Raw genomic sequence first — 57,671 nt, 5'->3', positions numbered from 1 at the left:
GCCATCGCCTTGGTCGCGAGGTCATGCAGCGCGGTGACGATCTCCTTCGGCGTGCCCTTGGGCGCGACCATGCCGTACCAGTTCTCGATGCGCAGATCCGGAAAGCCTGCTTCCTTCGTGGTCGGCACGTCGGGCGCGGTCGGGGCGCGTTCCGCCGAGCCGATCGCGATCGGCTTCAGCGCGCCGGCCTTGACCTGCGGCAGCAGCACCGGGAGGTCGAGGAACGTCATTTGCACCTGCTGGCCCAGGAGATCGTTCACCGCGGGCGCGGCACCACGATAAGGCACGTGCACGATGTCGATGCTGGCTGTCAGCTTGAACAGCTCGCCGGCGAGATGCGGCAGGCTGCCGGGGCCGGAGGAGGCGAAGTTGAGCTTTCCGGGCTGCGCTTTCGCAAGCGCAATCAATTCGCCGATGTCCTTGGCGGGCAAATTGGCCGCCACGACCAGCATTTCCGGCACGGTCGCAACCAGCGTCACTGGAGTCAGGTCATTGAGCGTGTCGTAGGCGACCTTCTCCATGCTCGGGCTGATCGCAAGTGCGCCGGCAGAGGAGATGGCGATGGCGTAGCCGTCGGGCGCGCTCTTGGCGACCGCATCAGTGCCGAGCACGCCGCCCTGGCCGCCGCGATTGTCGATCAGCACCGGCTGGCCTGCCAGTTCCGACATGCGCTGGCCGACCACGCGGGCGATGATGTCGTTGGGGCCGCCAGCCGGAAACGGCACGATCAGCTTGATCGGTTTTGCCGGAAAGATCTGCGCCGCCGCCACTGACGGCAGCAGCAGAAGCAATCCCAAAAACAATTTAAAGAACAATTTAGCGAGAAGCCTGCGTGAGATGGTCATGCAAGCCTCCCGCGAGCGCTTGTTATGGGTTGAGCAGTTTCAGTGCTTCTTCGTGAACCCTGGCGTCGCCGGCCGCGACGATGCGGCCGCCGCCCTGGGCCGGCTTGCCTTCCCAGGTGGTGACGACGCCGCCGGCGCCGGTCACGATCGGGATCAGGGCTGCGATATCGTAAGGCTTCAGTTCGGTCTCGACCACGAGATCGACATGGCCGGCCGCCAGCATGCAATAGGAATAGCAATCGCCGCCATAGCGCGACAGCCGCGCGCCCTGCTCGATCCGGCCGAAAATGGCGCGGTCGCGCTCGTTCATCAGCAGCGGGCTGGTGGTGTAGGTCGTCGCCTCCGACAGCGAGGCGCAGCGGCGGACCTGGAGCCGGCGCTCGCCGGACGGGCCTTTATAGTTGGCCGAGCCGTTGTCGCCGGAAAAGCGCTCGCCGATGAAGGGCTGGTGCATCATGCCGTAGACCGGCGTGCCCTTGTGAAGCAGCGCGATCAGCGTGCCCCAGATCGGAAAGCCGCCGATGAAGGACTTTGTGCCGTCGATGGGGTCGAGCACCCAGACATAGTCGGCGTCGTCGCGCTCATTGCCGAATTCCTCGCCGACGATGCCGTGCTGGGGGAAGCTGGCCTTGATCAGCCGCCGCATCACCGCTTCCGCCGCGCGGTCGGCTTCCGTCACCGGATCGAAATCCTTGGTCTTGCTCTTGTCGTCGATCGACAGCGAGGTCCGGAAGAACGGCAGGATGGTTTCGCCGGAGGCGGTGGCAAGCCGCCCGATGAAGGCTGAGAAGTCGATCACCGTCACGGCGCATCCTCAAAACGAAACTCTGGTGAAGCTTTCATCTGCCTAGCTCAATTCGCTTCTCGCGTGCAGCGCTGTCTTGATTTGCACCCTGGTATTTTGGATGCGGATGCCGCCTGCCCCAGGCGAGACATATGCTGGCCAAATATCGATCACAGTGTTGAGAACTTAGTTCCTTGTATGCCTCGTTCGTATGCAAATGACTATCAACCCATTGAAATTCCTTATCAAAGAAACTGAATCTGGATTTCGCTGGAAGCAAATGAGCTATGTGTTTTTGCATGGGAAACGGCTCAAAAGCCCTTGCACTTTGTGCGACGCGGCCGCATATTGTTGCGGTGCGGTAGCGCTTCTCGCGTTACCGCTGCCCTCCTTGGGCGTTTCCTCCCTAGACTTGGGCCGCTTCTTCATCAGAAGCGGCCCTTTTTTCTTTGGCCTCTGTTTTCAGTTGAGCGCGCGTAGCTTGCGAAGCGAAAACGCATTCGCGCCTCTCGCGCAAGAGGCCGATCTTTCGGGAAAGAGTCGCGTCTATTCCGCCGCGGCCTGGAACGGGCCGAGATCGCCGAACGGAATCGTGGTCGCCAGCACATCGGCGAGCACGCCAAAGTCGCGCGCCACCTGCGCAAAGCGCGGGCCGCGCTCGCGGCGTCGCTCGTCCATGTAGATGGCGCGATTGAGCTCGAGCTGCACCGCGTGCAGGCCGCTCGCCGGGTTGCCGTAATGCTCGGTGATGAAGCCGCCGGCATAGGGCTTGTTGCGGCCGATCGAATACCCGAGCCCGGTCATGGTCTCCTCGACGCGGTCGGGCAGCAGCGGTGCGCAGCTGGTGCCGTAGCGGTCGCCGATCACGACATCGGGGCGGCGCGGCTCGTCTCGAGAGACGCCGACCGACGGCATCGAGTGGCAGTCGACCAGCACCACGGTGCCGAACATCTGGTGCACCTTGTTGATCAGCCGGCGCAGCGCGCGATGATAGGGCTTGTACAGCGTCTCGATCCGCGCCAGCGCGTCGTCGACCAGGATGCGCTCGCGATAGATCTCCTGGCCGTCGCCGACCACGCGCGGAATGGTGCCCAACCCGCCCGCGACCCGCATCGAGCGCGTGTTCGCAAAGCTCGGCAGCCGGCCGGTGAACATGCGGGGATCGAGCTCATAAGGCTCGCGATTGACGTCGACATAGGAGCGGGGAAAGTTCACCCGCACGGTCGGAAAGCCGCGATCGCTCAGATGGCCGATCAACTCGTCCATGAAGGAATCTTCGGACCGCCGAAGCTGCGGCACGTCGATCCGCGATGCTGCGAGGAATTCGTCCGGATAGGTCGAGCCGGAATGGGGCGAGTTGAAGATAACAGGCGCGCGCCACTCGGCGGGCTCCACGATCTCGAAGGCTGGCGACACCGCGCCGTCAAACCGGGTCATCTTCTCAGGCTTCGTCCCTTCACGCCGCAAGATCCGGCCAAAATCCAGCAAGCCCCAGATCGAGTGATTCGGCCGATCGAGCGGCTCTTATGTGTCGTCATTGTCCGGAATCGCAACCATTCTGCCAAGCGAAAAGATGCGATCGGCGCTGGAACATGTCTTAACCGTGCGGGCAGGGAGACGGGGATGTGCAGACGCGTCTCGATTGATTCATGCCGCATTCGGGTTCACAAGGGGCCGCACCGGTCGGGCCCATGGTAAAGATTTTCACCCGAAATTTACCCTCTGTCGGGCTTAGTGACCTCTGCATATCCTTTGGGGATTCGACGTTCCTGCCATGCCAAAAATCCTGCTCGCCGAAGACGACAACGACATGCGCCGTTTCCTGGTCAAGGCGCTGGAAAACGCCGGTTTCCAGGTCTCGTCCCATGACAACGGCATGGCCGCCTATCAGCGGTTGCGGGAAGAGCCGTTCGAGATGCTCCTGACCGACATTGTGATGCCGGAGATGGACGGCATCGAGCTCGCCCGCCGGGCCTCGGAACTCGACCCCGACATCAAGATCATGTTCATCACCGGCTTCGCCGCGGTCGCCCTGAACTCGGATTCGGACGCCCCCAAGAACGCCAAGGTGCTGTCGAAACCCGTTCACCTGCGCGAATTGGTGAGCGAAGTGAACAAGATGCTGGCGGCCTAAATTGGCCCCCTTCCGTCCTTGCACCGGCTCCCCCGAGCCGTTATAGGGACCCCACCCGACGCAAGTGGACTATTAGGGCACGTAGCTCAGCGGGAGAGCACTACCTTGACATGGTAGGGGTCACAGGTTCGATCCCTGTCGTGCCCACCATCCTTCGCTCGCGACAGCGAGAGAAGGATGCCGCGCCGAGGCCCAAAGGGCGCAGGCGGGCTGCCGCCGCGAGCTACGGCTTCAGTAAGCCACGATCTTCTCTCGCGGCAGTCAAATCCATCTCGGCGAAGCGTGTAGGGCTCAACTTGAGCCTGGAACGTCCGGATGCCGCTCGGCATTGGTTCGCTATGCCCAAGATGTTCAAGCGCGGCGATCACGTCAGCTGGAATTCCGAGGCCGGCCGCGTGAGCGGCCATATCCTGCGGGTGCACGTCAAGGACGTCGACTACAAAGGATACGTCCACCACGCGACGGCGGACGATCCGCAATACGAGATCAAGAGCGACAAGACCGATCACGTCGCTCTGCATAAGGGCCGGGCACTGCGGCTGCTGCGCTCCTGATCTCACACAGCCGCGCGCCACTCACGTCAGCGGCAACAGATGCTCCGGGATCGGCACCGGGGCTGCCGGCACCAGCGAGGCGACGGAGACGTGTGGCCAGGTCAGGCCGTTGAAATCCAGCATCACCTTCTGCGAATACTGGATCTGCGTCGTTGCCACCCGGACGCGGCCGCCGGCAAAAGCCTTGTTCGGTACGAACGGGAGCGTGGCGACGAAGCTCGGCACCAGCGGCACCGTGCCCTTCTGCAGCGGCTGGAGGATGATCGGCGGCTCGCCCGACGCGATGCGCGGCACGTCGATGTCGTAGATGACCGTCTCGATCCAGAACACGGCATCCATCTGCAATGCATTGGCGTTGGCACCATTGCCGCCCGGCGGCGGCACCGGCACGCCCTGCAGGAATGCGATGTTCGCGGTACCACCGGCGAAGTTCGGCGCCTGCGGATGCGGTCCGGCCGAAGCGACGGCCGGCAACGGACCGCCTGACAGCGGCGTGCCGGGCCTGGTCGAGGTCTCGATGATGATGGTCTGGCTGATGGTCTGATGCGCGATCTGGTTGCGCAGCACCGTGTTCGGATCGGTGATCATGGCCTGGGTGAGCTTGCCGGAGGCGATCAGCGTGGTGAGATCCTGCGGCAGCCTTCGCGTTGTCTTGTTGGCCGCGGTCTGATTCTGGAACGTGAGCTTGTTGGCCGGATTGCCGCCGAAGAACGGCGTGATGTCGACCGCCGCGATGGTCGGCTTGCCGGCGACGGCCGGCAGCGCGGTGCCTTGCGCCGTGATCGTCGTGCCATGCGGGATCGAGGCCATCCGCGCCACGGTGAACGGTTCGTGCGGATTGGTGCTGGACGGCACCGCGAGCCAGATGCCGGGCTCGAAGTGAATGCCGACAAGGGTCCCCGTGGTCACGTCGTTGATGGTCTGCAGATAGGGCACGCCGTTCAGAAAGGCATCCGCCTGCGGCCCCGAGCCGCGATTGGGAATCGAGCCAAGACTGTTCGAGAACGACAGCGTCTCGTCGGTGAGGTTCAACTCCAGAACATTGTCGGGCGGGTCGGTGGTGTTGATCGGCCCCGGCATCTGGGTCGGCGTCGTCGCGCTGTCGGGCCGGAAGATCGTGTTGAAGCCCTGTCCAGTGAACGTGCCGGTGAAGGCCGACAGCGGCCCGAGCGTCGGGGGCACGGTGACCGGCACGGCAGCGGGGACGGCAGCAGCATGTGCGGCAGCCCTGAACACGGTGTCGACCTGGTGGATGGAGAAGTTTGCGGTTCTGTTGAAGGCGCTGGTAAGCGGCTTGGGTTCGTCCATGGGCGTTCCTTTCGATGGCTGCAGGCGAGACCGTCGCTGCCGGTGCACTCCCGGGCCGGCGTTCCGGGCTGATCGATGGCCTCTCCGTGTCAGGCCGTGCGACGCGCACGCGCGAGGTCGCTGTCGCATCGCCTGGTTCGGCGAGACGTCGGAGATTTTTGAAACCGATTGCGATATCTAAGCTCGTCGTCCGTCGCGGGATCGTCCGCGTCACCCCTGCGCGAAACGACGCTTTGTAAGGGTGTTCAAAAATGAAATGATCAAAAGATATGGGGTCGTACGCCCCATTCGCCTTGGTTACATCTTGAGAATGATACAACCTGAAGGGTGTTTCAAGTGTGTTCCATTTCACAAGCGAAAGAGTCGCTGTTACGCAAACGATCGGCGTGAACGGCATGATCTGCACCGGCGCGTTGCGGATAGATCAAAGGGAAGGGAAAGTGAATGATGCGGACGATTAGTCTTGCCGTGGCGGTATCGGCCCTGATGGTATCGGGCGCCGACGCTGCGATCATCGACTGGCAGGCCGAGCTGCAACGCTGCCGCGCGCTGCGCGAGAGCGTGGCGCCGCTGCTTCAGGCCGGCGAGGGGATCTCCGCGGTGGGGCGCTCCAATCGATCCGTCCGTCGCTGCATCTGGATTCAGCGCATCGCCGTGCGCAAGAAAATCCCCGGCGCGGAGACGTGGTAAGGCCGGGGTGAGACCCGCGTCGCAGCTCCACACCCCGTCATTGCGAGCGCAGCGAAGCAATCCAGAATCGAGGCGCCGGTCGGAAGCTTCATGATGTCAGCCTTTGACGGCGCCGGCCGTGAGCCCGGAGACGAGATAGCGGCGCACCGCGAGCGAGAAGATCAGCACCGGCGCCATCACCAGCGAGCCGCCGGCGGCGATCTTGCCCCATTCCCAGCCCTCGTAGTTCATGAAGTTGACGACGGCGACCGGCGCGGTGCGCGCATTGGTGCGGGTCAGGATCAGCGCGAAGAAGAAGTCGTTCCAGGCGTAGAGGAAGCAGAGGATCGCGGTCGCGGCGATGCCAGGTGTCACCATCGGCAGCACGATCCTGGTGAAGACTGTGCGCGTCCGCGCGCCGTCGACGAGGGCCGCCTCTTCCAGCGAGACCGGGATGGTGTCGAAGAACGGCTGCATCATCCAGATCACCAGGGGCAGGTTGAAGCTGGTGTAGACCAGCACCAGCCCGGTGATGGTGTCGAGCAGGCCGATCCAGCGATAGAATAGGAAAAAGGGGATGGTGAACGCGATCGGCGGCGCCATGCGCGTCACCAGGATCGCAAAGGAGAGCGCATGCTTGCCGCGTCCGGCCCAGCGCGACAGTGCGTAGGCCGCCGGCACGCCGAACAGCAGCGCGAGAGCGGTGGAGAGCGAGGCGCTCAACAGGCTGTTGACGAAGGAGGCCGAGAACGCGCTGTGCCAGAGCGAGATGTAATTCTCCAGCGTCGGCGTGAAGATCAAAGGCGGCGGGAATTGCAGGATCTGGTCGTTGGATTTGAAGCTCATCTGCAACAGCCATAGGAATGGCGAGAGCAGGATCATCAGCGTCAGCGTGATCGCGACCAGCCGGCCCGGCGTGGCCTTGCGGAGGGACGACTCGCTCATGCCAGTGCCTTCTTGCGCTGGCCCATCCAGACCAACCCTAAGCTGATGCCGCAGACCAGGAGCAGCATCACCACGGTGACCGCGCTGGAATAGCCGATCTCGTTGGTGTCGAAAGCGAGGAGGTACGCATAGTAGTTCGTCACCTCGGTGAGCGTGCCGGGGCCGCCGCCGGTCAGGAGGAAGATCAGCGGGAACGCCTTCACGCTGTCGATCAGGCGGAACATGCCTGAAATGACGAGGATCGGTGTGATGAAAGGCAGCGTCACGTACCAGAAGATCTGCAGCTTGCTGGCGCCGTCGACGAGGGCCGCTTCCGAATATTCGTCCGGAATCGTCTGCAGCGCCGCCAGCACCATCAGGAAGGTGAAGGGCAGCCACTCCCAGGTGTCGGCGATGACGATCGAGGTCAGCGCGAAATCGACGCTGGAGGTCAGCGCCGGCAGGGTGACATGCAGCGCCTGCGCGGCGTAGTAGAGCGGGCTGATGTCGGGCGCGTAGATCAGCTTCCAGATCACCGCGACCACGATCGGCGGCAGCACCATCGGGATCAGGAAGAAGGTTCGCGCGAATTCGACGAAGCGCGACGGCACGTTCAGGAGCAGCGCCAGCCCCATGCCGAGCAGCACCTGAAACAGCACGCTCGCGACCGACAGCTTGGCCTGCACGGCCAGCGAGTTGACGAAGCGGGGGTCGCCCGGCAACAGGCCATAATTGCGCAACGGCTCGCTGAAATCGGTGGCCGAGCCCGGCGTCGTCAGTTGGAACGGCGTCAGGCTGGTCACGATGAGATAGATCGCCGGCAGCACGGCGACTGCGAACAGCACGATCAGGCTCGGTGTGAGCGCGAAGGCGATGAACCTGCGGCGCTCTCCGTCAATTCCGCTCTCGCTCAAAGTTTTGTCCCGGCGCGGCGGAGTGCGGCGATCGCCTGGTCCTGGGCTGCGTTCATCGCGTCCTTGGCGGGGAGCTGGCCGGTCGCGACCTGCTCGAACGCCTTGTTGAGGACGTCGCCGACGATCGGGAACTCCTTCGAGGTGCGATAGGCCATGTAGTTCTCGCCCTTGCCCGGCAGCTCCAGCACCTCGAGATAGAGCGCGCCGAGGTCCTGGCCGTTCACCGTGTTGAGCTTGCGATAGTCTTCGCTGGTGATGATCGAGCGGCGGCACACCGAGGAGTGACCGTGCTCCCTCACAAGCTTCATCGAGATCTCAGGGCTGAGCGCCCATTTGATGAATTCCCACGCGGCCTTCTGATTCTTGGCGTTCTTGGGGATGCCGAGGCCCTGGCTGTTCGAGGCCGGGTAGTCATGCACCGGACCGGCCGGCGAACGCACCACGCGCGAGGTGTCCTTCACCTTGCTCTCGTCGGAAAGCAGGATCGGCGTCACCCAGGCGCTGGAGTGGATGAAGATGTTGGAACGGCCGGTTAGCATCGACTGCCGCGCCTGGTCCTCGGTGTAGGTCAGGACGCCCTTCGGCGCGCTCTTCAGCAGGTTCGCATAGAACTCGACGCCCTGGATCGCCTCGGGCGTATTCAGCGCCGGCATGACGTCGCCGGGCGGATTCTTGAAGACGTTGCCGCCAAAGCCCTGGATGTAGGGCGGCAGATTCCAGTTGTGGAGGAACCACGACACCATGCCGTTGACGCCGTCGGTGCCGTTGATTTCAGCGCAGACCTGCGCAAGCTCGGCGAAGGTCTTTGGGATCTTCAGCCCCTTCTTCTCCATCAGATCCATGCGCGACAGCCCCATCAGCATCGCGCCGCCTTCCCAGGAATAGCCGTAGGTCGCCCCCGTGCCGTCGCGATAGGGCACCTGCGCGCCGTCGACGAAGTCTTTCGGATTCCACTCGACCGGCGTCAAATTGGCATCACCCGTGAACTCGTCGAGATTGGCGAGCAGGCCCGCCGCGATCCAGCGGGTCGCGAGCGTGAAGGTGACATTGACGAAGTCATAGGCCGAGCCGCCCGAGGACAGTTCGAGATTGGCCTGCTGGTTGTAGACCGGCAGGGCCGAGAGCTGGAGGTCGACCTTCATGCCTGTCTTTTCCTCGAACTCGGGAATGTATTTCTGCAGCAGCGTGAAGAAGCGGTGCTGAAACGAGGCGCCGTGCAGCGTCACGCCGGCAAACGGCTTGGTCTGCGCGATCAGCGGCGCGGGGAATGCCGCGAGCGCCGCGCCTGCGGCGCTTGTTTTCAGCAGTTTGCGACGAGTGATCGAGCTCGCGCGCGATGCGGTCTTCATCATCTTTAACCTCCCTCACTATTGTTTTGCAGGCTTCAACGCGTCCGTCTGGTGCGAACGTTCTCGTCCTCGGCGTCCTTTTTCTTTTGGCGCGACATGGCCGAGACGATGTTCTGTTCGGTGAGATCCATCAGCTTGTGCATGGCCTGGCGCGCGCCGTCGGCATTGCGCGCCCAGATCTCGTCGAGCACGGTGCGGTGATAGGGTAGGCTCTTCCGCGGCGCGCCCGGATTTGTGCTCGACAGGTTGAACGACATCCGCAAGGCAGCTGCGACCGTCGCGCCAAAGGCGATCAGGAAATCGTTGCCGGTAGCGATGAGAATGCCGCGGTGGAATTGCAGATCGGGCTCGGCATAGGCGACGCGGTCCATGCCGGCCGCATCCATGCCGCGATAGGCGCGTTCGATCCGCGCGAAATCCTCGTCCGTGCCGCGCACCGCGCAGATGGCGCACGCCTCCGGCTCGACGATGCGGCGGACTTCCAGGATCTGCTTGGCGAACTCCTGCGTCGGCAGTGCCGCCAGCGTCCAGTTCAGCAATTCCTCGTCGAGCATGTTCCAGTCGAAGCGCGCGCGCACATGGGTGCCGGCCTTCTGCTTCGAGGCGATCAGCCCCTTGCCCTTGAGCAGCGACAGCGCCTCGCGGATCGAGGCGCGGCTGACATCGAAGCGGGACGCCAGCTCGATCTCGCGCGGCAACGTCGTGCCCTCGCGCCAGACGCCGGTCAGGATCAGCCGCGCCACTTCGCGGGCGATCGACTGGGGGCTGTCCTTGCTAGCCGATTTTGCCACGTTGATCCCTGTCTCGTGGAATAAAATGTCTGATTTATTGCGACTATTGACGAACATATCTGCGGAAACTTGGCCTGCGCTTCGCAAATAATCAAATCCGGCCCGGTTTGACAAGAATTATTATGTCAGACATATTTTCTCCTGAGCCAATTCCGCGCAGGACAAAACAACCGTGACAAAGCCCCACATCATCCTGGTCATGACCGACCAGCAACGCTTCGACACGATTGCGGCGACGGGCCACCCCTATATGAAGACGCCGAACCTCGACCGCCTGGTGCGCGAGGGCGTCTATTTCGACAATTGCTTCATCAACGCGCCGAGCTGCGTGCCCTCGCGCGCGGCACTGTTCTCCGGCCTCTACCCGCATGCCTCGGGCGTGCTGAAGAACGGGCAGCACTGGCAGAAGACGTGGGTGAGCAAGCTCGGTGACGCCGGCTATCACTGCGTCAATGTCGGCAAGATGCACACCATCCCCTATGACGCGAAGGCCGGCTTCCACGAGCGCTTCGTGGTCGAGAACAAGGACCGCTTCCTCGAGGGGCGCTGGTTCGCCGACGAGCTCGACAAGGCCTTTGCCGCACACAAGCTGACAAAGCCGTCGCGCGCCGGCTATCGCAGCCTGCCTGATTATGGCGATCGCATGGGCGCCTTCACATGGGAAATGCCGAAATCGCTGCACCCGGACATCTTCGTCGCTGAAACCGCGATGTGGTGGCTCGAGACGCGCCCCAGGCCCGGCGCGCTCTTCATGCAGATCGGCCTCCCCGGCCCGCATCCACCCTATGATCCGCTGCCCGAATATCTCGAGCACTATCTCGCCCGCAACGACCTGCCGGTGCCGCAACCGACCGAGGCCGAGATCGAGGGCTTGCCGGCGTACCTCAAAGAGAAGCGACGCCACGACACCGAGGTCGACCACGATGCCGTGTCATGGAAGCTCGCGCCGACGCATGAAGAGATGCGTCGCCTGCGCGCGCATTACTATGCCAACGTCACCATGATCGACGAGCAGATCGGCCGCCTGCTGCAGACGCTCGAGGACAAGGGCTATCTCGACAATTGCGTCGTCATCTTCATGTCTGACCATGGCGACAATCTCGGCGAGCACGGCCTCAGCCAGAAATGGTCGATGTACGAGCCCGTCACCCGCATCCCGCTGCTGTTCTGGTCGCCCGGCCTGTTCTCCGGCGGCCACCGCATCCGCGGAAAGTGCCAGCTGTTCGATCTTGCGCCCACCATTCTGGATCTCGCCGGCGCAGAGCATCCAAAGCCGTTCCAGGCCCGCAGCCTGCTGCCGGCGCTGAACGGCGAAGAGTGGGCCGGCCGCGACTTCGTGTTCTCCGAGCAGGCCGGCGACGTTGCCATGACCGGGGCGCGGCTGATCACCATGGTGCGCGATGACCGCTGGAAGGTCGTGTTCATTCACGGCGCCGAGGATGGCCAATTGTTCGATCTCGCCAACGACCCGCTCGAGCAGCGCAATCTCTGGGGCGTGCCCGAGTATGCTGGCGAGATCAACCGCCTCAAGGACGCCTTCATCGACTGGCGCCAGAACAGCCTGCTGGAGACGATGGATTTGAACGCCGCGGCGCGGTGAACGGACCCTGACATCGGGCGAGCCGGGTTGGCGCAGGCCCCCCTCCAAGTCCATGTGAGATCGGCATCGGTCCATGTGCGAAAAGACATGGACGTTGGCGCGACGGGCTCCATAATCGGCGCAGAAACAGGATTGCTGCGACAGCCAGCCAATCCAAGACCGTTAGGGATGGAGAAGCCTGATGTCTGGAAGCCTGATGACAAGGTCGTTGATAGCGCTCGCCGTTGTCGTGGGCCTCGCGGCCTCGACGGCCCGCGCGGATTCGTTGTTGCCGGTCGGACCGAAGGTGGGCGACCAGGCCCTGTCGCCATTCTATCGCTGGTCCGAAACCTTGCCCGAGAGCCCCGGCGTGATGCTGCGCAAGGAGCCGATGCTCGCGCAGTCCGAGATCACGAGCGCAGCCCTCGCCGAACGCATTCTCTACACATCGAGCGATCTGCGCTGGCACGCCGGCATCGTACCGGTCAGCGGCACGCTTTATCTGCCCAAGGGCGAGCCGCCGGCCGGAGGCTGGCCCCTGATCGCGTGGGCGCACGGCACGCTCGGCATTTCGGATGCATGTGCGCCGTCCTGGACCGGTCACAAGCCGCGCGATGCCACCTACATCCAGCGCTGGCTGGAGAACGGCTTCGCGGTCGTCGCCACCGATTATCAAGGACTCGGCGGACCTGGTCCGCATCCGTATTTGATCTGGCAGGCGGAAGGCCGCTCGGTGCTCGACGGCGTGCGTGCCGCGCTCTCAGCGTATCGGGACAGGCTCGCGTCAAAAGTCTTCGTCACCGGGCAGTCGCAGGGCTCGGGTGCCGCCATGGGCGCGACCGTGATTGCGGAGAGCTACGCGCCGGAGGTGCCACTCGTCGCCACCGTCGCGACGGGGCTCGTTTCGACCTTCCCGGACGGTCCTTACAAGCCGCCGCAGACCACCTCGATCGGTTCACCGATCTACACGTCGCTCATGCTGCTGGGCGGTTCGCTGCCCGACGGCGCAGCCTCCGCTGATGATCTCGTCTCCGAAAAGGGCAAGCCGATCCTGAAGGCGGCGCGCGAGAGCTGCACCACCGAGATGCGCAATGTGGCACGTAGGGACGACATCACTGTCGACAACGTCTACGTCGAACCGATCGACAAGGTGCTGACGCGGTTGACTGCGGTCACGGACATGAAGGCGGTGCGGCTCAAGGTGCCGTTGCTGCTCGGCACCGGCCTTGCCGATTCCACGCTGGTCCCGACCCGGCAATATGCGGAAGTCGCGGCTCTCTGCGCCGCAGGAAACGAATTGGTCTGGAAGACCTATCCCGGCGCCACGCATAATGGTGGCCTGAACGCCGCTTTCCCGGATGCGCTGGCCTTTTTCCGCGGCATGCTCGCCGGCCAGAAGCCGCAGAGCAATTGCGCCGAGATCACGGAGCCCGGCGCGCCCGGTGAAGTCGCGCAAGGGGTAGCCTTCAACGACTAGCCGACCAGATATTTCCTCACCGCCGCCTCGTCCCATTCGATCCCGTTGCCGGGCTCCTCGCCCGGCAACGCAAAGCCGTCCTTGATCTTGAGCCGCGTTGAAAGCACCGCGTCGGCCCAGTCGACATATTCCAGCCAATGCGCGGTCGGCGTCACGCAGAGCAGATGCGCGCTCACCTCCGAGAACAGATGGGTTGACATCTCGATGCCGGCGGCGTGCGCGAGCGCGGCGGCGCGCAGCCAGCCGGAGACGCCGCCGATGCGCTGCACGTCGGGCATCACGTAGTCGCAGGCCTCCGCTGACAGTGCGGCCTGCATCGAAAACGCGCTGTCGAAATTCTCCCCGATCTGGACCGGTGTGCGCAGCGCGTCCGCAATGCGGGCGCAGCCCTCATAGTCGTCATGGCGGATCGGCTCCTCGATCCAGGTCAGGCCTTCATCGTCGAGCATCTCGCCGCGGCGAATGGCTTCGGTCACCGTCAGTGCCTGGTTGTAGTCGCACATCAGCATGACCTCGTCGCCAACCGCCTTGCGCACTGCGCGCACGACGGCGAGGTCGTCCCGCGCATCGGGCCGGCCGACGCGGATTTTTGCGGCATGAAAACCCTCGGCCAGCAGCTTGTGGGCTTCCTCCACCGCGGCGCCCGCCGGCATGATGCCGAGCCCCTTCGAATTGTAGGCCTTCACCGGTTTCGGCGCGCCGCCGAGCAGGCGGGCGAGCGGCAGGCCGCGCGCGCGGGCCAGCGCGTCCCACGCCGCCATGTCGATGCCGGATTGCGCCAGCCGTTGCAGCCCGGCGAGCCCGAGCAGCGTGAAACGCTGGGTCAGCTTGCGCTCGATCTCGAACGGCAGCAGCTCGTCGCCGGCGAGCAGCTCCGACATTTCCCTGACCATCGCGGTCAGCGGCTTCAGGGCCGACGGCGTGATCGAGAACAGATAGGCGTGCCCCACCGCCCCCTGGTCCGTCTCGCAGTCGATCAGCACCAGCGGCGCTTTCCCGACCGCGCCGGTCGAGGTCTGGAGCGGCAAGTTCATCGGCACGATCACGGGGCGCGCGTTGAAGCGCTTGATGCGGATGGTCTCGGTCATGGGATCTCCCGGCGGAGCGAATGCAGGTTCATGCCCGATCTTAAACATTCGCCACGAAACGAAAAGATGGCCCGTGTCCTCTCACCGCGCCGCACCTTCCGAAAACGCCGTCTCGATCACCGCGCCGAAGGGCTGCCAGGAGCGGCCGTCGAACTGGACTAGCCGCATCTGCTTGATCGGCAGATAGCTGTCGGGCGACGTATTCATCCCGATATTGGGCAGCGCGACGGAGGGGTGATAATCCTGCAGCGACGCGGCCTGGCGCATGATGTTCTCGCGCGAAAGGTCGTCGCCGCATTGCTTCAGCACCTGCGTCAGCGCCTCGGCCGCGGCATAGCCATAGAGTGCGGCACTGTTGTTCGTGCTTTCGACGTGATGATATTTATCCATGAAGGCGAACCAGTCCTTCATGGCAGGATCGTCTTTCCATGCCGGATCGCTCGGATCCTTCAGAAAAGCCGTCGAGATCACCCCGGCCGAATTCTGCAGGCCGGCAGGCGCCATCGCGTTGGCGATCGAGGCGGAGGCATCGTTCACGATCACGACCGGGTGCCAGTTGAGCGAGGCGGCCAGCTTGATCACCTGAGCCGCCGTCGACGGCACGCCGAGAAAGACGAAAACATCGGCACCCGCGCGCTTGAGGATCGAGACGTGCCCTTCGAGATGCTCATCTGAGATGTCGAAGGCGATGTCGACGAGGATCAGGCGGTTCAGGTTGCCAAGACCTTCCTCGATACCCTTGAGGAGCGCGCGTCCGAACTGGTCGTTCTGCCACAGCACCACGATCTTGCGATGCGGATAATAGGCCTGGATGTAGTTGGCGTAGATGCGCCCTTCCGACCGGAACGGCGGCTGCCAGCCCATGGTCCAGGGAAACGCCTTGGCCTGGCTCAGCTCCTCGTCGCCGGAGGCGACGAACAGCTGCGGGACCTTCTTCTCGTTCAGGTACCAGCGCGTGGCGAGATTGCCGGGCGTGCCGAATGATCCGAACATCAGGTGCACGTCGTCCTTCTCGACGAGACCGCGCGTCAAATCGAGCGCGACCGTGGGATCGGAATTGTCGTCGCGGCTGATGAAGCGGACCTTGCGGCCGTTGATCCCGCCATGATCGTTGACCATGTCGAAATAGGCGGCCTCCGCCTGGCCGATCGCGCCGAATTCCGAGAGCGGTCCCGAATACGGCATGAGATTGCCGATGCGGATTTCGCTGTCGGAAGTGGGCTGATCAGAACGCTGCTCCGACATCGCCCCGAGCGAGGCGAGAGCGACGATCAAAACGAACAGCAGCCTGCCGGTGACGCGCATGCTCGACACCTTGTCGTTGTTGGCCCCCAACGAACTCGGCTCGTTCTGCACCCAAGGGAGTTGATCTACGTCAAGCGTTTGGCAATCCTGTGGCTGGGCGGCGCGATAGAAGCGGCAGGCGTGCTGACGCGCTGCGCTTGCCTAGCCGTCCTTAGTCGCCCGCAACACGGCCATGGCGGCCTAATCTCCGAACCAGGTCGCGAGAGCCTCCACGAGACCTTCGCATTTGCCCGTGCTGACCCAGGCGACATGCCCGTCGGGCCGGACGAGAACGGCGGCAGGGGTCGGAACGACACCGATTACCGGCATCTCGCAGATGCCCGTGAACGTCGCGCTGACCTGCCTGACGCGTTCGTCCCATCGCTCGGGGACAGCGCAGCCGGGCGGGCCGAGATTGAGGAAGAGCGGCCGCGCATCTCGCATCAGCTCGAATACGCGCGTCGGGCCATCAGCGGTGACAAGGTCCAGGTCGGGCATGCGCCTGCCGAGCAGAGGGTGGCATCCTTCCTCGCCATAGCGGATGTCGAGGCCCGACACCGTGGCGGAATACCATCTCCTCGGCTCATCCATCTTCATAGTGTTGGCGACGAACCCGCGGAGTGCCGTCGTGTGCTCGTCGCCACGGTTGAGAGCGGTGAGCGCCAGCGTCAACTCGAGCAGCGCGGCCCCAACCGGTTGCCGCTCGGCGTGATAGGTGTCGAGCAGGGCATCGGGTGAGATCCCCTTCACGACCTGGGCGAGCTTCCACCCGAGATTCACGGCATCCTGCAGCCCGACGTTCAGGCCCTGTCCTCCCACGGGGGAGTGGATGTGCGCGGCATCGCCCGCGAGCAGGACGCGGCTCTTCCGATACGCTTCCGCTTGCCGCGCAGCGTCCGTGAACCGCGACATCCACGTGACCTTATGGATGCCCAGATCCGATCCGTAGGCGGTTTGGAGCGCTGCCCTGAGATCTGCTTCGGTGGGGCTGCCGCCCCGCTCGAGCCGCTGCTCCGTCACGATGCCGCGCACGCGCGGGCCGCTGTCGAGCCGTCCCAGGGCATACAGCCCCCGGTTGCTGTAGCGGATGCCAAGCGGCGGCTCGTCCGTCATGTCCGCTTCGAAGATGAGATAGCTCGCCTGCGGCTCCGATCCGGGAAACCCGATGCCCGCGGTCTTGCGCACGAGGCTGCGGCCGCCGTCGCAGCCGACGAGATAGCGTGAACCGAGCCTGCGCCCGTCCGTCAGGTGAACGTCGACCCGCTCCGTAGTTTCGACAAAGGTCGCCATCTCGCAGCCTCGATAGAAGGTCACGGCGAGTTCAGAGACCCAGTCGGCGAGACCGCGCTCGATTTTTTCCTGCCAGAGCCCGAGCGTGTAGTTGTGGCGGCTAGGCCGGTCGCGGGCCTCGAGGACGATGCCGGCGAGCGCGACGGCGTAGTGCTTGGTCCCTTGCGGCAGGAACCTTTCCGCTATGCCCCGCTGATCGAGAAGCTCGATCGCCCGTGGATGCAGACCGCTCGCGCGCGAGCCCTCCACGTCCTGGTTCGGACGCCTCTCGACGATCGCGGCGTTCACGCCGGCCACGGCCAGCTCCCCAGCCAGCATCAATCCAGTTGGACCGCCGCCGACGATGATCACGTCGTGTTCCGTCATTTGCCACCTCAGATTCGGTAGGAGGCCTGACTTCTACGGGGGAGGCGGGGTCTTGAAGCAAGAGCATTGCGCGCCACATATATGAAGTGGAAGGAGCGCCTGGCCTTGCGCGCGCCTTCGCCCGCTGCATCGCTCCCGATAGTATTGTGCTTCTCTGGCGTCGTGCCGCCCCGACACACGCGGCGTGAGTCCGTCATCGTCCGGCATATCGGCTTGGCGGGTTCGACGAATTCGGGCGTCCCGCTGATGCTTACGGCAGCCCGCGCGCCTCCAGCTGATGCACCAGCAGCAGCGTCGGTTCGGCGAGGCTGTCGCCTGAGCCGTCCAGGCCAAATGCGGCAGCGATGCCGTCGCGGCTGCGCAGCAGCGTGGTGCGCGGGCAGTGGCCGGCGCCGCATAGCGTCTTCTTCAGGGTCTCGCCCTGCGCGACCAGGTTCGCGGGATCGTTGGCGGCCCAGGCCAGCACGATCGGCGCATCGACATTGAGGATGCCGGGAAACACCGAGCGCTTGTCATATTGAGCGGCGTCAGTGCCGAAATACGCCTTCTCGCTGTCGCTGGCGTCCTTGCCGGCGCGGTAGATACCGGATACCAGCACGACCGCCGCGACATCGGCGCGGTCGGCCTGGAGCTCGGGATGCGCCAGCAGGCTAGCGACATGGAAGGCGCCGGCGCCGTAGCCGACCGCGACGATCTCGCGGGCGTCGCCGTTGAACAGGTCGATATTGCCGTGGATCCAGGACAGCGCCGCTGCGACGTCGGTTGCGCCCATCGGCCAGGTCGCGGCGGGCGCCAGGCGGTAGTTCACGCGCACCCCGATCATGCCGTTGCGCGCGGCAAAGCACATCGCCTCGTCCTGGATGTCGCGGGACAGGTCCGGAGCGCCGCGGTCACCGGTAAACGTGTCGCCCGCCACGAACAGCAGCACCGGTCGCGGCGTATCCGCCTTGGTGGTCTCGCTGATCGCGACGTCGAGCACATTGGCCTCGCCGTCGCCATAGCGCAGGCCGCGCGAGAAGGTGACCTGCTCGCACAGGCGCACGACGCCGCCGGCGGTCGTGTCGTTATCGGTGAGGCCGACCGGCACGAGATCGGACGGCGCGGTCAGTCGCGCCGGCAACGGGCCATGTGCGGAGGCCGCTGTCACGCTCAGAACAAGCAAAAATGCGAGACAATTCTTCATCATCGTGGTGCCGGCCTTGAGCGCTTCGGTTTGGTGCGCCGATTTGGCCTGTCTTTTCAATTCGCCTTGCTACTTGGTCTTGTCAGTTCATCTTGCGGCGATTTCACGGCACCCTTCGTTCGCCCTCGCACGCCCCAATCAATCCGCCGGCTGGAACGTGCAATCCGCCCCGCTCCCGTCCTTCTGCCTGACGGCATTGGGGTCGATCGTGCAGCTCAGCTTGCTCAGGCTCTCGAAATTCGATCCCGCCGCACCGTCGGGCGGAATGCCGGCCAGCGCCTCGGTCGCGAAAATCTCGTTGGCCGTGGAGCCGTTCACGGTCTTGACCTTCTTGCCGAACGTGACCTCGCAGTTGCGCAAGGTGATGTCGACATTGCTGGTGCGGCAGACGATCCTGTCCGCGGTCACCACGATCGGCTTCTTGTAGGGAATGTCGGCGTTGACGGCGAACAGCATCGCAACCGCCTTCTTCTCGGCGCCCGACAGGATCGGCGACAGCGGCGCGATCACCCCCGCCAGCGCCAGCGCCGTGGAGCCGGAGATTTTCGAAGGCGTCGCGCCGGATGCGGCCGCGACATGGGACGCACCGGCCACGAGGATTGCACCGGCGCGGCAGGCGGACATCGTGAGTTTCATGGGCGTTTTTCCTCTCCGGTCACGGCTTTGCCGCCAAATGACAGTCGCAGCCTATGACAGATTTCCCATTAGGGGGAGGGCTATAGTCTTAGTCCCGGGAGAGTTGAACGCGACGAGGTCACTTGTTGAATAAGAACGTGTACTCATGAGGGCACGGACGGAAGGCCGCTTCCGAGAGCGCAGCGGACCAATTGTGCTCGAATTGAATTCTTCGGCCTTTGACCCGAAACAGAGGTTTCCTGATGCAACGCCGAAAATGTTAGGAGATGCTGAATACGCTCTCAGAGCAACTCGGGCGACCCGGCACTTGATAGGGCAAAGTTATGACCGAAACCGAAAAGAAGCTTCTGATCGCGCTCGTAGCCATGGTTCACCAACATCAGTACGAGTACGAGGATGACGTTGACACTCTCGCGGAGAGCGCCGGACAACTTGCAATTCAGGCACTCGCGGACTTTGGACTGATGGAAATTGTGGACACCCGCTTTGGGCGCTGGACGGAAGCGGGTAAGAAGTTCTCCGAAGAAATCGGGTATGTGAAGCACAAGACAGCCTATCCAGGTTCGATCAGATTGACCGGAAGGTCTGAGCCAGAAAAATGAAAGCCCGATGTCCGGTTGTGGCCCAACGCTTCCGTTGACGCCGTACAGCTACACGTCGGTTCATTGGGGCAGACCTGAACTTGGTAGCCGAGCGCCAAGCCGACGCTTTTGACCCGTTGCAGACTTCCGCCGGAAACGATGTGATTTGAACTATGTTCTTTAATCAGAGCGAAAGGGTGCCTACGTTGTTGTCGTAGTAGCCCACTATCGAGGCGCGCGAGTTATGCCGAAATGGCTTGTCGTAATCGTTGGCCTTGTCACCGCCGCGGCCTGCATTCCTGAAGTGCGCAACCGGGTGATATATTCGCTTAAGAGGCACCCTGCGCTCGTCGGTCCCGCTTTGACGTTGCTGGCAATAGCGGCAGTCTTGTATCTATTTATCGATCCTATCTCGGTCCTGTTTGTCGCGGTGATTGCACTCGTCGCCGGTCTGGCTGCACTCTTTGACCCAAAGACATACTCCCGAAGGCCACCAGCTTAGATCAGGTGAGGAGAACCTACCGATTATGAGCGAAAATCTTGATATATCTGAGCGATGTGCTCAGATTTCTCGGACAGCGGATGACACGACGCTCCGGTCGATATTTGCCCGGATGTCTCAGCTGTATCGTCAGTTGCATGAGGAAGAGGAGAAGCTTGCTGACTGGAAGAGGCAGCAAGACCCTTCGTCAACATTAGAATTCATTTTTAAGAAGCCGTGAGATCTGTCCGGATGTGAGGTCTCCTTGTGGCCCAAATGCGAAGTGCCGACCGCACCGAGCAATGTCTGAGTTCGGAGCCGAAGCGGAAAACATCTGCTCGCGCAGAGTTCTTCGCATCTTGACCCAAAGCCGACTCCCGTGTCCCGCGTGATCCCGTCAGTGGTCAGGATCTCTTGCGGACCTGGACGATGGTGGGCTTCCGCCACCGGTCATCACGTACGACCGTGCGGCGAATCGATCTTCTCAGTGCGCTCTCGGGCTTCATGCGCCGCAGCCGGCCCGGTTTCAGCAGGTAATGTGAAAAAGGCCGATCTTCTTTGCGCGCGAGTCGTTGAACGTATGAATCGCCTTGGGGGTCGGCTCCAGCAGGACCTTGCAACCCTTTCTCGCAAAATACGTCTCAGCTTCCGGCGATAGGTGCACATTGCCCATCTGGCCCGAGCCAAGAATCAGCTGCTCGCATCCGTCCTCATAGAGGAACTTCGCTTCGTCTTTCGAGAGGACATGCGAGGTGCCGTAGTACTTCTTCGACAGTTTTTTCTTCCGCCTTGCCACTTCACCGGAGAGACGAATGATCACGTCGTGTTCATAGGTCTTTCCGTCAATCGTGATGGTGCCGAATGTCGTGCGTTCGATCTCCATGGCCTGACTCCTTCATGATCTCGGCACGAGGTCCTGACTCCGCGTCGGCAGACCCATCTGGCCGGGCAGCACTTCCGAGGCTGCCCCATACGAGACGTTCTTGGGGTTGCCACCTGCCACCCCCCTATGACGCGCGGTTGAGAAAGATCGGCAGCCCCCGCTTGTTGGCGTAGATGGGGCGGTAGCGCTCCGTGTTGTACGTGCTGGCGACGTCCAATTTGCGGGGGCCGAGCTTGGCGTCAGGGATGGGCACCAGGTCGTAGCGGCCCTCTACCAGCGCCGACATAAGGCCGGTCTTGCCTTCCAGGATGGCATCGTATGCCATGTTACCGAAAGTCAGGGCCACAAGCTTGTCGATAAAGTCCGGATCGCCCGATCGCAGGTCGTAGGTGAGATCAGAGACGATGGTCTCCTCGCCGGCGCGCAGCTTGATCTCGTCGGCAAGCACTTCGGCCACGCTCGTCCTCTTTCGGTGACCGTAGGCGTCAGGCTCGCCGTATTCCTGCAGCCTGAAGCCCTCCCACTCGGCACCTTCGCTGAGAACGATCAGCGCGTAGTTGCTTGGGTTCGCACGCTTCTCCTCGATGAGCAGTTGGATCAGTTTGTCGAGGTTGACCTTGTACTCCGGTATGACGCACCGTATCGAGGTCACGTACGCGGTGTAGAGAGCTGTAAATCCGGCATCGCGACCAAAGATGCGGAAAATGCCAATTCGCTCGTGTGAGCCGACAGTGGTGCGCTGCCGCTGGATTGCATCGCTGGCGCGGGTGATCGCGGTCGAGAAGCCGATGCAGTATTCGGTGTTGCGGACGTCGTTATCCATCGTCTTCGGGATGGCGATAATCTTGACGCCGAGCCCGTTGAGCTTGTCCGCATAGCTGAGTGTGTCGTCGCCGCCGATGGCGATGAGGTGCTCGATGCCCAGCCTGGAGAGGTTCGCCAATACCTGGCCGGTGAGATCCCAAGTCTTGGTTGCGATGCCGCTCTTGGTACTCTCCGAGACTGGAAGGTCTTCGCCAGCGAGATGATCGGGCAGTTTCTTCATTTTGGAGGGATTGGTGCGGCTCGAGTGCAGCACGGTGCCGCCGCGTCGGTCGATGATGCGCGTGTTTTCGCGGTTGAGCGGGATAAGGTAGTGCGATTTGCTGGCGGGGGCGTCGAGGTCAAGGTGCGTGAGGGCTTCCCAACCGCGGCGCAGACCGACGACCTCAATGTCGTCCTCGCTGCCGCGATAGGTCACGGTCTTGATGATCGCGTTGAGGCCGGGGACGTCGCCACCGCCAGTGAGAATGCCTATGCGTTTCCTCGCCACACCTACCTCCCAGTATTGGCATGTCAATAGCGCCCGCGTCGCACGTTCTCTACTCGGCCGCTTCCGGTTTGCGCTCCCCGCGCAGCCGAAAACGCTTCAGCAGTGCGGACACGGTGTCGCGGAAGCCGCCATACTCCAGCTCGGAATAGGGCAGCATCGCGGCGCCAGACCAGCCTTGGCTGCGCATCTCGATTGCCTTGCGCTGGGCGCGCCGGCGGACCTCGTCCCACGCCGGGTTGTCGAAGAAATCGGTATAGGACTCCGAAAAACGGCCGTTCTTGTCGATCGAAAAGCCAGCGCAGGAGACAATTGGCAGGCAGTACATGCCTGTCACCGGTGTATTAAGTGGCACCGGCATGAGCGGCATCACGTGCGAGCCGCGCGCATCGCCGCCTACGAAGTGCGCCTTCGCGAACGGCGAGACGATTTCTTCCGGCGCTGGGAAAATCCCTTGGTTCCTGACGATCGCGACCGGATCGTCCTTGCCGGTGTACTTGCCTGCGATCGAGTGAAGACGCTGCGCCGAAACAGCGACGGCAACCTCGTCATACGTTCGGGAAACGATGCGATCGATCCCAAAGCGCTCATTGTCGCGGAGCAGCGCGGCAATGTGGTAGCCGTCCGCGGGCGCGTCGAGTTCGATCACGCTGTCGCCAGCCGTGTGGTCCATGTCGATGACATGAAAACGGAAACCCTTGATCATCGGAGGCAGCATCAGCCCGGCGCAGTACATGGGATCGGCAAAGGTGAGGTAGAGCGGCAGGTTGTAGGCGCCGGGGCCGCACTTGTCGGCGGCGAACACCATGAAGGACTCCGCGGGCCTCGAACCCGAGAGGCTGTGTTCGAAGCTGAGCTCCGCGACGCCCGGTCCGGCGCCGCGAACGTTTCCGGAAGGCGCGTCGACCAGAAGATCCTGGCCGGCGCCGTAGAGGCCAGAGTTTTTCGCAACCGCCGTGGCCGCAAGAAACGCCTTCCAGGCGAATTGATGTACCTCAGAGCTCCCCTCGCCCCGTGTGTGCGTCATGATGATCGCAATGTCGTCGCCGGTGTGGCAGATGAAACCGTCGATCAAGAGACCATTGCAGATCGCCTTCGCGACCTCGCCCTCGACAGCCGCCATCATGCGTGTAGACGGTTTCGTGTGCCCGCCGACGGAGCCAACGTCAGCCTTGATGACTGAAAGGGTGAGTCTCATGAGCATTCCCTCCGATCAGCGCAGCTCCGCGCCTCGGCGGTTGCTGCGCCGGGGCGACGGCGCTGCTCACTCGCGGAAAAGAACGTCTGATGTTCCGTTACGTTCCATACTGCCTTTCTTTCTCGAAAAGCTCGGGCTCATTCGGGTAGCCGGCATCATCGATCCACCGCAAATGTCCCGCTAGAAGCGATGCGCCCTCATTGGCTGCGGTGCACGAGTCCGGTGTTGGCCCGCAACGGACCTCCCGGCATCTCTGCTATTGCGCCGCTGTTGGGAGACAACGGGACACCAACGGTGATCTGCGCCGATTGCTTTCGTTTTTCACTCCCATTCTGGCGCCTGCAAGACGCGACCGGCCGCGTCGGACGGACGCGGCCGGGTGTCTCTGTCGGGTGTCCCTGTCTCGCACAGGCGGATGATCGCCCGCCTGTGCAAGCGCGGATCGGCTAGCTGGCCGGGCCGCCCTGAAGCGCTACGAGAAGCTTGCCGCCATCCGGCACGCCCCAGCCGGTGCAGGCGTCCCATCCCGGGCCCGCCTTGTACTGTCCGCCGAGCAGACCGCCGGTGTCATTGTTGCCGACCGTGATGTCGCGCAGCACGCCGGCCGGGCCGAATTTGGAATAGAGCAGGGCGTTGAAATTGCCGGATCGTGCGCCGAGCGCGGCGTTGATCCGTGCGATCAGGCTTGCCCAGAGCGGTGCGGAGGCGCTGGTGCCGCCGACAATGCCGAGCTTGCCGCCCGACATCGTCAGATAGCCCGTTGCCGGATCGGCATTGGCCGCAACGTCCGGAATTGCACGTCCGGCAAAATGCCTGGGATTGATCGACTTCGGCACGATGCCTTTCTGCCAGGCCGGGGCCGGCGTGATGTCGCTGACACCACCGCCGGTGCCGCTTCCCGGTCCGTCATTCCAGACCGCCTCGGTGATCTGCACCTGCTTCCTGGCGTTCGCACGCGCGTGCAAGGTCGTTCCGCCCACCGCGAGGACGTAAGGACTGGTCGCGGGGAAGTTCACGTGCGCCCGGCCGTCCTGCATCTGTGCTTCCGAGCCGTCATCGCCGGTGGACACGCAGAACGTGATGCCGAGATGGGCCGCCGCGAGGAAGCTATGGTTGCAATGGTCGATCGCAGCCGGTGACCAGATCACGCCGCTGTTGTTGAAGGCCTGGTTCTCGTCCCAGCCCCAGCTGATCGAGACGACGGAGGGGTCGTTGACGGAGTCGCTGACGACCTTGGCGAGGCAATCGACCAGACCCTTCTCGTCGAAGGTCGAGAAATAGGTGGCGATCTTGGCGCCGCCGCCGAGCGCGCCGGCGACATCGACGTCCAGCATCACCTCGCCGGTCGATTCCGGGTCGTCGGCCGGATTGGTCGAGACACCGTCGACCGCGATGACGGCGACCTCCGGCGCGGGAACGCCGATCTTGCTGAAATAGGCCGCGACATCGGGGGTCTCCACGCCGCCGCCGAATTCGAGCAGGCCGATGCATTGCTTGCTCGCGTCGATCTGGGGGAATTTGTAGATGGCGCCGAGCTCGGTCGGAACGAACCAGTGCCGCACCGAGCTTGCGAAATCCGGCGCCGCGGCGCGTGCCGAATGGCGCGAGCGCCTGAGCACACGGTGGTTGTTCAACCCGAACACGCCGGTGATGGCATCGCCGACCTCGGTCGGGATGTGCACCGGGCCGGTGCGGGCGTGGAAGGCGCCGAGATGCGGATGCGAATAGTCGAACAGCGTGACGCCGAAGGCGTCGCTGACGTCGTCGACCGTGCCTGCGATTCCGAGCCGTGCGGCGGCGGGCTCGTTGCGGGTCACGACGAGCTTGTGCGCCTTGGCAAAATCCTCGATCGACTTGATGGCCTTGGGATCGGAGCCGTATTGGCTCTCGAGCTTGTCGCGCGTCATGTATTTGCGCGCCTTGGGGAGCTTGTCGTCCAGATCTGACAGATCAGGCAGATCGGCGGATCGCTTGACGCCGAGCGTCAGCTCGATCCAGCGCTGGCCGTTGGTGCGGCGCATCGCCCTCGAGCCTGTCGGCAGTTGATGGACAGAGTTGGGAAGTTCGACCATGTGGGGTGTTGCACTAGGGGACATAGTATTTCCTCCTTGTACGGGGTTGGCGCGCTGGAAAGCTGGAATTGCGATGGTGGGTGCTGTTTGTCCGAAACTGTTCAGGTGTTCGAAAATCAATTGTGGTGTGCCGGCAAGAAAATTGCCGATACGTCAGTGAACCAAACCTAAAATAGAAAAATGCCTGCAATGCATCCTAACAGCGGGGTGCCGCTGCGGCAAAGCCGATCACGCCGCGCGCCTCTCACAATCGCGTCAAAGCTTTGTCACGCGCGGCTGCGCCTCATGCCGAGGCCGGCGTTCTACTGTGCATGGGGTTGTTTTCGCGTTTTTGTGTCCCTCGCATTTCCGTGATGGAACCTAATGGCGGCTGACGCGACTTATCCATGACGCGGGACGTAACATGCGAGGCCGTCATGGCAGAGAAGCATACCGCCGACCCGGCAGAGATCATGCGAGCAACCGGTCATCCTGAGCTGGAATATGCCGCGGGCTGGACCATCGCCGGTCTCATCACCATCGGCACCATCGTCGCCGCCTGGGTATTCGCGATCTAGGCATCGCGTGTGTGGCGCAGCTACGGCGTCACCGCACCGCGTGCGACCGCGCGCGGGGCGGTCAGCTCCTTCCACGTGGAATTCGCCACATGCACGGGTGAGAACGCCGGACGCTCGACATAGTGCCCGTCACCGGCTTCGGCGCGGAGATCGCCATCCTTCCACACGATACGACCGCGCGAGAGCGTCGCGGCGGGCCCGCCGGTGCAGGCAAAGCCTTCGAACACATTGTAGTCGATCCGGCTCATCTGCCGCTTCGCGCTGATGGTCTTCGTCGCCTTGGGATCCCACACCACGATGTCGGCGTCTGAGCCGACGGCGACCGCGCCCTTGCGCGGATAGATGTTGAGGATGCGGGCGATATTCGCCGAGGTCACCGCGACGAATTCCTCCTTGGTCAGCCGCCCCGTGGCGACGCCCGCGGTCCATAGCAACGCGAGGCGATCTTCCAGGCCGCCGGTGCCGTTCGGGATCTTTCTGAAATCGCCGAGACCAAAGCGCTTCTGCTCGGTAGTAAAGGCGCAATGGTCGGTTGCGACCACCTGCAGCGAGCCGGACTGCAGGCCGGCCCAAAGGCTGTCCTGGTGCGACTTGTCGCGGAATGGCGGCGACATCACGCGTTGCGCGGAATGATCCCAATCCTTGTTTTGATATTCACGCTCATCGAGGAGCAGGTGCTGGATCAGCGGCTCGCCATAGACGCGTTTTCCCGCGGCCCGCGCTCGCGCGATCGCCTCATGCGCCTCGCGGCAGCTCGTGTGCACGATATAGACCGGCGTGCCGGTCATATCAGCGATCATGATGGCGCGGTTGGTGGCTTCGCCCTCGACCTCCGGCGGTCGCGAATAGGCGTGGCCCTCGGGGCCGGTGACGCCACGCGCGATCAGCGCCTCCTGCATCAGGGCAACGACGTCACCATTCTCCGCGTGCACGACCGGCATCGCGCCGAGATGGGCGCAGCGCGCGAACGAGTTGTAGAGCTCATCGTCGTTCACCATCAACGCGCCCTTGTAGGCCATGAAGTGCTTGAAGGTGTTGATGCCGTAGGTTTTGACCACGGTTGCCATCTCGTCATGGATCTGCTTCGACCATGACGTCACCGCCATGTGGAAGCCGTAGTCGGTCGCCGCCTTCTCGGATTTGTGGCGCCATTCCTGATAGGCCGCGAGCATCGACTGGCCGGGATCGGGCAGGCAGAAATCCACCACCATGGTGGTGCCGCCGCTCAGCGCCGCTTTGGTGCCGGACTCGAAATCATCCGCGGTAACCGTGCCCATGAACGGCATTTCGAGATGGGTGTGCGGATCGATCCCGCCCGGAATGACATAGGCGCCGCCGGCATCGATGACCTCCGCCCCCGTTGGCGCCGCGATTGCTGCGTCGACCGCGACGATGGTGTCGCCCTCGATCAGCACGTCCGCACGGCGCGAATGATCATGATTGACGACAGTGCCGCCGCGGATGAGGAGGGACATGGGAACTCCGGAAGAGCAAAGAGGACGGTACGCAGCCGAAGCTAAGCGTGTCGGCTGCGATGCGATAGACGAAATTTTAATCAGCCGCCGATCCCGCCACCGAGACCGCGATTGCGCTGGATGCATCGGCCCGACCTGATATCGCGCCTGCGAAATGCAACCGAGCCATGACGGATCGCGCTGGCCTGCGCCCTTGCGCGTCGGCATAGGCCGGCGCACTCTGAGGGGGCGGCGCACAAAGAACGCCACCAATAAGGCGTACGTACAAGATCTTGGCGAGGAAGCATCCATGGCGGTGACGCGGATCGACTGCGACATCCACCCGGCGGTTGGTGGCACGCGCACGACGCTGCTTCCTTATCTCAGTGATCACTGGAAAGAGCAGGTGGTGAGCCGTGCTATCGACGGCCTCGACCTCACCTGCTATCCGCCGAGCATGCCGTTTTCTGGCCGCGCCGACTGGCGGTCGGCCAATGGCACGAAGCCGGGCTCTGATCTGGCGATGGTGCAGAAGGGCGCCTTCGACCAATTGGGCGCGAGCCATGCGATCCTCAACGTGCTCTACGGCGCGCAAGCCGTGTTCGATTCCTACATGGCGGCGGACTTCTGCAAGGCGATCAACGACTGGATTGCCGCCGAATGGCTATCGCGTGACCCGCGCCTGCGCGCCTCTATCGTGGTGCCGATGCAGGCGCCGGATCTCGCCATCGAGGAGATCGAGCGCCGCGCGAGCGACAATCGCTTCGTCTCCATCCTGGTGCTGGCGCAGGGCGAGACGCTGCTGGGGCGACGGCATTTCTGGCCGGTCTACCAGCTCGCCGAAAAGCACAAGCTGCCGCTCGCGATCCATGCCGGCACGCAATATCGGCAGGCGCCAAGCTCGGCTGGCTGGCCGTCGCACCGCTACGAATATTACTTCGTCGAAGCGCAGGCGTTTCAGGCGCAGATTCTGAGCTTGATCTATGAGGGCGTGTTCGGCAAATATCCGGACCTCAAGGTCGTGCTGATGGAATCCGGCGTGAGCTGGCTGCCGGCCTTCATGTGGCGCGCCAACAAGACCTGGCGCGGCGTGCGCGTCGAGGTGCCCTGGGTCGGGCGCGAGCCCGCCGCGATCGTTCGCGACAATTTTCGCGTCACCATGCAGCCGTTCGATGCGCCGGGCGATGCCAAAAGCGTCGAGGAGATCATCGACCAGATCGGCTCCGACAAGATGTTCCTGTTCGCGTCCGACTATCCACACTGGCAGTTCGACGGCGACGATCCGATACCGCCGAACCTGCCGAAGAGCATCATCGCAAAGATGTGCGTCGATAATCCGCTGGAGACATTTCCGCGGTTGTCGATCAACTGATCCTGGAGGTTCGCATGAGTGAAGTCATCGACCGTCCGCTGCGTGACGACGAACAGCCCGCCGCGAGCCGGCTGCGCATCGTCGATTGCGACGTGCACCCGAGCCTGCATTCGCTCGACGACCTCAACGAGTTCTTGCCGAAACGCTGGCAGCGGCATCTGAAGGAATATGGCAGCCATCTGCGCACGCCCTATCTGTTTACGACCCCCTATCCGCGGTCCTCGCCATTGATCGCGCGGCGCGATGCCTGGCCGCCGACCGGAGGGCCGCCCGGCTCCGACCTTGCTTTCATGCAGAAGCAGCATCTCGATCCGCTCGATGTCGAGTTCGGGATCTTGCAGGTGCTCGATCTCTTCATCTTCTCGCAGCAGAACTTGGAATTCGGCGCGGCGATCCAGCGCGCCATCAACGATTGGCAGCTGGCGTTCTGGTCGCACAGGGATCCGCGCCTGAAGGCCTCGATCCTGGTCGGGCAGGACGGCACGGATCTCGCGATCGCCGAGATCGAGCGCTGCGCCAGAAGCGGCGAGTACATCCAGATCAACGTCTCGCCGCGCGCCAACGAGCCGCTCGGCCGCCGCCGCTACTGGCCGATCTATGAGCGCGCGCAGGCGCTGGACCTGCCGCTCGGCATCCATGTCGGCGGCTATGGCGGCCACGCGCCGACAGGCGGCGGCTGGCCGTCTTATTATGTCGAGGAGCACCAGTCCAACGCGCACACCATCGCGGCGCAGCTTGCCAGCCTTGTCATTGAGGGTGTGCTGGAGCGGTTTCCAAAGCTGAAGATCGTCTTCATCGAAGGCGGCTTCGGCTGGATCCCGTCGGCGGTGTGGCGGATGGACCAGCATTTCGAGCGGTTCCGCAGCGAGGTGCCGCATCTCAAGCGCAAGCCGTCGGAATACGTCCGCGAGCACTTCTGGTTCACGACCCAGCCGATCGACGAGCCCGACGAGGCGCGGCATCTGCGTTCGCTGATCGAATGGGTCGGCGTCGATCGCCTCCTGTTCTCGTCGGACTATCCTCACTGGGATTTCGACGATCCGCGCTTCGCCTTCAAGACACCGCTGACGGAAGCCGAGCGGAAGAAGATCTTCAGCACCAATGCGCGTGCGGTCTACAAGTTCTGATCAACATGGCCCGTCACATTGTCGCGCGAACGACCGAGATCCCGCCCGGCGGCAACAAGGTCGTCGACGTCGCGGGCCGCGATATCGTCGTGTTCCATGTCAATGGCGAGTTCTTTGCGCTGCTGAACCGCTGTCCGCATGAAGGCGCACCGCTGGAGAAGGCCGCTTGCGTGGCGCGGCTAACCTCGCCTGAGCCCGGCGTCTATGAGCGCTCTCGGGTCGGGGAGATGCTGCGCTGTCCCTGGCACGGCTGGGAATTCGACATGCGCAACGGCCAGTCCTGGTTCGATCCGAAGCGCGTCAGGATCCGGTCATATCCGGTCGCGGTGGAACGCGGCGACGAATTGCAGAAAGGCCCGTATGTCGCCGAGACGTTTCCGGTGCATGTCGAGGATAGTTATGTGATTGTCGAGGTCTGAGCCGGCATTGCCGATTGAGATTCCACCGCAGGTGCGATATGGCTCTCGCGCTTTCTAAAGGCGGAGACGAGCTTTGTCGAAACAATCCCTGCGTGAGGAGGCCGAGCGCCTGATCCGCGAGTCGATGGAAAAGAAGACCATCGTCGTCAAGCACGGCACGACCCGCATCGAGGCCGTCTGCGGCAAGTGCGGCGCGCCGAACCGGGTTCAGGCGGAAAAAGGCCAGAGCCGCGTCAAGTTCGCCTGCAAGAATTGCGGGCACCAGCAAGAGACGCTGTAAAGCGCTCAGGCCGACCGGCGCCGGCCGGCGCGTTTGGTCGCCCTCAGGATCGCCGACCCTGCCTTCAGGCCGGACTGCAACGCGCCCTCCATGTAGCCGTAATAGGCAAAGCAGGTGTGCTCGCCGGCAAAATACATCCGCTTGTGAAATGCGCTGTTGAGCAGCGGCCCGGCGCGCGTGACTTCGCCGGGCGCGGGACAGGAATAGCCGGCACCGGTCCAGGGATCGGCGGGCCACGCAATGAAGTCCGGCGGCTGGGACAGATTGTCTTCATAGCCGCGATAGACCTGGCCGATCCGCGACGCATAAAAGGCATCGACGGCGGTCTTGCCGCCGCGCTCCCATTGTCGAATGGCCTGCTGCGCCGGTTTGCTGCCGGCGAACAGGCTGAGCTCGACCTCGCGGCCGCGCGGCGCGATCTGATTGTCGGTGCCTTCCCATGTGACGCCAAAGCGGCTCGAGGTCGCGGCCGGCGCCAGCCCATGGTCGATCCAGAAACGTCGCTTGACCGGACTGAGGTATTTCACGGCCGTCCCCATCGAGATGTAATGGTCGGGCGTGAGTTGCGGCGTGATCTCGATCTTGGCAAAGCGTCCGCCCGGCCACAGGCTCGGCGGAATCGCAAGCACGACGTAATCGGCGAGATGGGAAGCAGCCCCCTCCGGCGTGATCGTCACGCCCTCCTTGTCGATGTCGATCGCGACGACGGGCGAGGACAGATGGACCACTCCTCCGACCTTCCTGATTTCCTCGGCGAGGTGCTCGGCCAGCGACTGATTGCCCTCCGAGCAGCGTAGCGTCTCGGTCTGGGTGAAGTAGGCGGCCGGGTGTCCCTTGAGTGCGCCGCCATGGACCACCGCGAAATTGGCGAGCAGGCTTTGTCGCTCGACGGGCTGGCCCGCGTCGTTGCTGAACTGCTCCTTCATTGCGAGCCTGGCGAGACGCGAGCTAGGTTCGTCCCGAATCCAGTCCGCCATGGATTGCCGGTCCAGCGCGTCGGCGTCGGACGTGAGCCAGGGCGCATGCTTGTGCACGTGCCGCGCGCGCCTTGCCATCCGCCCGAAGGCCGCCTCCATCTGCTCGAACAGGGTCTTGAGCGCGAACGGGTTCGAGATCTTTCGACCGTCGAGATAGATCGGCATATCGAGATCGAGCGCGTCGAAATTCGAGTCCAGCGTGAACAGCGAGAGTCCCAGCCGGAATTGGCGCGCCAGGGCTAGCCACAGCGGATGATTGTAGCCGATCAGCTCGCCGCCCGCTTCGACCACGCCGCTCGACTTGTTCTTGCTCCAGACACGGCCGCCGACGCGTTCGCGCGCCTCGAAAATCGTCACGTCGCAGCAATGAGCGAGCGTGTAGCCGGCCATCAGGCCGCCGAGTCCCGCTCCGACGATCGTGACACGCGGCCGTCGTACCGCCCGCGCAGGGCGTGGCATGTCGCGGGGAGGTGTGGCCGCCGTGACGACCATTGCGTTGGCGAGGGTCGAGCTGACGAGCTTCTGACGGTCGAAGCCGATGAACTTCCTGCCGTAACGGCGATTGAGCCGTGCGAAAATCGAGCGCATGATCGAAATCCTCGGATTGAAATCAAAAATCGAAAAACAATCTCGGACGGTCGAGGACCGGTCTCAAGCGAGCGGCGAAAGTCGCCGGGCGGGCCTCAGATTTGACGGGTCCGGGGATCGACGATAACCTGCAACCTTTGGTCGTGTCGAGGGCGGGGGCCCGGCTATGGCATCAAAGGCTAAGGCGCGTACCGGCCGCAGGGCGGCCACCAATCGCAAGGCAGCAAAGCGTGACGACAAGACCGGATCGGCAGGCGCGGCAAAGCGCCCTGTCGTTGTCTCCGGCAGCGCGCGCCCACCCACGGCGGGGGCCAGGCGTCTGCGCGACGAGAATCCGCGTCAGCACGTCGAGATCACGCTGACATTGCGTGGACCCAAGTTGCCGGACGCCGACAAACTCGGACGTCGAGCGCTGTCGCGAGCCCGGTTCAGGGCACGGTACAGCGCCTCGAAGAGCGACGCCGACAAGGTGTCACAGGTTCTGCGCAAATTCGGCCTCAAGGTCGAGGATGTCTCGCTTGAGACGCGCAGCATGCGCGTGAGCGGGACTGTCGCGCAGATGGAGAAGGCGTTTCAGCCGCGCCTCGGCGTCTATTGGAGCGAGGATCAGGGGCAATTCCGCGATCGGGAGGACGACTACAAGATTCCCGCTTCGCTGAAGAAGATCGTCACTGCGTTGATCGGATTCGGCCAGCGGCGTGTCATGTGGCGGAGCAGGGCGAGGATCGGTGCCGGCTTGACGCCGCTCAGCCCGTCTTCCCTGGAAGCGCTGTATCATTTTCCGCCCGGGGACGGCGCCGGACAGAAGATCGCAATTGCCGAGTTCGGTGGCGGCTATTTTGCCGGGGACCTCGCACTCCACTGCAAGACATTCGGTCGCAAGAGGCCCAAGGTTGAGATCGTCTCGATCAACTGGCCGGTACGCAACCGCAGGCAAATCGAGCAATTGCCAAAGGACGATCGTCAGGACGCACTCGACGATACCGGCGAAGTGATGATGGACGTCGAGGTGGCTGCAGGCCTGGCTCCCGGTGCCAAGCTGTCCGTCTATTTTGCGACTTTCGATCAGAAAGGCTGGGTCGATTTATTGAACCGCGTCATCAAGGACAGGCCGGTGGCACTGTCGGTGAGCTGGGGGTCTGCAGAGGATTCCAGTGATTGGTCGCCCGCGGCACGTACGGCCATCAACGAGCGGCTCCAGGCGGCTGCCGCGCTGGGCATCACGATCTGCGGCGCCTCGGGCGACGATGGCGCCGGCGACGAGGAGACGGACGGCGCTGCCCATGTGGACTTTCCGAGCTGCAGCCCGTTCGTTCTCGCGGTCGGCGGCACGATGATCATGCGGCTCGGCGGTGAGGTCACGGAGCAAGTGTGGTGGGAGACGCCGGGGCGGCGCATGAAAGCAGGAGGAGGGGCAACGGGTGGAGGCGTCAGTGAGGTATTTCGTCGTCCTGCGTGGCAGCGCGGAATCGATATTGCTTCCCTGAACGGCTCCGGTCATTGGGGGCGCATCGTGCCTGATATTGCGGCGCTTGCCGGCCCACCCGGCTACGCGATGATCTTCCGCGGCAAGCCGGATTATGGCGGCGGGACCAGCGCGTCTGCGCCGCTCCTGGCTGCGCTCATCGCGCGCGTCAATGCGCTTCTGCCGTCGGAGAAGCGGCAGCGCTTCCTCGCTCCATTGCTCTATCGCAAATCGCCGCTTGGCCGGCCGATAGGAGATCTTGTCTGCTACGACATCACCATCGGCCACAACGCGTCCAAGCCAAAGCCCGGCGTCGGATACGAAGCGCGGCGCGGGTTCGATGCGGTGTCCGGCTGGGGCGCGCCGATCGGCACCGCGCTCCTGCTTGCGCTGAGCTGATCGTCTCGGTTAGCTCCGATCGACGAACTTCTTGAACGCATCCGCGTAATCCGGATGCCAGCGCGACAGCGGCGGCCGGTTCTCGACGATATCGCCGGCGGCCCAGAGCAGGCGCTTCTCGTCGAGCGCGCGCGGCACGTCGTTGTCCGGGCAGAGGATGTAGAAGTCGCCGGCCTCGAGTCGCGCAAGCATGAAATCGACCGTCTGCTCCGGTGTCCACGCGCCGGCCGGCTTTTCGGTGCGGCCCTTGGCGGTGAGCCCGGTGAACACGAAGCCGGGAATCAGCAGATGCGCGGTGACGTGGCAATCCCTGGTGTTGCGCAGCTCATGCTGGAGCGCTTCGGTAAACGCCTTCACGCCGGCCTTGGAGACGTTGTAGGCGGGATCGCCGGGCGGGGTGGTGATGCCCTGCTTGGAGCCGGTGTTGATGATCAGCCCGGCCTTGCCGCGCGCGATCATGTTGGGCGCGAAGATGCGCGCGCCGTTGATGATGCCCCACATGTTGACGCCAATGATGCGCTGCCAATTGTCTGATACGCCGAACAATGTGCTGCCCGGCTGGATGCCGGCATTGTTCATCAGCAGGTCCGTGCCGCCGAAATGCGCGCCCACGGCGCGTTCCAGTTCCGTCACGCTTTCGACCCGGCTGACGTCGACAACTGATGTCATCACATTTGTGGCAGCTGTAACGGATGACAGTTTTGTTGCGGCCTCTGCCAGCCGTCCCTCGTCGACGTCGGCGATGCATACCTTCATGCCGGCGCGCGCAAACGCTGTTGCCGCCGCAAGACCGATGCCGGAGGCACCCCCGGTGATCACGGCGACATTGCCCTTGGCGATGACAGGATGCGGCATGGCTATTCTCCGGGAAGGGGCGTTGCGCTCGGTCGAGCTATAACATGGCGCTCGCGCGACCCTGCACAAGTCGGCATGGCAGGGCTTCGTTCTACGCCGACTTTACGCCCTTCCGGCGCCGCTGTATTCTGTTTGACCTAACGATCCCGCCCAGATCGAACCCAATCAATCACCTACCTAGGGAGTGCAGCCATGGCTGTGTCGCAGGCTATTCCGATCACGCGCCATCCGTTCGCCAACGGGTCCTACAAGCAGATGCTGATCGACGGGAAGTGGGTGGATGCCGCGTCCGGCAAGCGCTTCGAGACCCACAATCCCGCGACTGGGGAACTGCTCGCGACCGTTGCCGAGGGCGACAAGGAAGACATCGACCGTGCGGTCGCCGCCGCCCGCCGTGCCTTCGAGGGTCCCTGGAGCAAGGTCAAGCCGTTCGAGCGGCAGAACCTGCTGCTCAAGCTCGCCGATCTTGTCGAGAAGAATTTCGACGAATTGTCGCAGCTCGACACACTCGACATGGGCGCACCGCTCAGCCGCACCCGCGCCTATCGCCTGCGCGCGGTCGGCATGCTGCGCTACTACGCCGGCCAGACCACCGCGATCCACGGCGAGACCATCGAGAACTCGCTGCCCGGCGAGATCTTCTCCTACACGCTGAAGGAGCCGGTCGGTGTCGTCGGCGCCATCATTCCCTGGAACGGCCCGCTCACCGCGACGCTCTGGAAGATTGGCCCGGCGATCGCGACCGGCTGCACCGTGGTGCTCAAGCCTGCCGAAGAAGCGCCGCTGACCTCGCTGCGCATCGCCGAGCTCGCGATGGAAGCCGGCATTCCACCCGGCGTCGTCAACGTCGTCCCCGGCTATGGCGAGACCGCGGGTGCTGCGCTGGCCTCGCATCACGACGTCGACAAGGTTGCCTTCACCGGCTCGCATGTCACGGGTCAGTCGATCATCCGTGCCTCGGCCGGCAACCTCAAGCGCGTGTCGCTCGAGCTCGGCGGCAAGTCGCCGGACATCGTGTTTGCCGACGCCGACCTCGATGCCGCCGTGCCGGGTGCCGCGATGGCGGTGTTCGCCAACTCCGGCCAGATCTGCAGCGCCGGTACGCGGCTGTTCGTCGAGCAGTCGATCTACGAGGAATTCGTCGGCCGTGTCGCCGAATTCGGCAAGAAGCTGCAGGTCGGCAACGGCCTCGATCCGAACACCCAGATCGGCCCGCTGGTCTCCGAGCAACAGCTTGAGCGCGTCACCGGTTATCTCGACATCGGCCAGAAGGAAGGCGCGCGAGCACTTGCCGGCGGCGGCCGCGTCACCGAAGGTGCGTTGTCGAAGGGCTTTTTCGTCTCGCCGACGGTGTTCGCGGGCGTCCAGGACAACATGCGCATCGCGCAGGAGGAGATCTTTGGTCCGGTCATCTCCGCGATCGCGTTCAAGGACATGGACGAGCTGGTCAAGCGCGCCAACAACACCACGTTCGGACTCGGCTCGGGCCTGTGGACGCGGGACGTCACCAAGGCGCATGCGGTCGCGAAACGCTTGCGCGCCGGCTCGGTGTGGGTCAATTGCTATCAGGCGATGGACCCCGCCGTGCCGTTCGGCGGCTATAAGATGAGCGGCTACGGCCGCGAGTCCGGCAAGCAGCACGTCGAGGAATATCTCAACGTGAAGGCCGTCTGGATCAAGACGGCGTAACATCTGTCCTCTGCCGCGTTCCGCGCTGGGGAATATCTGCTTTTAGAGGGGGCGGCGCCTTTTTCCGGCGGCCGCCCTCGCTATATGATCCGCATCCTTTCAAAGACATCCGGGGCCCACATGAAATTCGAGGCGTTGTTTAGACCGTTGCAGGTCGGTCCGTACAAGCTCGCGCATCGTGTCGCGATGGCGCCGCTGACGCGCATGCGCGCCGAGCGCGAGAGCTTTTCGCCGCGGCCGCTCAATGCCGAATATTACGGCCAGCGCGCCACGCCGGGCGGTCTGCTGATCGCTGAAGCGTCGCCCGTGCTCTCGCACGGCCGCGGCAATCCGGCGACGCCCGGCATCTATTCGGAGGCGCAGATTGCCGGCTGGCGCAAGGTGACGGATGCCGTGCACGCCAAGGGCGGCATCATCTTCCTCCAGCTCTGGCATGTCGGCCGCGTCTCGCATTCGTCCTATCATGGTGGTGCGCTGCCGGTCTCGGCCTCGGCGATCGCGATCAAGGCCGAAGGCATGAAGGCGATGACCGCCGACGGCAAACTCGCCGACTACGAGACGCCGCGCGCGCTGGAGACGGAAGAGGTCAAGGGCATCGTCGAGGCTTTTAGGCAGGCCGCGAAGAACGCGCTCGCCGCCGGTTTCGACGGCGTCGAGATCCACGGCGCCAACGGCTATCTGCTCGAGCAGTTCTTGCAGTCGCGCAGCAACCAGCGCACCGATCAATACGGCGGCCCGATCGAGAACCGCGCACGGCTTCTGATGGACGTCACCCAGGCCGCGATCGAGATCTGGGGCGCCAACCGCGTCGGCGTGCGACTGTCGCCGCACGGCATCGCCAACGATTCCGGCGAGCCCGATCCGATGCCGCTCTACACCCACGTGGTGAAGGCGCTCGACAAGCTCGGCCTTGCCTATCTGCACTTCATCGAGCCGCGCTCCAGTGGCGCGGGCCGTGCCGATGTTCACTGGGAGAACGTGCCGTCAGCCATGGTGCTGTTCCGCCCGCACTACAGCGGCGTGCTGATGACCGCCGGCGGCTTCACCGGCGAGACTGCGAATGCCGCGATTGCCGACGGTCACGCCGACATCATCGCATTCGGCCGCATCTTCATCTCCAACCCCGATCTGCCGCGGCGGCTCGAGCACGACCACCCGATCACCCCGTACAACCGCGCGACCTTCTATGGCGGCGAGGAGAAGGGGTACACGGACTATCCTGTTTATGACGAGCTGGCGCCGGCGTAGACTCTTTCCGTCATTCCGGAGCGATGCGAAGCATCGAACCCGGAATCCATTTCACGTCCTGGCTTGCCGCTCGATGGATTCCGGGCCCGCGCCTTTCGGCGCGTCCCGGAATGACGAGCTTGATTTGTCACGCGATCGCACCACAAACTCCGTCATTGCGAGCGTAGCGAAGCAATCCAGGCTCTTTCCGCAGAGGCAGTCTGGATTGCTTCGCTACGCTCGCAATGACGCCGGGGAGAGACAATGGCCAAAGCCGCAGTCGCCGCAGGAATCGCCACCGGCCAATGCCTTTGCGGCAAGGTCACCTTCGAGATCGACGTCCCCGCGCGCTGGGCCTGGCACGATCACTCTGCCAATAGCCGCCGCGCCCATGGCGCGGCCTACGCCACCTATGTCGGCAGCTGGAAGAAGCGCTTTCGCATCACTTCGGGCAAGACCGCGCTCACCCGCTACGAGGACAAGGCGACCAAGACCGCGCGCAGCTTCTGCGCCCATTGCGGCACGCCGATCGCCTATGAGCGCCCCCGCAGCCCGCACATGGTCAACATTCCCCGTGCGCTGTTCAAGGAGCGCACCGGACGCCAGCCACTCTATCACATCGCCATCGAGGAGCTGCAGGAATGGGCCTATACCGGCGAGCCGCTGGTGCCGCTGAAGGGTTTTCCGGGCGTGGTCTGGCAGCGCTCAAAAAAGAAGAAGCGCGCTAGCGGCGAGGACCCGTTCGAATTGGGGCGCGAGGAGGCGCTTTAGCCTTCGCGTTGGCCGCCGCCGTGCGCGGCGCAGCCTTCCTCGCTGGCGGCTTGGTCGGCATCGTCGCCACGAAATCGAGCGCGCGCTTCACCCAGAGCTTGAGCCTGGCATCGGTTCGCGTGCCCTCATCAGAGACCCGCACGAACCCGGTCATGATGCGCCCGCGCATTTCCATCGGACTCGTGTGTGGCTCCTTCAGCATCCGCGCATGCGCCTCGGGGCCGACGCGAAACAGCATGCCGCCGCGGCCGCTGATGGTGCAGCACATGACGTTGTCCACCATGAAACAAAGCCCGCCCATCATCTTCTTCTCCGCGACGTGGCGTTGGCCCGCCAGCAACCTGCGAACCCGTGCGGCGGTGCCTTCGTCGTAGGCCATGACGGTCCCTCCGGCTTCGACCTATCTTTCCAGCTTCTCCTCGCGCGCGCAAGGCAGCCATGAGCGCGCTTCCTTGCGCGCATCCTCCGACTTCGGTCATCATGCGGCTCCCCCGCGGCAACGCCTGCGAGGCCTGGAGGAAACATGAAGAACAAGATCACCGGCCGTTCCGCCTTTCTCGCGTTGCTCAAGGACGAGGGCATCACGCATCTGTTCGGCAATCCCGGCACCACCGAGTTGCCGATCATGCACGCGCTGAAGGAACATCCCGATCTCACCTATGTGATGGCGATGCAGGAGAGCCTGGTGGTGGCGATCGCGGACGGTTACAGCCGCGCCTCCGGCAAGCTCGTCGCCTGCAACGTCCATGTCGCGCCCGGCCTCGGCAACGCGATGGGCTCGCTCTACAATGCCCGGTTCACGGGCACGCCTATGATTTTGACCGCGGGCCAGCAGGAGCAGGGCCACGGGCTGATGGAGCCGGTGCTCTACGGCCCGCTGGTGCGCATGGCCGAGCCGCTGGTGAAATGGGCGGTCGAGGTGACGCGGCTGGAGGATTTGCCGCGGATCGTGCGCCGTGCCGCCAAGGTCGCGATGACGCCGCCGACCGGGCCGGTGTTCATCTCGCTGCCGGGCGATATCCTAAACAGCGAGGCCGGCATTGATCTCGGCCGCTCCACCCGCATCGACGCGCGCACCAAACCGTCGGATGAGGCGCTCAGGGCTTTTGCTGCACGCCTGCTGAAGGCCGAGCACCCGGTGATCGTCACCATGGACGAGGTCGTCAAGAGCGATGCGTTGAAGGAGACAGCCGAACTTGCCGAACTGCTCGGCGCTGCCGCCTATCAATCCTCGACGCCCTATGGCTCGCACTTCCTTTCGGAGAGCCCAAGCTTCGTCGGTGCGCTGGCCCGCGTGCAGAAGGTCGCGCGCGATATGCTCGCGCCCTACGATCTCCTGGTCGCGCTCGGCGGCGATCCCCTGCGGATGTCGGTCTATAGCGAGGTCGATGCGCTGCCTGACGGACTCGGCATTGTGCAAGTCGGTCTCGCCGATTGGGAGATCGCCAAGAACTACGGCGCCGAGATAGCACTGAAGGCGGATGTGAAGGAGACGCTGCGCGCGCTGATCCCGGTGCTGAAGGAGATGGGTGGTGCCGCATTGGCGCAACGCGCAAAACAGCGGCTCGCCGAGCTTGCGCCGAAGAACTGGAGCGCGCGCCGCGCTGCGCTGGTCGAGCAGATCGGCAAGAGCGCCAGCCGCACGCCGATTGATCCCGACTATCTCGTACTGCAAATGGTCGAGGCAATGCCCGACCATGCGATCCTGGTCGACGAAGGCCTCACCTCCAGCCGCCAGATCACTGCGCTGCGTCCGCACCGCGATCGCTATGACTATCACGGTCTCGCCTCGGGCGGCATCGGCTGGGGCCTGCCGGCCTCGGTCGGTGCCAGCATCGCCAATCCGGATCGGCCCGTCGTGTGCTTCTCCGGCGACGGCAGCGCGATGTATTCGATCCAGGCGCTGTGGACGGCCGCACATCACAAGCTGCCGCTCAACGTCGTCATCGCCAACAATGGCGGCTATCGCATCATCAAGCAGCGCTTGCTCGCCTTCCATGGCGACGACAATTATGTCGGCATGGACTTTGTCGATCCGCCCGTGGATTTCGCCGGCGTGGCGAAGGCACTCGGCTGCGAGGCGATCAAGCTCAGCGATCCCCGCGAGCTGAAGGCAACGCTGGCATCGGCGTTTGGCCGGCCCGGAACGAAGCTGATCGAGGTAATGGTGGACGGGAAGGTGTAGGGCGACCCCGGGCCTACCCCTTTGTCCCCACCCGATATCCCGCCGCCGGATGCGGCGCGTCGAGCCTCGCGCGGCCGCCGCCGAACAGCTTCTCCCGCAGCGTGCCCTCGGCATATTCCGGCTTGTACCGTCCGCGCCTGGTCAGCTCCGGCACCAGCATGTCGGCGATGTCCTCGAAATCGCCGGGCGAGATCGCAAACGCGACATTGAGGCCGTCGACGTCGGTCTTCTCGAACCAATCCTCGATCTTGTCAGCAACGCTCTCCGGCGTGCCGACCACGACCGGGCCGGCGCCGCCGATGCCGACATGCTCGATGACGTCGCGCACGGTCCAGACGCGGTCGGGGTCGCCGCGGGTGACGTTGTCGAGTGCGCTGCGACCGGCATCGTTTTGAACGTGCCGGACCTGCTGGTCGAGCTCGTAGCCGGAGAAGTCGATGCCGGTCCATCCCGACATCAGCGCGAGCGCGCCTTCGGGATTGATATGCGACCGGTAGTCGGCGTATTTCGCCGCGGCTTCGGCTTCGGTATTGCCGAGGATGATCGTCATCATGTTGAACATGAGGATCTCTGCCGGGTTGCGGCCGAGCGCTGCGGCCTCCTGGCGGATCGCCGAGACGCGCGGTGCAATGATCTTGGCCGAGGGTCCCGACATGAACACGCATTCGGCATGCTTGGCCGCGAACTGCCGCCCGCGCGGCGAGGTGCCGGCCTGGTACAGCACCGGCGTGCGCTGCGGCGACGGCTCGCTGAGGTGAATGGTGTTGTTGATGCGGTAATTCGCACTCTCATGATTAACGCGATGAACTTTTGTGGGATCGGTGAAGATGCCGCGCTTGCGGTCCCGCAGCATCGCGCCGTCCTCCCAGCTTCCTTCCCAGAGCTTGTAGACCACTTCCATATATTCATCGGCGATGTCGTAGCGGTCGTCATGCCCGGCCTGCTTGTCCTTGCCGGCGCCGCGCGCGGCGCTGTCGAGATAGCCGGTGACGACGTTCCAGCCGATCCGACCCTCGGTCAGATGGTCGAGCGTCGACATCCGCCGCGCGAACGGGTAGGGCGGCTCGAACGAGAGATTGCTGGTGACGCCGAATCCCAGGTTCTTGGTGACCGCGGCCATCGCCGAGAGCAGAAGCAGCGGCTCGTTCGACGGCGTCTGCGCTGCATTGCGCAAGGCTGCGTCGGGGCTGTTGCCATAGACATCGTAGACGCCGAGCACGTCGGCCAGGAACAGTCCGTCGAAACGGCCGCGTTCCAGCGTCTTGGCGAGATCGATCCAGTAGGGCAGGCGGTTATATTCGGCGGTGCGGTCACGCGGATGGGTCCACAGGCCCGGTGATTGATGCGCGACGCAATTCATCGCAAAGGCGTTGAGCCTGATCTGCTTGGCCATATGGTCTCCCGGCGCCCTGTACTGAGCGCTCTTCGAATGATAGATGTGCGCCCCAACTTGGCGAAGTTCTTGCATATATCGCGACCTTGGCAAGGCCAAAATCAGCAGCGCTGCCGCCCTTGGCAAGCCAATCTCAAGAGAGCAAGAAGCAAATCCCAAGAGCGATCCAAGCCCCGCCACTTCCGAGCGCCAGTGTAGCCCGCTAAGCTCGCCCGCCTCGAGACCTTGAAAAAGCAAGTCATGACCAGAGCCGACGCCATCGCCCGCGCCCGCGACGATTTCAAATCCGGCGGGTTCCTCGCCGAACTCGATCGTCGCGTCGCCTTCAAGACCGAAAGCCAGAATCCATCGCGCGGCCCCGAGCTGCGCGCCTATCTGGAGCAGGAGATGCAACCGGCTTTTGCCGCGCTCGACTTCACCAGCCGCATCGTCGAATCCCCCAGCGGCAGGGCACCGTTCCTGTTCGCCGAGCATATCGAGAGCACGTCGCTGCCGACCGTGCTGATCTATGGCCATGGCGACGTCGTCGACGGCATGGAGGGCGAGTGGCGCGATGGCCGCGATCCCTGGCGCACGACGGTTGTGGGCACGCGCCTCTACGGCCGCGGCACCGCCGACAACAAGGGCCAGCACAGCATCAACATGGCGGCGCTCCGTGCGGTGCGGGAGGCCCGCGGCGGCAAGCTCGGCTTCAATGCCAAATTCATCGTCGAGATGGGCGAGGAGATCGGCTCGCCCGATCTCGGCAAGGTCTGCGACCTCAACCGCGACGCGCTCAAGGCCGATCTGTTCATGGCCTCCGATGGGCCGCGGCTGTCGGCGGATCGGCCGACGCTGTTCCTGGGCTGCCGTGGCGGCATCCGCATCCATCTCGACGTGAACCTGCGCGACGGCGGCCATCATTCCGGCAATTGGGGTGGCGTGCTTGCCAACCCCGCGACCATCCTGGTCAATGCGATTTCGACGCTGGTCGACGGCCACGGCCGGCTTCAGCTCGACGCGCTGAAGCCCCCGCGGCTCACTAACCAGATCCGCAGCTATCTTGCTGATGTGCAGGTGGTGCCGACCGAGGACGAGCCCGCGCTTGCGGAGAACTGGGGTGAGGACGGTCTATCCGCGGCCGAACGGCTCTATGCCTGGAACACGCTGGAAGTGCTGGCGATGTCGTCGGGCAATGTCGAGAAGCCGGCGAACGCTATTCCCGGCCACGCCAATGCCGTGCTGCAGCTGCGTTTCGTGGTCGGCACAAGGGTTGATGGCCTGATCGACGCCGTCCGCGGCCATCTGGTTGCAAAGGGCTTTCCGATGGTCGAGGTGCGGGCGGCCCAGAGCTTTGCCGCCTCGCGCACCGATTTCGACAGCCCCTGGATCAAATGGGCGGCGGATTCAGTCCAAAACACCACCGGCAAGGTGCCGGCCGTGCTGCCGAACTTCGGCGGCTCGCTGCCGAACGACGTATTTTCCGAGATTCTGGGGCTGCCGACGATCTGGGTCCCGCACTCCTATCCCGGCTGCTCCCAGCATGCGCCCAATGAGCACATCCTGCTGCCATTGACTGAAGAGGCCTTGACGGTGATGGCCGGGCTGTTCTGGGATCTCGGGGAATTGCCAAAGCCGCTGACCCGAGGCCAATTAACCTGAGCCGGCATCCAGCCGAAAGTCACATTCTAATCCGGGCCGAGATGTGCTTGCATCCGGCCGCATCATCCTGAAAGGGGAGAAAAAGTGAAACATTTCCGTTACATCGGCCTTGCGCTCGCTGCGACCTTCGTCGTCAGCCAGGCCGGCGCCGAAGAGCTGACCGGCACGCTGAAGAACATCAAGGACACCGGCGCCATCACGCTCGGCTTCCGCGATTCCTCGATCCCGTTCTCCTATCTCGACGACAATCAGAAGCCCGTCGGGTTCGCGATGGACATCTGCTACAAGATCGTCGATGCCGTGAAGAAGGAGCTCAAGCTCGACAAGCTCGAGGTGAAGCTCAATCCGGTGACGTCGGCGACCCGTATCCCGCTGATGGCCAACGGCACCATCGACCTCGAATGCGGCTCCACCACCAACAATGCCGAGCGTCAGAAGCAGGTCGCCTTCACCAACACCCATTATCTGACCGCCAGCCGCTACGTCTTCAAGAAGTCGAGCGGGCTGAAGTCGATCGACGATCTCAAGGGCAAGACGGTGGTCTCCACCGCCGGCACCACCAACATCAAGCAGCTCACCGAGGCCAATGTCGCGAAGGGACTGGGTGCCAATATCATCCCGGCCAAGGACCATGCCGAGGCCTTCCTGATGGTCGAAACCGACCGCGCGGTCGCCTTCGTGATGGACGACGTTCTGCTCGCGAGCCTCGTTGCCGGCTCGAAGTCGCCGGATGACTACGTCATCTCCAAGGATGCGTTCTCCAAGCCGGAGCCCTACGGCATCATGCTGCGCAAGGACGATGCGCCGTTCAAGAAGGTGGTCGATGCGGCGACCGCTGCGGTCTACACCTCCGGCGAGGCCCAGAAGATCTACGACAAGTGGTTCACCGCCAAGATCCCGCCGAAGGGCCTCAACCTCAACACGCCGATCTCGGCCGAGCTGAAGAACGAATTTGCCAAGCCTTCGGACTCACCGAACCCGGACGACTATAAGTAGGATGCTATTTGCCTCTCCCCGCTTGCGGGGAGAGGCCGGATTCAAGCGCAGCTTGAATTCCGGGTGAGGGGGACTCTCCACGAGTCCGACTATCACCTCCCTCGCGGAGAGCCCCCCTCACCCTAACCCTCTCCCAGCAAGCGGGGAGAGGGAATTCCACAGGAGAGTGGCCGGACATTTGCATGCACGGCCAAGACCTATTTTCGAGACCTACTCAAGACGCCTGTGATTGGCGCGTTCGCGCGGGGGACACGTGAACTACCACTGGAACTGGGGAATTTTCTTCGAGCCGAACCCGATGGGGACCGGCACCTATCTCGACATGCTGCTGTCGGGACTGGTGCTGACCCTGAAGACGGCGGTGCTCGCCTGGATCATCGCGCTGGTCTTCGGCTCGATCGTCGGCGTCATGCGGACGCTGCCGTCCAAGGCCGCCGGCTGGTTCGGCTTCTGCTGGGTCGAGTTCTTTCGCAACATGCCGCTGCTGGTGCAGCTGTTCCTGTGGTACTTCGTGCTGCCGGAATTGCTGCCGAAGTCGACCGGCACCTGGCTGAAGCAACTGCCGAACGCGCCGTTCTGGACGGCGGCCATCGGCATCGGATTTTTCATGTCAGCCCGCGTCGCGATACAATTGCAGGCCGGCATCGGCTCGCTGCCGCGCGGTCAAAAGATGGCGGCAACGGCGCTCGGTCTCACGACCTTTCAGGGCTATCGATATATCCTGCTGCCGATGGCATTCCGCATCATCCTGCCGCCGCTGACCTCCGAGTTCCTCAACACCATCAAGAACACGGCGGTCGCCATCACCATCGGTCTGCTCGAGCTGACCGGCCAGGCGCGCTCAATGCAGGAGTTCTCTTTTCAGGTGTTCGAGGCCTTTACCGCTGCAACGCTCCTCTACCTCCTCGTCAACGCCGTCGTCGTGACCGCGATGCGCTTCCTCGAGCGCTGGGTCGCGATCCCCGGCTACATCACGGGGAAATAGCGCCATGTTCAGCAATTTCGATTTCGGGGTTATCATCCGCGCGTTGCCCTATCTGTTCTATGAGGGCATGACGTTCACGCTGATGCTGACGGGGCTCGCGGCACTTGGCGGCCTCGTCTTCGGCACCGCGATCGCCCTGATGCGGCTGTCCGGGTACAAGACGCTCGGCCGCATCGCCGGCGTCTATGTCGACTTCATGCGCTCGCTGCCGCTGGTGCTGGTGATCTTCTGGTTCTATTTCCTGGTACCCTATATCGGGCAGTGGCTGACCGGCGCCTCGCGGCCGATCAGCGTCGGTGCGTTCGCCTCCTCACTGATCACCTTCATCATGTTCGAGGCGGCGTACTTCTCCGAGATCATGCGCGCCGGCATCCAGTCGATCTCGCGGGGACAGCCGGCCGCGGCCAATGCGCTCGGCCTGACCTATGCGCAGACCATGCGCTACGTCGTGCTGCCGCAGGCGTTCCGCAACATGCTGCCGGTGCTGATCACGCAGACCATCGTGCTGTTCCAGGACACCTCGCTGGTCTACGTGCTGTCGATCACCGATTTCCTCGGTGCGGCCAGCAAGGTCGCGCAGCGCGACGGCCGTCTGGTCGAGATGTACCTGTTTGCCGCCGTCGTCTACTTCACCGTTTCCTGTATCGCATCCTTTGGCGTGCGCCGCCTCCAGGCGCGCATCGCCATCATCCGCTAGAGCAAGTCGGTCATGATTGAAATCAGCCACGTCAACAAATGGTACAGCCCGACCTTCCAGGTGCTGACCGACTGCACCACCAGTGTCACCAAGGGCGAGGTCGTGGTGGTCTGCGGACCCTCCGGCTCCGGCAAGTCGACGCTGATCAAATGCGTCAACGCGCTGGAGCCGTTCCAGGAAGGCGACATCAGCGTCGACGGCACCAAGGTCAACGACCCCAAGACCAACCTGCCGAAGCTGCGCTCGCGCGTCGGCATGGTGTTCCAGCATTTCGAGCTGTTCCCGCATCTGAAGATCATCGACAATCTCTGCCTCGCCCAGCAGAAGGTGCTGGGGCGGTCGTCCGACAAGGCTGTGACGAAGGGCATGCAGCTCCTGGACCGCGTCGGCCTGAAGGAGCAGGCGCAGAAATTTCCGGCGCAGCTGTCAGGCGGTCAGCAGCAGCGTGTCGCGATCGCGCGCGCGCTCGCGATGGATCCCATCGTGATGCTGTTCGATGAGCCAACCTCGGCGCTCGACCCTGAAATGGTCAGCGAGGTGCTCGACGTCATGGTCGACCTCGCCCGCGAAGGCATGACCATGATGGTGGTGACCCACGAAATGGGCTTTGCCCGCAAGGTCGCCAACCGCGTGATCTTCATGGACCGCGGCGAGATCGTCGAGGACGCCCCGAAGGACGACTTCTTCGGCAAGCCCCGCAGCGACCGCGCACAGAAGTTCTTGTCGAAGATTTTGTCGCATTAGCCACTGTCATTCCGGAGCGCTACGCGCGCCCCGGGATGACGAAGAGCGGGGTTTATCGCGCTCACCAAATCCCCTATACCGGTCGATAAATCCCCCTTTCCCGCCAGGAGACCAGCCTTGGATTCGACCGCCTACGTCAACGGCTCATTCGTCCCGCTCTCGGACGCGAAGATCTCGGTGCTCGACCGCGGCTTCCTGTTTGCCGACGGCATCTACGAGGTCTCGGCCGTGCTCGACGGCAAGCTGGTCGACAACGCCTCGCATCTGGCGCGGCTGGAGCGCTCGGTCGGCGAGATCAGCTTGAGGCTGCCGGAGACGGTCGAGCGCATCACCGAGATCCAGAAGGAGCTGATCGCCCGCAACAAGGTCGTGAACGGCCTAGTCTATCTCCAGGTCACCCGCGGCGCCGACAAGGGCCGCGACTTCGCTTTCCCCAAGGGCGACGTCAAGTCGAGCCTGGTGTTGTTCACCTCCGAAAAGGACATCATCAACGCAGCTTCCGCCAAGACCGGCATCAACGTGATCACGGTGCCCGATATTCGCTGGGAGCGGCGCGACATCAAGAGCGTGGCGCTGCTGGCGCAGGTGCTGGCGAAGCAGGCGGCGGCCGAAGCCGGCGCCGGCGAGGCCTGGATGCTGGAAGACGGTTATGTCACCGAAGGCGGCTCATCGTCAGCGTTCATTCTCACCAAGGATGACGTCATCGTCACCCGCAAAAACTCCAACGCGATCCTGCCGGGCTGCACCCGCAAGGCCGTGGTCGCGCTCGCCGAAGAGCGTCAGCTCCGGGTCGAGGAGCGTTCCTTCACCGTCGAAGAGGCGCTGGCCGCGAAGGAAGCCTTTGCGACGTCGGCCTCGCTGTTCGTCCAGCCGGTGGTGGCGATCGACGGCAAGAAGGTCGGCGACGGCAAGCCCGGCCCGCTTGCCGCGCGGCTTCGCGAGATCTATGTGGAGTTCGCCAAGGCGACGGCGGTCTGAGCCACACCCACCGCCGTCGTCGCCCGCGAAGGCGGGCGATCCAGTACGCCGCGGCGGTTGTTATAGACTTCGCTGTCTCTGGAATACTGGATGCCCCGCCTTCGCGGGGCATGACAGTTGCCCGCGAGGGCGCGTCGCACCCCCTACGCCACCGATGCCTTCACCTTCACCGGATGAACCGCGCGGAACGCGATCGCGATCCTGTTCCAGGCATTGATGGCGCCGATCAGCATGGTCAGGTTCACCGTCTCTGCGTCGGAGAACTGCGCGCGGACCTCGGCGTAGACGTCGTCGGGCGCGCGCGTTTCCGCGATCAGCGTCACCGACTCGGTCCAGGCCAGCGCGGCGCGCTCGCGGTCGGTATAGAGCGGGGATTCGCGCCAGGCGTTGAGCAGATAGATGCGCTGCTCGGTCTCGCCGCGCTTGCGGGCATCCTCGGTGTGCATGTTGATGCAGAAGGCGCAGCCGTTGATCTGCGAGGCGCGGATCTTGACGAGCTCGATCAGCGATTTCTCCAGACCCGTCGACTGAATCTGCTCTTCCAGCGCCATCAGCGCCTTCATCGTGTCGGGGGCGGCCTGGTAGAAATTCATGCGGGGCTTCATGGTCGTTCTCCTTTGCTGGGTTGATTCAGTGAGTTCCGCCGGCCGAGGCCTGGCCGGGCTTCTTCAGGAAGAATACGGCGATCAGGGCCACGATCAGCGCCATGCCGAGCAGGTAGAAGGTGTCGCTAAAGGCAAAGATGTAAGCCTGCTTCTGAACGGTATGGCCGATCGCGACATAGGCGCGATGCGCTGCGTCGGCACGGTCGAGCACGCCGTGGTTGATGAAATACTGCGTGAGCTGTTCCAGCCGCATGCGGGTGGCCTGCTCGAACACCGAAACCGACTGCATCAGCACGTTGGAGTGATACTGCTCGCGCTTGGTCAGCACGGTCTGGAGCAGCGCTATGCCGACGGCGCCGCCGAGATTGCGCATCATGTTGAACAGGCCGGAGGCCGATCCCGCGTTCTCCGGCTCGATGCCGGCGGTTGCCACGGCCGACAGCGGCGCCATCACCAGCGCCTGGCCGATGGCGCGTACGACGTTGGGCCACAACAGCTGGTCGGCGGCGTAGTCGTTGGTCATATAGATGTTCATGAAGTTTGAGCCTGCGAACAGCACGAAGCCGACGCCGATGATGATCCGCGCGTCGAACTTCTGCATCAGGCGCGGAACCAGTGGGATCAGCACGAGCTGCGGCAATCCGGTCCAGGCCAGCACTGCGCCGATCTGCTCGGCATTGTAGCCCTGGATGCGCGACAGATATTGCGGCAGGATGAACACCGAACCGTAGAGCGCGACGCCGAGCAGGAAATTGGCGAGCATGCCGAAGCCAAAATTGCGGCGGACCAGCAGGCGCAGGTTCAACAGCGGCTTCTTGACCGTGAGCTCGATGATCAGGAACGCGCCTAGCGCCACGACTGCGATGACGGACAGCTTGACGATGAAGGGCGAGCCGAACCAGTCGTCCTTGTTACCTTCCTCCAGCACGGTCTGGAGCGCGGACAGGCCGATCGCCATGGTGATGATGCCGGCCCAGTCGCCGTCCGCGAGCAACGACAGCTTCATGGGCCTGGCGTCGAGTGCGTACCAGAGCATGCCGACCATGATCGCGCCGGGCGCGAGGTTGACGTAGAAAATGTACTGCCAGCCGAAATTCTCGGTGAGATAGCCGCCGATAGTCGGGCCGATCGCCGGCGCAAACGTCGCTGACAGCGCGAACAACGCAAGACCCACCGGTTGCTTGGCACGCGGCAGCAGCGTGATGATCAGCGTGAAAGCCATCGGGATCAGCACGCCGCCGGTAAAGCCTTGCACGGCGCGCAGCACGATCATCTGCGGCAGGTCCTGCGCCAGCGCGCAGGCTGCGGAGAGAATCAGGAACAGGATCGCGTTGGTGAGCAGATAGATCCGGATCGAGAACACCTGCGCGAGCCAGCCGGACAGCGGGATCACCACGATCTCGGCGATCAGGTAGGAGGTCGAGATCCAGCCGCCGTCGTCGATGCCGGCGCCGATCGCGCCCTGGATGTCGGCGAGCGAGGCGTTGACGATCTGGATGTTCAGCACTGCCATGAAGGCGCCGAGCGTGGCACCGACCACCGCGATCCAGGTTTTGGCAGAGACGGCCGGCGTTGCGGGAGCTGCAGCCGGAGCTGGGAGATTGGCGGCGGAAGCGGCGTTGAGGGTCGGTTGAAGCGTGCTCATGGAAGCCTCTCTCGGTTACAGAGACAGGATGCATTAGGCGGATGGTTTGGATAATCAGCGTCAGCCGCCGTTCGGTCGCGTCGCGTTGTCGGCGACGCTCCTGATCGTCTCGCGTTCGGCCACCACGGTTGCCTTGGTGTCGACGGTCGGCACCGCCGACATGCCGGGCCGCAACAGGCCCGCGAGGCTGTGATCGTCGAGCACGATCTTCACCGGCACGCGCTGCACGATCTTGGTGAAGTTACCCGTTGCATTGTCGGGAGGCAGCAGCGCGAATTCAAGTCCGCTGGCCGGCGAAAGGCTGTCGACATGACCGTGCAGCGTGCGATTGCGAAAACTGTCGACACGCAGCTCGACCGGCTGGCCGGCGCGCACATGCGTGAGCTGGGTCTCCTTGAAATTCGCGACCACATAGACCGCATCAAGCGGCACCACCGCCATCAATTGCGTGCCGGCCTGCACGTACTGGCCGACTCGCAAGCTGCGGGCGCCGACCGTGCCGTCAACCGGCGCGGTGATCTCGGTGTAGGACAGGTTCAGCTCGGCCTGGTCCGCGACCGCGCGAGCGTGATCGAGCTGCGCGGTGGCCTGCGCGCGCTGGGTGGTCAGCACGTCGATCTTGCGCTGCGCGGCGACCAGGCCCGACTTGGCGTGCTGCAATTGCGCGTTGCTGGCGCGGAGCGCCGCATCGGTCTGCTGTGCGCGCTGGATCGTGCCTGAGCCCGACTTCATGAGGTCGTCGTAGCGGGCGCGCTCTTCCTGCGCGAATTTCAGATTGGCGTCGGCAGCCGTGACGTCGGCGGTGCTCTGCTCGATGATCGGCTGTTGCAGCTGGAGCTGGGCATCGAGGTTGCGAACCGAGGCTTCGGCTGCGGCGACGTCGGCGCGGGACTGGCCGAGCGCGGCCTTGAAGTCGCGGTCGTCGATCCTGGCCAGCACCTGGCCCGCTCTCACCTTTTCATTGTCGCCGACCAGCACCTGGGCGATGTAGCCCGACACCTTCGGGGCGATGATGGTGGAATCGGCCTTCACATAGGCGTCATCGGTCGATTCCAGGTAGCGGCCGGTCGTCAGGTAATCGTAGCCAAAATCGCCGGCCACAGCGACGCCAAGGGCCAGCGCCAGCCCGAGCGCCGCGCGCTTGATCGCCTGCCGGGACGGCTTCAGGCTGATTTTATCAGTAGTTTCAGCAGTATAAGCCGCGTTCGACATGACATCCTCCGGATTCCCCAGACGTCCCGTTCCGAAGGGGCGCTGTTGTCTGGGCAGAAGATGCGCTGTTCCGGCGCTTGTGATAATCCGCCAAAAAGCAAAATGATTGTCCACTCATACTGCATAATCCGAGGCGCCCCATGGACCGGCTGACTAGCCTGACCGCTTTCGTCCGGGTCGTTGATACCGGCGGGTTCTCCGCCGCCGCCCGCAAGCTCAATATGTCCACGACGATGGTCAGCAACCACATCCAGGCGCTCGAGGAGCGGCTCGGCGCGCGCCTGCTCAATCGCACCACCCGCAAAGTCAGCGTCACGGAAATCGGCAAGGCCTATTACGACCGCTGCGTCCAGATTCTGTCCGACATCGAGCAGGCCGACGACATCGCCGGCGCGTTGCAGTCGGTGCCGCGGGGCACGCTGCGGATTCATTCCGCTACGCACATGGTGCCTTTCGTGGCGGGCGTGGTGGCAAAGCTGCTGTCGACCTATCCGGACGTGAAGGTCGATCTGCGCATGGGCGAAGCCAATGTCGACCTCATCGAGGAGGGATATGACGTTGCGCTGCGCATGACCCCGCCGCCGGATTCAAGCCTGATCGTCCGCAGCCTCGCCACCTGGCGTCACGTGCTGTGCTGCTCGCACGATTATCTCGAAAAGCACGGCCGGCTGCAGCAACTCGCCGAGCTCACCGGCCACAATTGCGGCCGTCACCTCAACTATCCCTTCGGCGACGAGTGGCGCTTCTTCGATCGCAGGGGTGCGCCGGCATCGGTGCGCATCTCGGGTAGCCTTGTCACCAACAGCGGTGAAGCGCTGCGACGGATGGTGATCGAGGGCGCCGGCATCGGCCTGCTCGCAGGATTCCTGGTGAGCGACGATCTCGATGCCGGCCGACTGGTGCGCCTGCTGCCGGAATACCGGCCGGTCGAGATGTCGATGAACGCGGTTTATCCGCATCGCCATCACCTGTCGGCCAAGGTCAGGACCTTCATTGACATGCTCGTGCATCACAGCGCCGAGCAGCAGAAGCTGATCAATCCGTATTCTTAGCTGGCGCGGTGGGCAAAGGCGCCCTTGCGCCGTGCCCACCACCTTTCGTCATTGCGAGCGAAGCGAAGCAATCCAGAATCTTTCCGCAGTAAGACTCTGGATTGCTTCGTCGCAAGCGCTCCTCGCAATGACGAGGGTCTTTGGTCTAGGCAAGAAGCTACGATCGCGTCAACGCGGCGCGGGAAGCCGCCCAAACACGGCATCGAGCGCGATGCCGATGGCGAGCAGCCGTTTGTCGCTGCCCGCGGGGCCGTCGAGCTCCAGTCCGATCGGCAGTTTGCTGGTCTCGCCAAGCGCAATCGGAATCTGGATCCCGGGAATGCCGGCATTGCTGCCGGGATCGGTGTTTTGGATGAACAGGCCGAAATTCTCGAGACTGCTGGATTCCGGATTCGAAGCGATCGCAACCCTGGGTGTGGTCGGGAACGCGATCGCATCGATCCCATTGCTTGCAAAGGTCTGCTGGTAGAGCGCCTGAAGCGCCGGCCTCGCGACATTGATGGCTTCGACGTAAAGCGGCTTTGCATCGACAAGGCTGCCGTCGGGCGCCGGCAATTTGCGCGGCAGCACCAACCCTTCATAGGTGCCCTTGACGTCGGGGCTCGCGATCCTCGCGACCATGGCCTCGATGGTCACGCCTGTGCCGGTGCGGTTGAGATAGGCAACCATGTCGTCATAGGCCTCGTAGAGCGCGACCGGAAATCCGACCCGGCCGTTGAGCTGGGTCAGCTCAGGCATCTCGATGTCGACCACGGTCACGCCTTGCGCTTTCAATCGGGCGAGCGCGGCCTGAAAGGCGGTTTCAGTATCCCCGTCGAGGTTCGCCAGCATGCTCTTCACGAGGCCGATACGGACCCGCCGCAGATCGGCCGGCCGAACGATATCACCGCCCGCGATAACGCTGTCTAGCAGCGCAACGTCTGCCATCGTCGCCGCCATCGGCCCTGCGGTATCGCGGGTATGCGAGATCGGCGCGATGCCGGCTTGCGGATAGCGTCCGACGGTCGGCCGCAGCGAGGCGCAGCCATTCAGTGCGCCGGGGACGCGCACCGATCCGCCGGTGTCGGTGCCGAGGCCGCCTGCAACGATCCGGGCGCCGATCGCGGCGCCCGTTCCGGACGAAGAACCACCGGCAATCAAGGCACGATCATAGGCGTTACGCACGCCGAACTCCGCGCCGGTCTTGAATGCGGTGTTGTAGCCGGAGATACCGAACGCAAGCTCGTGCATGCTGGTTTTGCCGATGATGACCGCGCCGGCGGCTCGCAACTTTGCGACCACGGGTGCATCGGCCTTCGGAACGTAATCCTTCAGCGCAGGCGTGCCGGCGCTACAGGGCAGTCCTGCGACCTCGATATTGTCCTTGATCACGATGGGGACGCCGCCGAGCGGCCTGCTCCCGGCGCCCGCACCTTGCGTATCGAACGCGACGGCAGCCTTCAGGGCGCCTTCTTCGTCCAGGGTGACGAAGGCGTTGAGGTCGGCATTGGCCTTGGCGCGGGCGAGCGCCTCGGAGGTGAGCGCGTGGCTCGTGCTTTTTCCGGCGGCGAGCTCGGCCACGGCCTGGATCAGGGTCAACTGGTCGAAATCCATGATGCGTCACCTGATTACAGGGGCGCCAACAGGGCACCCACTTAGGCCTGGAGGCTGAAGCCTTGCCGGAGCCACGTCAACCGTAAGCGTGCATCTTTGGCGACGCTGAATTTGCCAAATCCGTGAGCAGCGTTTCGGTCTCGGATCGCACCTTGTGGATCGCGGCATCTTTCACCGGGCCGTAGCCGCGGATCTCCATCGGGGCCTTCGCGATGGTGATGAGATCGGGGAGATGCGCCGCGTCGAGCCCGTCGAGCATCCGTTCGATCAAGCCTTCATACCAGACGATCAGCTCCCGCTCGGCGCGCCGTTCTGCCGTGTAGCCGAATGGATCGAACCGCGTCCCGCGCAATCCCTTCAGCCGCGCCAGCATGGCGAGCGGCGCCTGGATCCATTGACCGAAGGCGCGCTTGCGCGGGCGGCCGCGCGCGTCGCGGTCGGACGGCAGGAGGGGCGGCGCGAGATGATACTGGACGCTGAAGCCATCCTCGAACTCGCGCTTCAATTCGTCGAGAAAGCTGGTCTGCATATGCAGGCGCGCGACCTCGTATTCGTCCTTGTAGGCCATCAGCTTGAAGAGTGCGCGGGCGACGGCCTCGGTCAGGGCCTCGCTGTTCAGCGCGGCTTCGGCAGCACGAACTTTTGCGACGCGTGCACGATAGCGCGCCGCATAAGCCCCATCCTGATAGGCGGTGAGGAATTCGGCCCGGCGAGCAATGAGCTGGTCGAGCGTCTCTGCTTTTGGCGTCTCGTTCGCCTCCGGCAATAGGCCCGGATCAGCAGCGGCGATCCTGCCCCAGGCAAAAGCTTGCTTGTTGCGTTCGACCGCGACGCCATTGAGCTCGATCGCGCGCAGCAGCGCCGAGAGAGAAACCGGCACCAGTCCACGCTGCCAGGCAAAGCCCAGCATGATGATATTGGCATAGACGGCGTCTCCGAGCAGCCGCTCGGCCAGGGCATTGACGTTGATGCTGTCGAGATTGTCGTTGCCGATGACACGGCCGATCGCGCTCAGGCGGGCAGGGGAAGCGAGATCGGCGTCGCGGAAGCGGACGACGTCGCCGGTCGGCATCTCCGCGGTGTTGATGGTCGCGCGCGTGCCGCGGCGATAGGTGCCGGACGCCTTCGGCGAGGAGCTGACGACGAGGTCGCAACCGATCAGCGCATCGGCCGCGCCCTGGTCGATGCGGACCTGGTGCAGCACCTCGGGACTCGAGGCGAGGCGGATGTAGCTCAGCACCGGGCCGAACTTCTGCGCAAAGCCGGTAAAATCCAGCACCGAGACACCACGGCGTTCGAGATGCGCGGCCATCCCGATCAGCGCGCCGATCGTGATCACGCCGGTGCCGCCGACGCCGGTCACGAGCAGATCGTAGGGACGGTCGAGCGTGGCGGGGGCGGGGAGGGGGAGCGTGGCTGCGCGACCGATTGCATCGAACTGGGTCGCGCTCTTCTTCCGGCGCGTCGCGCCTTCGACGGTGACAAAGCTCGGGCAAAAGCCGTTGAGGCAGGAGAAATCCTTGTTGCACGCCGACAGATTGATCTGGCGCTTGCGGCCGAAGGGCGTCTCCTTCGGCTCGACGCTGAGGCAGTTGGACTCGACCGAGCAGTCGCCGCAGCCCTCGCAGACGAGATCGTTGATGTAGGCAAAGCGCTTGGGATCGGCCATCTGTCCGCGCTTGCGCCGGCGCCGCTTCTCGGTTGCGCAGGTTTGCTGGTAGATCAGCACCGAAACGCCGGAGATTTCGCGCAGCTCGCGCTGCACGGCGTCCATCTCCTCGCGCGGGTGAATCGTGACGCCGCCAGGCAGATCCGCGGGCGAGAACTGCGCGGGATCGTCCGACACCACCGCGATGCGGGCCACGCCTTCGGCGCGGACGCTGTGCGCGATGGCATGCACGCTGATGGGACCGTCGACCGGCTGGCCGCCGGTCATGGCCACCGCATCGTTGAACAGGATCTTGTAGGTGATGTTGGCCTTGGCGGCGATCGCCTGCCGGATCGCCATCGAGCCGGAGTGATAATAAGTGCCTTCGCCGAGATTCTGGAAGACGTGCTTGTGGCCGGTGAAGCGAGACGAGGCGGCCCAGTTCACGCCTTCGCCGCCCATCTGGATCAGCGAGGAGGTCTCGCGGTCCATCCAGCTCGCCATGAAATGGCAGCCGATGCCGGCCAGCGCCTTCGATCCCTCGGGCACCTTTGTCGAGGTGTTGTGCGGGCACCCGGAGCAGAAATAGGGCGTACGCGTCGCGCCTGCGACGTTGATCGTGCGCTCGGCTTCCGGCAGCAGTGCGGCTGCACGCGCCGCAAGATTGAGGCCCGGAAAAATCGGATCGAGCCGGCGGGCGAGCACGGACGCCAAGGCGCGCGGCGACAATTCGCCGATCCAGGAGATCAGCCGCGCGCCGGTTTCGTCGTGCTTGCCGACCATGCGCTCGGGTTTTGCGCCGGGATAGTCGTAAAAATATTCCTTGAACTGGCTCTCGATGATGCCGCGCTTCTCCTCGACCACGAGGATCTCGCGCTTGCCCTTCACGAAATCCATGGCGTCGTGCAGTGCCAGCGGCCAGACCATGCCGACCTTGTAGATGTCGATGCCGATGCTGCGGCAGGCGGCTTCATCGAGGCCCATCAGCCGCAGGGCTTCCATCAGATCGAGATGCGCCTTGCCTGTGGTGACGATGCCGTAGGTGGCGTTTGGAATGTCGTAGATATGTCGATCGATCGGATTGGCTTTGGCGAAGGCGTAGACCGCGTGCTTTTTCGCTTCCAGCCGCTCCTCGATCTGCGGGCCCGGCAGATCGGGCCAGCGATAGTGCAGTCCGCCTGGTGGTGGCGTGAAGTCGGGCGTGCGGAACATGCGCGGTGGGCGCAGCGCGACGGATGCGCCTGACTCGACGATCTCCGAGATCGCCTTGAAGCCGACCCACATGCCGGAGAAGCGGCTCAGCGCGTAGCCATATTCGCCGAACTCCAGATATTCGCTGACGCTTGCGGGATGCAGCGTCGGCATGAACCAGCTCATGAAGGCGACGTCGGACTGGTGCGGCATCGAGGATGACACGC

50 protein-coding genes and 1 tRNA gene (2 of these 51 only partly in view) are annotated in these 57,671 nt (G+C 63.7%); 24 read left to right on the top strand and 27 right to left on the bottom strand.

Going from position 1 to position 57,671, the window contains the following annotated elements:
* The 3 genes from ABID59_RS04080 to ABID59_RS04070 all read right to left on the bottom strand — a co-directional run.
* Positions 1-845, bottom strand: the 5' portion of a protein-coding gene (locus ABID59_RS04080) for a Bug family tripartite tricarboxylate transporter substrate binding protein (RefSeq protein ID WP_354082504.1). The gene continues 145 nt to the left of window position 1, outside the view; the window shows 845 of its 990 coding nt (coding positions 1-845); it begins with the start codon at positions 843-845; its stop codon lies off the left edge, out of view.
* A 22-nt stretch (positions 846-867) separates the two neighbouring features.
* Positions 868-1,650 (bottom strand): histidinol-phosphatase, encoded by a 783-nt coding sequence (gene hisN, locus ABID59_RS04075; RefSeq protein WP_354032871.1) that lies wholly within the window; start codon positions 1,648-1,650, stop codon positions 868-870.
* 525 nt (positions 1,651-2,175) lie between these two features.
* A complete protein-coding gene (locus ABID59_RS04070; protein WP_148751797.1) occupies positions 2,176-3,066 on the bottom strand; it encodes an N-formylglutamate amidohydrolase in 891 nt (296 codons plus the stop codon).
* Between the two features lie 337 nt (positions 3,067-3,403).
* On the opposite strand from ABID59_RS04070, the gene cpdR reads away from it, so the two are divergent.
* The 3 genes from cpdR to ABID59_RS04055 all read left to right on the top strand — a co-directional run bounded on the left by cpdR (position 3,404) and on the right by ABID59_RS04055 (position 4,317).
* Positions 3,404-3,763: a cell cycle two-component system response regulator CpdR gene (gene cpdR, locus ABID59_RS04065; protein WP_007597092.1), complete on the top strand. Its 360-nt coding sequence runs from the start codon at positions 3,404-3,406 to the stop codon at positions 3,761-3,763.
* Positions 3,764-3,838: 75 nt separating this feature from the next.
* Positions 3,839-3,913: transfer RNA gene (locus ABID59_RS04060), tRNA-Val, on the top strand.
* 188 nt (positions 3,914-4,101) lie between these two features.
* Positions 4,102-4,317 carry a hypervirulence associated TUDOR domain-containing protein gene (locus tag ABID59_RS04055; protein WP_148753198.1) on the top strand — a complete coding sequence of 72 codons (216 nt, stop codon included), beginning with the start codon at positions 4,102-4,104 and terminating at the stop codon, positions 4,315-4,317.
* A 21-nt stretch (positions 4,318-4,338) separates the two neighbouring features.
* On the opposite strand, the gene ABID59_RS04050 is transcribed toward ABID59_RS04055, so the two are convergent.
* Positions 4,339-5,625: a heme-binding protein gene (locus ABID59_RS04050; RefSeq protein ID WP_354082503.1), complete on the bottom strand. Its 1,287-nt coding sequence runs from the start codon at positions 5,623-5,625 to the stop codon at positions 4,339-4,341.
* A gap of 444 nt (positions 5,626-6,069) precedes the next feature.
* On the opposite strand from ABID59_RS04050, the gene ABID59_RS04045 reads away from it, so the two are divergent.
* Complete coding sequence (locus ABID59_RS04045) at positions 6,070-6,315, top strand: hypothetical protein (protein ID WP_148753200.1); 246 nt, start codon at positions 6,070-6,072, stop codon at positions 6,313-6,315.
* 96 nt (positions 6,316-6,411) lie between these two features.
* Here ABID59_RS04045 and ABID59_RS04040 read toward each other — a convergent pair whose 3' ends face one another.
* Genes ABID59_RS04040 through ABID59_RS04025 form a run of 4 tightly spaced genes read right to left on the bottom strand, consistent with a single transcriptional unit; the run spans position 6,412 to position 10,272 of the window.
* Positions 6,412-7,239, bottom strand: coding sequence for a carbohydrate ABC transporter permease (locus ABID59_RS04040; RefSeq protein ID WP_148753201.1), 828 nt, complete (start codon positions 7,237-7,239; stop codon positions 6,412-6,414).
* Entirely contained in the window at positions 7,236-8,132 is an 897-nt protein-coding gene (locus tag ABID59_RS04035; RefSeq protein WP_148753202.1) for a carbohydrate ABC transporter permease, read from the bottom strand. The genes ABID59_RS04040 and ABID59_RS04035 overlap by 4 nt, the downstream gene beginning before the upstream one ends.
* Positions 8,129-9,484 (bottom strand): ABC transporter substrate-binding protein, encoded by a 1,356-nt coding sequence (locus tag ABID59_RS04030; RefSeq protein WP_354082502.1) that lies wholly within the window; start codon positions 9,482-9,484, stop codon positions 8,129-8,131. Before ABID59_RS04030 ends, ABID59_RS04035 begins: the two co-directional genes overlap by 4 nt.
* A 32-nt stretch (positions 9,485-9,516) precedes the next feature.
* The gene (locus tag ABID59_RS04025; RefSeq protein ID WP_354082501.1) at positions 9,517-10,272 is read right to left on the bottom strand and encodes a FadR/GntR family transcriptional regulator; all 756 of its coding nucleotides are present in this window, start codon (positions 10,270-10,272) and stop codon (positions 9,517-9,519) included.
* A gap of 172 nt (positions 10,273-10,444) precedes the next feature.
* Between ABID59_RS04025 and ABID59_RS04020 the strand changes: the two genes are divergently transcribed.
* Together ABID59_RS04020 and ABID59_RS04015 are read left to right on the top strand one after the other, a co-directional pair.
* Entirely contained in the window at positions 10,445-11,872 is a 1,428-nt protein-coding gene (locus ABID59_RS04020; RefSeq protein WP_354082500.1) for a sulfatase family protein, read from the top strand.
* Positions 11,873-12,053: 181 nt separating this feature from the next.
* Complete coding sequence (locus tag ABID59_RS04015; protein ID WP_354082499.1) at positions 12,054-13,328, top strand: lipase family protein; 1,275 nt, start codon at positions 12,054-12,056, stop codon at positions 13,326-13,328.
* Here the strand turns inward: ABID59_RS04015 and ABID59_RS04010 are convergent.
* The 5 genes from ABID59_RS04010 to ABID59_RS03990 all read right to left on the bottom strand — a co-directional run bounded on the left by ABID59_RS04010 (position 13,325) and on the right by ABID59_RS03990 (position 19,175).
* Entirely contained in the window at positions 13,325-14,416 is a 1,092-nt protein-coding gene (locus ABID59_RS04010) for an enolase C-terminal domain-like protein (RefSeq protein WP_354082498.1), read from the bottom strand. The two genes, ABID59_RS04015 and ABID59_RS04010, sit on opposite strands and share 4 nt — an antisense overlap.
* Before the next feature lie 81 nt (positions 14,417-14,497).
* Positions 14,498-15,721, bottom strand: a complete 1,224-nt coding sequence (locus tag ABID59_RS04005) for an ABC transporter substrate-binding protein (protein ID WP_354082585.1) — start codon at positions 15,719-15,721, stop codon at positions 14,498-14,500.
* A 180-nt stretch (positions 15,722-15,901) separates the two neighbouring features.
* Positions 15,902-17,356, bottom strand: coding sequence for an FAD-dependent monooxygenase (locus ABID59_RS04000; RefSeq protein WP_354082497.1), 1,455 nt, complete (start codon positions 17,354-17,356; stop codon positions 15,902-15,904).
* 250 nt (positions 17,357-17,606) lie between these two features.
* Complete coding sequence (locus ABID59_RS03995) at positions 17,607-18,539, bottom strand: alpha/beta hydrolase (protein WP_354082584.1); 933 nt, start codon at positions 18,537-18,539, stop codon at positions 17,607-17,609.
* Positions 18,540-18,677: 138 nt separating this feature from the next.
* Positions 18,678-19,175, bottom strand: coding sequence for a hypothetical protein (locus tag ABID59_RS03990; RefSeq protein WP_354082496.1), 498 nt, complete (start codon positions 19,173-19,175; stop codon positions 18,678-18,680).
* 323 nt (positions 19,176-19,498) lie between these two features.
* Here ABID59_RS03990 and ABID59_RS03985 point away from each other — a divergent pair, with 323 nt between their 5' ends.
* The gene (locus tag ABID59_RS03985) at positions 19,499-19,777 is read left to right on the top strand and encodes a hypothetical protein (RefSeq protein ID WP_354082495.1); all 279 of its coding nucleotides are present in this window, start codon (positions 19,499-19,501) and stop codon (positions 19,775-19,777) included.
* 986 nt (positions 19,778-20,763) lie between these two features.
* Here the strand turns inward: ABID59_RS03985 and ABID59_RS03980 are convergent.
* The 4 genes from ABID59_RS03980 to ABID59_RS03965 all read right to left on the bottom strand — a co-directional run bounded on the left by ABID59_RS03980 (position 20,764) and on the right by ABID59_RS03965 (position 25,648).
* On the bottom strand, positions 20,764-21,120 hold the full coding sequence (locus ABID59_RS03980; protein ID WP_148753209.1) for an Mth938-like domain-containing protein: 357 nt from the start codon (positions 21,118-21,120) through the stop codon (positions 20,764-20,766).
* A 124-nt stretch (positions 21,121-21,244) separates the two neighbouring features.
* Positions 21,245-22,432 carry a 6-phosphofructokinase gene (locus ABID59_RS03975; protein ID WP_148753210.1) on the bottom strand — a complete coding sequence of 396 codons (1,188 nt, stop codon included), beginning with the start codon at positions 22,430-22,432 and terminating at the stop codon, positions 21,245-21,247.
* 49 nt (positions 22,433-22,481) lie between these two features.
* A complete protein-coding gene (locus ABID59_RS03970; protein ID WP_148753211.1) occupies positions 22,482-23,627 on the bottom strand; it encodes a fructose-1,6-bisphosphatase in 1,146 nt (381 codons plus the stop codon).
* Positions 23,628-24,073: 446 nt separating this feature from the next.
* Positions 24,074-25,648 carry a S53 family peptidase gene (locus ABID59_RS03965; protein ID WP_354082494.1) on the bottom strand — a complete coding sequence of 525 codons (1,575 nt, stop codon included), beginning with the start codon at positions 25,646-25,648 and terminating at the stop codon, positions 24,074-24,076.
* Positions 25,649-26,115: 467 nt separating this feature from the next.
* On the opposite strand from ABID59_RS03965, the gene ABID59_RS03960 reads away from it, so the two are divergent.
* Positions 26,116-26,256, top strand: a complete 141-nt coding sequence (locus ABID59_RS03960; RefSeq protein ID WP_187435070.1) for a hypothetical protein — start codon at positions 26,116-26,118, stop codon at positions 26,254-26,256.
* A gap of 20 nt (positions 26,257-26,276) precedes the next feature.
* On the opposite strand, the gene hydA is transcribed toward ABID59_RS03960, so the two are convergent.
* Positions 26,277-27,731 carry a dihydropyrimidinase gene (gene hydA, locus ABID59_RS03955; RefSeq protein WP_354082493.1) on the bottom strand — a complete coding sequence of 485 codons (1,455 nt, stop codon included), beginning with the start codon at positions 27,729-27,731 and terminating at the stop codon, positions 26,277-26,279.
* 289 nt (positions 27,732-28,020) lie between these two features.
* Here hydA and ABID59_RS03950 point away from each other — a divergent pair, with 289 nt between their 5' ends.
* From ABID59_RS03950 to ABID59_RS03935, 4 genes are all read left to right on the top strand, one after another.
* Positions 28,021-29,082, top strand: a complete 1,062-nt coding sequence (locus ABID59_RS03950; RefSeq protein ID WP_354082492.1) for an amidohydrolase family protein — start codon at positions 28,021-28,023, stop codon at positions 29,080-29,082.
* A gap of 14 nt (positions 29,083-29,096) precedes the next feature.
* Positions 29,097-30,209 (top strand): amidohydrolase family protein, encoded by a 1,113-nt coding sequence (locus ABID59_RS03945; RefSeq protein ID WP_354082491.1) that lies wholly within the window; start codon positions 29,097-29,099, stop codon positions 30,207-30,209.
* Positions 30,210-30,214: 5 nt separating this feature from the next.
* Complete coding sequence (locus ABID59_RS03940) at positions 30,215-30,628, top strand: Rieske (2Fe-2S) protein (protein WP_148753216.1); 414 nt, start codon at positions 30,215-30,217, stop codon at positions 30,626-30,628.
* A 73-nt stretch (positions 30,629-30,701) separates the two neighbouring features.
* Positions 30,702-30,908 (top strand): hypothetical protein, encoded by a 207-nt coding sequence (locus ABID59_RS03935; protein WP_148753217.1) that lies wholly within the window; start codon positions 30,702-30,704, stop codon positions 30,906-30,908.
* Positions 30,909-30,913: 5 nt separating this feature from the next.
* On the opposite strand, the gene ABID59_RS03930 is transcribed toward ABID59_RS03935, so the two are convergent.
* Positions 30,914-32,473, bottom strand: coding sequence for a flavin monoamine oxidase family protein (locus ABID59_RS03930; protein ID WP_354082490.1), 1,560 nt, complete (start codon positions 32,471-32,473; stop codon positions 30,914-30,916).
* 166 nt (positions 32,474-32,639) lie between these two features.
* Here ABID59_RS03930 and ABID59_RS03925 point away from each other — a divergent pair, with 166 nt between their 5' ends.
* Positions 32,640-34,337: a S53 family peptidase gene (locus ABID59_RS03925; RefSeq protein WP_354082489.1), complete on the top strand. Its 1,698-nt coding sequence runs from the start codon at positions 32,640-32,642 to the stop codon at positions 34,335-34,337.
* Between the two features lie 9 nt (positions 34,338-34,346).
* Here ABID59_RS03925 and ABID59_RS03920 read toward each other — a convergent pair whose 3' ends face one another.
* Entirely contained in the window at positions 34,347-35,192 is an 846-nt protein-coding gene (locus tag ABID59_RS03920) for an SDR family NAD(P)-dependent oxidoreductase (RefSeq protein WP_354082488.1), read from the bottom strand.
* 192 nt (positions 35,193-35,384) lie between these two features.
* Here ABID59_RS03920 and ABID59_RS03915 point away from each other — a divergent pair, with 192 nt between their 5' ends.
* The 3 genes from ABID59_RS03915 (at position 35,385) to ABID59_RS03905 (ending at position 38,879) form a co-directional block, all read left to right on the top strand.
* A complete protein-coding gene (locus tag ABID59_RS03915; RefSeq protein ID WP_148753220.1) occupies positions 35,385-36,881 on the top strand; it encodes an aldehyde dehydrogenase family protein in 1,497 nt (498 codons plus the stop codon).
* 120 nt (positions 36,882-37,001) lie between these two features.
* Complete coding sequence (locus tag ABID59_RS03910) at positions 37,002-38,129, top strand: alkene reductase (RefSeq protein ID WP_354082487.1); 1,128 nt, start codon at positions 37,002-37,004, stop codon at positions 38,127-38,129.
* A 243-nt stretch (positions 38,130-38,372) separates the two neighbouring features.
* Positions 38,373-38,879, top strand: a complete 507-nt coding sequence (locus ABID59_RS03905) for a GFA family protein (protein WP_354082486.1) — start codon at positions 38,373-38,375, stop codon at positions 38,877-38,879.
* Here ABID59_RS03905 and ABID59_RS03900 read toward each other — a convergent pair.
* Entirely contained in the window at positions 38,833-39,258 is a 426-nt protein-coding gene (locus tag ABID59_RS03900) for a TfoX/Sxy family protein (RefSeq protein ID WP_187435071.1), read from the bottom strand. The genes ABID59_RS03905 and ABID59_RS03900 overlap by 47 nt on opposite strands.
* Before the next feature lie 144 nt (positions 39,259-39,402).
* Here ABID59_RS03900 and ABID59_RS03895 point away from each other — a divergent pair, with 144 nt between their 5' ends.
* Positions 39,403-41,064, top strand: a complete 1,662-nt coding sequence (locus ABID59_RS03895) for a thiamine pyrophosphate-binding protein (protein ID WP_148753223.1) — start codon at positions 39,403-39,405, stop codon at positions 41,062-41,064.
* A 13-nt stretch (positions 41,065-41,077) separates the two neighbouring features.
* On the opposite strand, the gene ABID59_RS03890 is transcribed toward ABID59_RS03895, so the two are convergent.
* Positions 41,078-42,457 carry an LLM class flavin-dependent oxidoreductase gene (locus ABID59_RS03890; RefSeq protein WP_148753224.1) on the bottom strand — a complete coding sequence of 460 codons (1,380 nt, stop codon included), beginning with the start codon at positions 42,455-42,457 and terminating at the stop codon, positions 41,078-41,080.
* Positions 42,458-42,697: 240 nt separating this feature from the next.
* Here ABID59_RS03890 and ABID59_RS03885 point away from each other — a divergent pair, with 240 nt between their 5' ends.
* The 6 genes from ABID59_RS03885 to ABID59_RS03860 all read left to right on the top strand — a co-directional run bounded on the left by ABID59_RS03885 (position 42,698) and on the right by ABID59_RS03860 (position 48,498).
* Entirely contained in the window at positions 42,698-44,098 is a 1,401-nt protein-coding gene (locus ABID59_RS03885) for a M20 family metallopeptidase (protein ID WP_354082485.1), read from the top strand.
* A gap of 84 nt (positions 44,099-44,182) precedes the next feature.
* A complete protein-coding gene (locus ABID59_RS03880; RefSeq protein ID WP_148753226.1) occupies positions 44,183-45,094 on the top strand; it encodes an amino acid ABC transporter substrate-binding protein in 912 nt (303 codons plus the stop codon).
* 253 nt (positions 45,095-45,347) lie between these two features.
* Positions 45,348-46,079, top strand: a complete 732-nt coding sequence (locus ABID59_RS03875) for an amino acid ABC transporter permease (RefSeq protein ID WP_148753227.1) — start codon at positions 45,348-45,350, stop codon at positions 46,077-46,079.
* A gap of 4 nt (positions 46,080-46,083) precedes the next feature.
* A complete protein-coding gene (locus tag ABID59_RS03870) occupies positions 46,084-46,776 on the top strand; it encodes an amino acid ABC transporter permease (RefSeq protein WP_354082484.1) in 693 nt (230 codons plus the stop codon).
* Positions 46,777-46,788: 12 nt separating this feature from the next.
* A complete protein-coding gene (locus ABID59_RS03865; RefSeq protein WP_354082483.1) occupies positions 46,789-47,520 on the top strand; it encodes an amino acid ABC transporter ATP-binding protein in 732 nt (243 codons plus the stop codon).
* Between the two features lie 117 nt (positions 47,521-47,637).
* Positions 47,638-48,498 (top strand): D-amino-acid transaminase, encoded by an 861-nt coding sequence (locus ABID59_RS03860; protein ID WP_354082482.1) that lies wholly within the window; start codon positions 47,638-47,640, stop codon positions 48,496-48,498.
* Between the two features lie 143 nt (positions 48,499-48,641).
* Here the strand turns inward: ABID59_RS03860 and ABID59_RS03855 are convergent, their stop codons facing one another.
* Genes ABID59_RS03855 through ABID59_RS03845 form a run of 3 tightly spaced genes read right to left on the bottom strand, consistent with a single transcriptional unit; the run spans position 48,642 to position 51,960 of the window.
* Positions 48,642-49,103 (bottom strand): carboxymuconolactone decarboxylase family protein, encoded by a 462-nt coding sequence (locus ABID59_RS03855; RefSeq protein WP_148753231.1) that lies wholly within the window; start codon positions 49,101-49,103, stop codon positions 48,642-48,644.
* Between the two features lie 25 nt (positions 49,104-49,128).
* Positions 49,129-50,748: an MDR family MFS transporter gene (locus ABID59_RS03850; protein WP_354082481.1), complete on the bottom strand. Its 1,620-nt coding sequence runs from the start codon at positions 50,746-50,748 to the stop codon at positions 49,129-49,131.
* Positions 50,749-50,808: 60 nt separating this feature from the next.
* Positions 50,809-51,960, bottom strand: coding sequence for an HlyD family secretion protein (locus tag ABID59_RS03845; RefSeq protein ID WP_148753233.1), 1,152 nt, complete (start codon positions 51,958-51,960; stop codon positions 50,809-50,811).
* 140 nt (positions 51,961-52,100) lie between these two features.
* Between ABID59_RS03845 and ABID59_RS03840 the strand changes: the two genes are divergently transcribed.
* A complete protein-coding gene (locus ABID59_RS03840) occupies positions 52,101-53,012 on the top strand; it encodes a LysR family transcriptional regulator (RefSeq protein WP_148753234.1) in 912 nt (303 codons plus the stop codon).
* 168 nt (positions 53,013-53,180) lie between these two features.
* Here ABID59_RS03840 and iaaH read toward each other — a convergent pair whose 3' ends face one another.
* Complete coding sequence (iaaH, locus tag ABID59_RS03835) at positions 53,181-54,605, bottom strand: indoleacetamide hydrolase (RefSeq protein WP_148753236.1); 1,425 nt, start codon at positions 54,603-54,605, stop codon at positions 53,181-53,183.
* Positions 54,606-54,681: 76 nt separating this feature from the next.
* Positions 54,682-57,671, bottom strand: partial view of an indolepyruvate ferredoxin oxidoreductase family protein gene (locus ABID59_RS03830; protein WP_354082480.1) — the 3' portion only. Its footprint extends 460 nt past the window's final position; 2,990 of the gene's 3,450 nt are visible here — the last part of the coding sequence; its start codon lies off the right edge, out of view; it ends in the stop codon at positions 54,682-54,684.

The sequence above is a fragment of the Bradyrhizobium sp. S3.3.6 genome, assembly GCF_040546905.1.
Taxonomy (GTDB): domain Bacteria; phylum Pseudomonadota; class Alphaproteobacteria; order Rhizobiales; family Xanthobacteraceae; genus Bradyrhizobium; species Bradyrhizobium cytisi.
This window is presented reverse-complemented; position numbering and strand designations above follow the sequence as displayed.

Coding starts and splice junctions, on each gene's coding strand:
- ABID59_RS03950 (WP_354082492.1), top strand. CDS start 28,021: ATGGCGGTGACGCGGATCGACTGCGACATCCACCCGGCGGTTGGTGGC.
- ABID59_RS04045 (WP_148753200.1), top strand. CDS start 6,070: ATGATGCGGACGATTAGTCTTGCCGTGGCGGTATCGGCCCTGATGGTA.
- ABID59_RS03980 (WP_148753209.1), bottom strand. CDS start 21,120: ATGGAGATCGAACGCACGACATTCGGCACCATCACGATTGACGGAAAG.
- ABID59_RS03915 (WP_148753220.1), top strand. CDS start 35,385: ATGGCTGTGTCGCAGGCTATTCCGATCACGCGCCATCCGTTCGCCAAC.
- ABID59_RS03940 (WP_148753216.1), top strand. CDS start 30,215: ATGGCCCGTCACATTGTCGCGCGAACGACCGAGATCCCGCCCGGCGGC.
- ABID59_RS04070 (WP_148751797.1), bottom strand. CDS start 3,066: ATGACCCGGTTTGACGGCGCGGTGTCGCCAGCCTTCGAGATCGTGGAG.
- ABID59_RS04015 (WP_354082499.1), top strand. CDS start 12,054: ATGTCTGGAAGCCTGATGACAAGGTCGTTGATAGCGCTCGCCGTTGTC.
- ABID59_RS03885 (WP_354082485.1), top strand. CDS start 42,698: ATGACCAGAGCCGACGCCATCGCCCGCGCCCGCGACGATTTCAAATCC.
- iaaH (WP_148753236.1), bottom strand. CDS start 54,605: ATGGATTTCGACCAGTTGACCCTGATCCAGGCCGTGGCCGAGCTCGCC.
- ABID59_RS03905 (WP_354082486.1), top strand. CDS start 38,373: ATGGCCAAAGCCGCAGTCGCCGCAGGAATCGCCACCGGCCAATGCCTT.
- ABID59_RS03910 (WP_354082487.1), top strand. CDS start 37,002: ATGAAATTCGAGGCGTTGTTTAGACCGTTGCAGGTCGGTCCGTACAAG.
- ABID59_RS03995 (WP_354082584.1), bottom strand. CDS start 18,539: ATGAAGAATTGTCTCGCATTTTTGCTTGTTCTGAGCGTGACAGCGGCC.
- ABID59_RS03970 (WP_148753211.1), bottom strand. CDS start 23,627: ATGAGACTCACCCTTTCAGTCATCAAGGCTGACGTTGGCTCCGTCGGC.
- ABID59_RS04000 (WP_354082497.1), bottom strand. CDS start 17,356: ATGACGGAACACGACGTGATCATCGTCGGCGGCGGTCCAACTGGATTG.
- ABID59_RS03840 (WP_148753234.1), top strand. CDS start 52,101: ATGGACCGGCTGACTAGCCTGACCGCTTTCGTCCGGGTCGTTGATACC.
- ABID59_RS03870 (WP_354082484.1), top strand. CDS start 46,084: ATGTTCAGCAATTTCGATTTCGGGGTTATCATCCGCGCGTTGCCCTAT.
- ABID59_RS03960 (WP_187435070.1), top strand. CDS start 26,116: ATGGCAGAGAAGCATACCGCCGACCCGGCAGAGATCATGCGAGCAACC.
- ABID59_RS03945 (WP_354082491.1), top strand. CDS start 29,097: ATGAGTGAAGTCATCGACCGTCCGCTGCGTGACGACGAACAGCCCGCC.
- ABID59_RS04010 (WP_354082498.1), bottom strand. CDS start 14,416: ATGACCGAGACCATCCGCATCAAGCGCTTCAACGCGCGCCCCGTGATC.
- ABID59_RS04040 (WP_148753201.1), bottom strand. CDS start 7,239: ATGAGCGAGTCGTCCCTCCGCAAGGCCACGCCGGGCCGGCTGGTCGCG.
- ABID59_RS03930 (WP_354082490.1), bottom strand. CDS start 32,473: ATGCGCTCGATTTTCGCACGGCTCAATCGCCGTTACGGCAGGAAGTTC.
- ABID59_RS03845 (WP_148753233.1), bottom strand. CDS start 51,960: ATGTCGAACGCGGCTTATACTGCTGAAACTACTGATAAAATCAGCCTG.
- ABID59_RS03925 (WP_354082489.1), top strand. CDS start 32,640: ATGGCATCAAAGGCTAAGGCGCGTACCGGCCGCAGGGCGGCCACCAAT.
- ABID59_RS04055 (WP_148753198.1), top strand. CDS start 4,102: ATGCCCAAGATGTTCAAGCGCGGCGATCACGTCAGCTGGAATTCCGAG.
- ABID59_RS04005 (WP_354082585.1), bottom strand. CDS start 15,721: ATGCGCGTCACCGGCAGGCTGCTGTTCGTTTTGATCGTCGCTCTCGCC.
- ABID59_RS03865 (WP_354082483.1), top strand. CDS start 46,789: ATGATTGAAATCAGCCACGTCAACAAATGGTACAGCCCGACCTTCCAG.
- ABID59_RS03850 (WP_354082481.1), bottom strand. CDS start 50,748: ATGAGCACGCTTCAACCGACCCTCAACGCCGCTTCCGCCGCCAATCTC.
- ABID59_RS04050 (WP_354082503.1), bottom strand. CDS start 5,625: ATGGACGAACCCAAGCCGCTTACCAGCGCCTTCAACAGAACCGCAAAC.
- ABID59_RS04030 (WP_354082502.1), bottom strand. CDS start 9,484: ATGATGAAGACCGCATCGCGCGCGAGCTCGATCACTCGTCGCAAACTG.
- ABID59_RS03985 (WP_354082495.1), top strand. CDS start 19,499: ATGACCGAAACCGAAAAGAAGCTTCTGATCGCGCTCGTAGCCATGGTT.
- ABID59_RS03965 (WP_354082494.1), bottom strand. CDS start 25,648: ATGCGCCGCACCAACGGCCAGCGCTGGATCGAGCTGACGCTCGGCGTC.
- ABID59_RS03855 (WP_148753231.1), bottom strand. CDS start 49,103: ATGAAGCCCCGCATGAATTTCTACCAGGCCGCCCCCGACACGATGAAG.
- ABID59_RS03895 (WP_148753223.1), top strand. CDS start 39,403: ATGAAGAACAAGATCACCGGCCGTTCCGCCTTTCTCGCGTTGCTCAAG.
- ABID59_RS03990 (WP_354082496.1), bottom strand. CDS start 19,175: ATGAAACTCACGATGTCCGCCTGCCGCGCCGGTGCAATCCTCGTGGCC.
- ABID59_RS03890 (WP_148753224.1), bottom strand. CDS start 42,457: ATGGCCAAGCAGATCAGGCTCAACGCCTTTGCGATGAATTGCGTCGCG.
- hydA (WP_354082493.1), bottom strand. CDS start 27,731: ATGTCCCTCCTCATCCGCGGCGGCACTGTCGTCAATCATGATCATTCG.
- ABID59_RS03900 (WP_187435071.1), bottom strand. CDS start 39,258: ATGGCCTACGACGAAGGCACCGCCGCACGGGTTCGCAGGTTGCTGGCG.
- ABID59_RS03920 (WP_354082488.1), bottom strand. CDS start 35,192: ATGCCGCATCCTGTCATCGCCAAGGGCAATGTCGCCGTGATCACCGGG.
- cpdR (WP_007597092.1), top strand. CDS start 3,404: ATGCCAAAAATCCTGCTCGCCGAAGACGACAACGACATGCGCCGTTTC.